The sequence below is a fragment of the Rhizobium sp. Leaf384 genome (assembly GCF_001424065.1).
GTDB lineage: Bacteria > Pseudomonadota > Alphaproteobacteria > Rhizobiales > Rhizobiaceae > Ferranicluibacter.
Map to the genome: position 1 here is coordinate 396,831 of NZ_LMQE01000007.1, position 57,671 is coordinate 454,501.

Genomic DNA, 57,671 nt, shown 5'->3' on the forward strand with positions numbered 1-57,671 from the left:
CCCGACATGACCTGCGGCCACTGCAAGAGCACGGTCGAAGGCGCGGTGCATCGCGTGGACGCCCGCGCCACGATCCGCATCGATCTTGCCGCAAAGACAGCGGACGTGGAAACGGCCGCAAGCGCCCACGAGATCGCCGAGGCCATCACGGCGGCCGGCTACACCCCGCATCTTCGCGCGCCGCGCTGATCCCCGCGGGCTTTTGCCTGTCCTTTCGCCAGCCGCGCGTTTCCGCCCTGCGTCCGTCCGCTTCCGGTCACCGGCAAACACGGTGCAACGCCCTTGACCTTCCCATGATGGGAAGGCCTACCTATATCGGCAGATGACAACAGGGAGCCTTCCCGATGACGGCGCATACGTCTCTCCACAAGCCCGTGACCACCTCCACGACGACGACCGTTGCCGTTGAGGGGATGAGTTGCGCCTCCTGCGTCGCGCGCGTCGAGAAGGCTCTTGCCGCTGTCCCCGGGGTGATCGAGGTCAGCGTCAACCTTGCAACCGAACGGGCGACGGTGACGCATGCCGCCGACCTCGCACCGACGGCCATGGTCGCCGCGATCGAAGCCGCGGGGTATGCACCGCGGCTCGCCACGCATGCATTTCCCATCGAAGGCATGAGCTGTGCCTCCTGCGTTGCCCGCGTCGAGAAGGCCCTGGCCGCGGTACCCGGCGTGCAGGCGGCAGACGTCAATCTCGCAACGGAAACAGCGACCGTCCGCCTGCTGGAGGGCACGGAGATCGCCGCAATCGAGGCGGCCGTGAACACGGCAGGCTATCATCTGCGGTCCCCGGCAGAGGGAAACGCCGCAGACCCTGTGGACGAAGCCGGCGATCGCCAGACGCGTGAGGCAAGGCGGCTTGCCCGCGCGTTCCTCCTGGCCGCGGTGCTCACGCTGCCGCTGTTCCTTCTCGAGATGGGCTCGCACCTCGTGCCGGCCATCCATGACGGGGTGCTGTCGACGCTCGGGATGGCGGGAAGCCGCCGCCTGCAGTTCGTGCTGGCGACGCTGGTTCTATTCGGCCCCGGCCTTCCCTTCTTCCGCAAGGGCGTGCCCAACCTGCTGCGTCTCGCACCCGACATGAATGCGCTTGTCGTGCTCGGCACCACGGCCGCCTGGTCCTATTCGGTCGTCGCGACCTTCCTGCCCACCGCGTTGCCGCCGGGCACCGACAACGTGTACTTCGAGGCGGCGGCCGTGATCGTCACGCTGATCCTGCTCGGCCGGATGCTCGAAGCCCGGGCGAAAGGACGTACCGGTCAGGCGATCCGCCGGCTGATGGGCCTTCAGGCAAGAACGGCACGGGTGATCCACGCGGATGGCATCGTGGAAATCCCGATCGGGACAGTGAAGCCGGGCGACCGGGTGCTGATCAGGCCCGGCGAAAAAATTCCCGTCGATGGCGAGGTCAAGGAAGGCCGCTCTCTGGTCGACCAGTCGATGATCACGGGCGAGCCCCTGCCCGTTGCGATTGCCGAAGGCGCGGCCGTCGTTGGCGGCACGATCAATGGCACGGGAACCTTCACCTTCCGCGTGACGAAAACGGGTGCGGATACGCTTCTGTCCCAGATCATCCGCATGGTGGAGACGGCACAGGGCGCAAAGCTGCCGATCCAGGCGACGGTGGACCGGATCACCGCGCGGTTCGTACCCGCCGTTCTCGCTGCCGCCCTGCTGACCTTCACGGCATGGCTCGTCTTCGGACCGGCGCCCGTGCTCGGCCACGCCATGATCAACGCCGTTGCCGTCCTGATCATCGCCTGCCCCTGCGCCATGGGTCTGGCGACACCGACCTCGATCATGGTCGGCACCGGACGCGCCGCCGAACTCGGCATCCTCTTCCGCAGGGGCGACGCCCTGCAAGGTCTGCGCGACGTGGGAATCGTCGCCTTCGACAAGACGGGAACGCTCACACAGGGAAAGCCGGAGCTCACCTCGTTCGTGCTGGCACCGGGCTTTGACCGCGCGGACGTGCTGCGACGCGTCGCCGGTCTCGAGATCCGCTCGGAACATCCGATCGCCGCGACCATCGTTTCCGCCGCGCAACGGGAAGGCCTCGTGCCGGCCGATGTCACCGATTTCGAGGCCCTTCCCGGCTCGGGTGTCAGGGGCACGATCGACGGAGAGGCCGTGCTGATCGGCTCCGATCGCGCCATGCGCGACGTCGGCGTCGACGTTTCCGAATATCAGGCGCAGGCGGTCACGTTCGGCGATGCCGGAACGTCGCCGATCTATGCGGCGATCGGCGGCAGGCTTGCAGCCGTGATGGCCGTCTCGGACCCGGTCAAGCCAGGCAGCGCCTCCGCCGTTGCGGCCCTGAAGGCGGCGGGCCTGAAGGTCGTGATGATCACGGGCGACAACCGCCGCACGGCCACGGCCGTCGCCCGTTCGCTCGGTATCGACGCGGTCGTGGCCGATGTTCTGCCCGGCGGCAAGGTCGCTGCGGTGCAGGCCCTGCGCCGCGAGGCCCGTGTCGCCTTCGTGGGCGACGGGATCAACGACGCGCCCGCTCTGTCGGAGGCGGATATCGGAATTGCGCTCGGAACGGGCACCGATATCGCCATGGAAAGCGCCGACGTCGTGCTGATGTCCGGCGATCTCGCCGGCGTGCCCCGCGCGATCGCCATCAGCCGGGCGACGATCCGCAACATCCGCCAGAACCTGTTCTGGGCCTTTGCCTACAATATCGGTCTCGTACCGGTGGCAGCCGGCCTACTCTATCCCGTCAATGGCACGTTGCTGTCGCCGGTGCTGGCCGCCGGCGCCATGAGCCTCTCCAGCGTCTTCGTGCTCGGCAATGCGCTGCGCCTGCGCAGTTTTTCTCCGCCCGCCTCTGTGGAAAGGACGCCCTCGTGAACATCGGCCAAGCCGCAAAAGCCACCGGCGTATCTTCCAAGATGATCCGCTATTACGAGCAGATCGGCCTGATTTCGCCCGCCCATCGCAGCGAAGCGCAGTACCGCACCTATACGGACGCGGATCTTCATACGCTGCGCTTCATCCGCCGCGCCCGCGACCTCGGTTTCTCAGTCGACCAGATGAAGACGCTGCTGGCCCTCTGGCAGGATCGCGGGCGGGCAAGCGGCGACGTGAAGGCGATCGCGCTGGAGCATATCGCCGAACTCGATCGCAAGGCGGCCGCCATTGCGGCGATGACGGCAACGCTGCGGCATCTGGCCAGCCATTGCCACGGAGACCACCGTCCGGATTGCCCGATCCTCGACGATTTCGCCGACGCACCGGCCGAGACAGACCTTCCGGACGCTGCGTCCCGCTTCGGACGCGCCCATCTCGGGTGACCGTCTGCCCGAGCTTGACCATTGCCGCGCCGCCTGCACGCGATAAGATCCCACTGCGACTCGCGCGGAAGGATGAGCATGTTTCTCGATCACACGGATCTGGCCGACCTCACGGCGTTCCGGCACGACCTGCATCGGCATCCGGAACTCTCGGGCGAGGAACGGGAAACGGCGGCGCGGGTGCAGGCGCATCTCGCCGTGCTCGAACCGGACCGCATCCTCACCGGTCTCGGCGGCCACGGGGTGGCGGCCGTCTTTTCCGGAAAGGCGCCCGGGCCGACGCTGCTGTTCCGCTGCGAACTCGATGCCCTTCCGATCCCCGAAATATCCGAAGCGGCCTACCGTTCCGGAACGCCCGGCAAGGCGCATCTTTGCGGCCATGACGGGCATATGGCGATCATCGCGGCGCTGGGTCGCGGCCTTGCGCGGCGGCGACCTTCGCGGGGACGCGTGGTGCTGATGTTCCAGCCGGCCGAGGAGACCGGCGCGGGTGCGGCCGCCGTGATGGCCGATCCGGTCTTCGACGAGATCCGCCCCGACCTCTCCTTTTCGCTGCACAATCTTCCGGGCCTGCCGCTCGGACATGTCGCGCTCGCCTCCGGGCCCGTCAACTGCGCCTCGCGCGGCCTCTGTGCTGTTCTCGACGGCAAGACGGCGCATGCGTCCATGCCCGAGACAGGCCTGTCTCCCATGCAGGCGCTCGCGCGTCTCATGCCCCAGCTGACGAACCTGACGACCGGGCGCTTTCCCGCGGACGATTTCGCCATGGTCACGCTGACCCATGCGGTTCTCGGCGAGCCGGCCTTCAGCATTGCGCCCGGCCGTGCCGAAATCTGGGCGACCCTGCGCACCCTGACCGATGCCGGCATGGCGGATCTCTGTGCGCGCGCCGAAGCGGTGATCGCGCAGGTGGCCGGCGAGGACGGACTGAACCTGTCCTATCGTTACGAGGATATCTACCATCACTGCGACAACGCGCCGGAAGCGGTTGCGCATCTCGAGCAGGCGCTTGCCGACGAGGGCATGGCGCATGACACGACAGGATTGCCGATCCGCGCGTCGGAGGACTTCGGCCGGTTCGGCGCCTGCGGCCCCTCGGCCATGCTGTTCCTGGGAAGCGGAGAGGCGCATCCCGCGCTTCATAACCCCGATTATGATTTCCCTGACATCCTGATCGAACAGGGCGCGCGCATCTTCCTGCGCACGGTCGACAACATATTAGGATTGTCGTAAATAAAGCCGGATTGGCTGCGCGGCCCTTGTCTCGCCACGATGGCGTCCCATCTGTTGTGCACTGCACCATGCGCCACCCGACATTCAGGGGTCCGGCCCAGAGCCGGGAGACGGCCATGAGAAACCGACCATGAGAAAACTGTCCGACACGATCGAGCGCTTGGCACGCCTGCGCGCCCGTCCGGAAGGCTTTCAGCCGGCCACATCCAGCTTGCAGCCGCTCGGGCGCGCCGGCAGCAATCCGGGCGAGCTGACCGGCTGGTACAGTAAACCGTCAAAGCCGAAAGGCGCGCTGCCGCTGGTCGTCGTGCTGCACGGATGTACGCAGAACGCGGCCGGTTACGACCGTGGCTCCGGCTGGTCGGCCCTAGCGGAAGACTACGGCTTTGCCGTGCTCTACCCGGAGCAGAGGCGCAGCAACAACGGCAATCTCTGCTTCGACTGGTTCCAGAAGCCCGACGTGACGCGCGGATCCGGCGAAGTGCTGTCGATCCGAGAAATGATCGCGACCATGATCGCCGATCACGGGGTCGATGCGCGCCGGGTCTATGTGACAGGCCTGTCCGCCGGCGGAGCGATGGCGAACTCCCTGCTGGCCACCTATCCCGAAATCTTCGCGGGCGGCGCCATCATCGCCGGCCTGCCGCATGGCGTGGCGACCACCGTACCGGAAGCCTTCGACCGTATGCGCGGCCACGGCCTGCCGGAGGCCGACAGGCTTCAGGCCCTGCTGGCCGCGGCATCGCCGCACAAGGGTCCCTGGCCGACCATCTCCATCTGGCAGGGGACGGCCGACAGCACCGTTTCCGACAGGAATGCCGGCGCGCTGATCGACCAGTGGCGCGGCGCACTCGGCGTCGCGGCGCGTCCCGAACGGGTGGAAACGGTGGATGGCCAGGAGCGGCACATCTGGGTGGACGGTGCCGGGCGCGAGGTTCTCGATCTCTTCCTCGTGCGCGGCATGGGCCATGGCACGCCCCTCGACACCCAGAGCGGCTATGGCGAGGCGGCACCCTATATGCTGGAAGTCGGAATTTCCTCCACCCTCCATATTGCGCGCAGCTGGGGAATCGCGGCTTCGTTCGACCGGACGACGCAGCGCCCGCAGGCGACACATGCCCCAAAGGCGACCTCTCCCGCAACCTCGTCCCGCACCGGACATGCCGGGCGTGATCAAGCGGCGCCCGCCGCCGCCGCCGCCACCCCCACAGGTGCCGGCAGGCCGGAAGGCGTCAAGGACGTCATCGAGGCAGCCCTGCGCGCGGCAGGCCTTATGAAATAGACGGCTTACGCTCGATGCAGCGACGGAAAGCCCGCTTCCGGCTTTTCCCGCTCTGGACCGATCCCCGGCGCTGAGGCAAGGTTGCCGCCCGGACGGCATGATGCCGGCACGTTCTTCAGGGAATGAAGCGCAATCGATGAATTTTTTTGAGAGCCTCCTCGTCCTTCTTCTTGTGGCGATTGCGCTTCTGCAGGTGTCGCGTCGCCTGTCGGTGCCCTATCCCTCCATGCTCGCCATGGCCGGCGTGGCCGCCGCCGTCGTGCCGGGCGTGCCCTATATCGCGCTCGAGCCCGAGACCGCGCTCGCGCTCTTCATCGCCCCCGCCCTCATGGACGCCGCGTTCGACTTCCCCGTCAACACCGCGCGCCGCTACTGGGTCGCGCTGATCGTCTTTGCCGTGGGCGGTGTGGCGGCCACCGCCGTCGCTGTCGCCGTCGTCGGCTCGCTCTATGCCGGTCTGCCGGTCGCCGCAGCACTCGTCCTCGGCGCGATCGTCGCGCCGCCGGATGCGGCAGCCGCAACCGCCGTGCTGTCCGGCATGTCCATTCCGCGCAGTACGGATGCCGTCCTGCGCGGCGAAAGCCTGTTCAACGATGCCGCTGCCCTCCTGATCTTCGGCGCGGCCCTCTCGGTGCAGACATCGGGTGGGCTCGGACCGGCGGTCGCGCTACACTTCGCCATCGCCGCACCGGGCGGCATTCTGCTCGGCATAGCCACGGCCTGGGCCACGGCGCGCGTCACGACCTATGTCGCCGGCACGCTCGGCGGCAACCTGCTGCAGTTCGTCCAGACGTTCCTGCTCTGGATCCTCGCCGAGCGACTTGGCCTGTCGGCCGTGCTTGCCATCGTCGCCTTCGCCATGACCGCGGCTGCCAGCAGCACCAGCCGCTCGTCCGCCCGCATGCGCGTCCAGTCCTATGCCGTATGGAGTGCCGTGGTCTTCGTGCTGAACGTCATGGCCTTCCTGCTGATGGGCATGCAGGTGCGCGATATCCTCGGCGGCATGACGAGCGACCGGCTGATCCACGTCTCCGGCTTCATCGCCGCCGTCGTCGCGACCGTCGTCCTTGTCCGCTTCGTCATCTGCATCGGCTTCAACCGCCTTCGAAACGCTCTTCTGAGCGTCGAGGAGCAAACGAACGTGCGTCAGTCGGTGCTCGCAGCCTGGTGCGGCATGCGGGGCCTCGTCACGCTGGCCACCGCCTTCGCGCTGCCGTCCGATTTTCCGCAGCGTGACCTCGTCGTGCTTGCGGCGTTCGCCGTGGTTCTGGCCACCCTCGTGCTGCAGGGGCTGACGCTTGCGCCGCTGATCCGGCTGCTTGGCCTCGACCAGCGCGAACAGGGCGCCCGCGACATGACCGATTTCCGACTGGAGATCGCCTCGGCCGGGCTTGAGCGGATCGAAGATCGCTCGGGGCCGGAGGCCGAGCTCGTGCGCAACAAGTTCGCTATCGAGCGCGCGGCGCTGATCGACACGCGGGGAGGCAATACCGCGGGTGCCGATGCGCTCCGAACCTATCGCACCCTCGCCCTGGAAGCGATCGACGCCCAGCGCAAGGCGCTGGAACGGCTTCGAACCAGCAATCGGCTGAACGTCGACGAGTACAATCTTCTTCTCGAGGAGATCGACTGGCGCGAGCTGGCCGTCCTTCCCGACGATGAACGGCGCATCGAGGAGACGTAGCCTCTTCTCGGCAGGGATCTCAGCGCGGGAAGAACCGGTTGTCCGGACGCGGCAGGCCGAGATGGTCGCGCAATGTCGTGCCCTCGTAGTCCCGGCGGAAGCGGCCGCGCCTCTGAAGCTCGGGAACAAGCCGTCGGGCCACGTCGTCGAGCCCTTGCGGCAGGTAGGGAAAGACGACGTTGAACCCGTCCGATCCTTCCGCGTCGATCCAGGTCTCCATGTCGTCGGCGACGCTTGCCGGCGTTCCGACGAAGGCGAGACCCGAATAGCCGCCATAACGCTGCGCGAGCTGTCGCACCGTCAGCTTTTCGGTTTCCGCCAGCCGCAATACCTGCTGGCGTCCCGTCTTGCTGGCATTCGTCTCGGGAAGTTCCTGCGGCAGCGGCTGATCGAGATCGAAGCCGGATGCGTCGACCCCGAGCGCGATCGAAAGAGATGCGATCCCGCTTTCAAAGTGCACCAGGCTGTCGAGCAGCGCGCGCTTCTGCCGCGCCTCCTCGACCGTGTCGCCGATGATGATGAAGGCGGCAGGGAGGATTTTCAGATGGTCGCGCGAACGGCCAAGCGCATGGAGCCGCCCCTTGATGTCGGCGTAGAGTTCCTGCCCGCCCTGCAGATCGCGCGGCGCGGCAAAGATAACCTCGGCCGTTTCCGCCGCAAGCTGGCGTCCCGGCTCCGATTGTCCTGCCTGCACGATGACGGGCCAGCCCTGCGGCGGGCGGGCGATGTTGAGCGGCCCGCGCACGGTAAGGCTCGGACCCTGATGGGCGAGAACGTGCAGTCTTTCCGGGTCGAAGAACAGCCCGCTCTCCTGGTCGCGCACGAAGGCATCGTCGGCGAAACTGTCCCAAAGTCCGGTGACGACATCGAAGAACTCGCGCGCCCGTCGATAACGCTCGCTGTGCTCCACATGCTCCTCGAGACCGAAATTGAGCGCGGCATCGGGGTTGGAGGTGGTGACGATGTTCCATCCGGCCCGGCCGTCGCTGATATGGTCGAGCGAGGCGAACCGCCTAGCGATGTGGTACGGCGCGTCGAAGGTGGTGGAAGCCGTGGCGACCAGCCCGATCCGCTCGGTCACGGCAGCGAGTGCCGAGAGCAACGTGAAGGGTTCGAACGAGGTCACCGTGTGGCTCCGCTTCAACGCCTCGACCGGCATGTTGAGGACGGCCAGATGGTCGGCCATGAAGAAAGCATCGAACTTTGCCGCTTCCAATGTCTGCGCAAAATGCTTCAGGTGCTTGAAGCTGAAATTCGCATCCGGGGCAGCGCCCGGATAACGCCACGCGCCGGTGTGCAGGCTGACAGGCCGCATGAAGGCGCCGAGATGCATCTGCTTCGTCATGGATATTGCCCTCGGTTCATCCCGGCATGGTCCGGGTCAGGAAAAGAACGGCGCGCCGGTCAGCCGTCGCTCAACGATGGTCCAGGCGATCGACCAGACGGTCGCCGATCCACTGGATCGCGCAGACCAGCACGATGAGCACGACGACGACCGCCACCATGACCGAGGTCTCGAAGCGCTGGTAGCCGTAGCGGATCGCAAGATCGCCGAGCCCGCCCGCGCCGATGGCGCCGGCCATGGCCGAGGCCCCGATCAGGGTGACGAGCGTGACCGTGAAGCCGGCGACGATGCCGGGCAGCGCTTCGGGGAGCAGCACCTCCCGCACGATCGTCCAGCGATTGCCGCCCATCGACCGCACCGCCTCGATCAGGCCGCGATCCACCTCGCGCAGGGAGACCTCGGCGATGCGCGCGTAATAGGGCGTGGCGGCAATGGACAGAGGCACGATCGCGGCCCAGGTGCCGATCGAACTGCCGACGATGAAGCGCGTGACGGGGATGAGCGCGACCAGAAGAATGATGAACGGCACGGAGCGGAACCCGTTGACCACGGCGCCCAGCACACGGTTGACCCAGAGGTTCTCCGAAATGCCGCCCTTGCCGGTCATGACGAGCGCAAGGCCGAGCGGCAGGCCTGCGACCAGCGAGATGATGCCCGAGGCGAGCGTCATCAGGACGGTCTCCCACAGAGACCGCAGCAGAAGATCAAACATGATCGGGGACATGACCCGTGGTCTCCACATGGGCGCCGTGGCGCGTCAGGAATGCGATCGCCTGCGGCAGGGCGGCGCCGGCAGGAAGCGTGATGAAGAAGCGGCCGACCGACTGCCCCTGGATGTGATCGATGCCGCCATGCACGAGGCGAACGGGCGCTTTGAGCTCGATGGACAATGCGGCGAGCAGCGTCGCGGCCTCCGGCCCGACCAGATCGACACCGAGCACGCGCTCGCCGCGCGCTGCAAGTTCGGCCACGATGGCCGGCGGCAGGTCGGGACGGATGGCGCCGAGGAGGCTCCGGGTCGTGGCGGCCTTGGGAGCGGAGAACACCGACCAGACCGGGCCGTCCTCCACGATCTTCCCGGCGTCGATCACCGCCACGCGATCGGCAACGCCGCGCACGACCTCCATCTCATGGGTGACGAGGAGGATCGTCAGGCCGAGACGCTGGTTGATATCCTTGAGGAGCGCGAGGATCGACGCCGTCGTTTCCGGATCGAGCGCGGACGTGGCTTCGTCGGAAAGCAGAAGGGCCGGTCGTGCGGCGAGCGCCCGGGCGATTCCCACCCGCTGTTTCTGCCCGCCGGAGAGCGCGGACGGATAGGCATCGGCCTTTGCCGACAGGCCGACGAGTTCCAGCAGCTCGGCGGCGCGCTCCCGACGCTCCGCGCGGGACATGCCCTCGATCTTCAGGGGCAACATGACGTTTTCGGCCACGGTCTTGGCCGAGAGAAGGTTAAAATGCTGGAAAATCATGCCGATCCGGCGCCGCAACGGCTGCAGCTCGGCCTCGGAAAGGCCGGTGATATCGCGGCCCTCAATCGCGATCGTGCCGCGGTCCGGGCGCTCCAACCCGTTCAGGCAGCGGATCAGCGTCGATTTTCCGGCCCCACTGCGACCGATGATGCCGACCACCTCGCCCTTGCGCACCGAGAGCGAGATTCCGTCCAGCGCAGCCGTTCCGCCGAAATGCCGGACCACGCCGTCGAGCCGAACGACGGGCACGTCAGCAGCCCTGTCTGCCCCATGCCCGGCATGCGGCACCGGAGATGGCCCTCCGTCTGCCGGAATGCTGCGGGTCTCCGCGCTGGCAATCCTTGTCATTGTCCTGTCCTTCCCGCCGCAAAGGCGAACGGCTCGCGGCAACCAGGCCGCGAGCCGTTTTCTGTTCCTGATGCCGTTCGGATCAGTAGGCGCTGGTGCCCGTGCCCTTGTAGACACGGTCGAACTCCGCCTTCACGGCATCGTTCTGGTAGGCGGAGACCAGCGTCTTCACCCAGGGCGCATCCTTCTGGTCTTCCTTGACCGCGATGAAGTTGCGGTAGGGATTGCCGTCCACAGCCTCCTGGGCGATCCGGTTTTCCGGCGTCAGGCCGCTTTTCAGCGCCCAGTCCGTGTTGACGACGGCCGCATCGAGATCGTCGATCGAACGCCCGACGATGCCGGCGTCCAGTTCCTTGATCTCGATGTTCTTCGGGTTCTCGGCGATATCGGTGATGGTCGCAAGGATGCCGGTCCCCTCCTTCAGCTTGATCAGGCCTTCGGTCTGCAGCACGAGCAAGGCGCGACCTTCGTTCGACGGATCGTTCGGCACGCCGACCACCGCGCCCTCGGGAAGGTCCGCGATCTTGGATACCTTGCGCGAGTAGACGCCGATCGGCCAGACGGCCGTGAAGCCGGCCGGGACGATCTTGTAGCCGTGCTGCTGGATCTGGTTTTCGAGATAGGGAAGATGCTGGAAGGCGTTCGCATCGATCTCGCCGCGCTCCAGAGCCTCGTTCGGCTGGGTATAGTCGTTGAAGACGACAGTCTCCACGGAGAGACCCTTCTTGCCGGCTTCTGCAACGGCGACGCGCCAGACGTCCTCATCCTCGCCGCTCATGATCCCGACCTTCACGGACGTCTTGTCCTGCGCAAAAACCGGTGTCGGCGCCAGTGCGAGGGAGGCGGAAACAAAGGCGGCGGCGACCGCAGATGCGGCCAGCGCAAGGCCGGCGCGCCGGGTCAGGCTTGTCTTTTCGATGAGGAGGTTCAAGGTTTTCGTCATGACGGGTCTGCTTTCAGTCTTGGGAGGAGGATGCCGGATAACTGCCCTGAAAAATTGCAAATGCCGACCGATGAAGCAACGAAGGATGGCCTGCCGATCAAGGCTGCCGTAGAATTTCGGTTCAAAAGCCGGGCGGCTCACGCAATCTCATTCTGGACGTCGAACACGCCGAACCCGCGATATAGGGCTGCCCTGCTTTTTGGGAACCGTTGGTCGGATCCGCCGTTACTCGGCGGCGATGTCGAACGGTGCCGTCATCGTCAGCGCGGTGAAATCATCCACCAGCACCGTGACACGAACGGTCCAGGCACCAGCGACGGGCAGCAGGAAACCATCGGCCTGGAACCGCCCGTCTGCCGCCCGCTGTGCCTGCCGCACGAAGGGACCAAGTTCCCGGCCGGGATCTGCGACGTCCACCGTGACCGAAAGCGGGTCGATCGGCTGCGTGTCCAGCATCAGCCCTGTAATGGACACGCGAACCAGCCCCGTGCGCGCCGGCGTGACCGAAACCGTCGCCATCAGTCCCTGTTCCCGCACCTCTCGTTGCTGGGCGTCCTGTGGCGTTCCCTTCTGCGCCTGAACGGACGGGGCCGAGACGGCGAGCGCGCGGGGCGGCGGCGTAAAGCGCCAGAGGCCGAGGACGGCAAGGACCATCGCTCCGAGCACGATCTCGGCCAGAATGCTGCGCCGCAGTCGACGAAGGGCCCGGGGGTGCCCCTCGATGGCCGTGCGGGTCCACAGAAACCGATTGCCCGTCGCGAGCACGAGGAGAAGCAGCACGAGCGCGAGCTTGGCCAGAAGCACCTGCCCGTAGGCCGTCGTCCAGAGGTTCGACACCGCCTGCACCTGGACCGTCGCCAGCAGCAGGCCCGAACCGACAAGGATCGCGAGCACGAACGGGATGAGACGGGAAAAGCGCCGAAGCGCGGCACCATCGGGGTCGGAGAGAGACGTGGCCAGCCGTGATGCGTCAAGAGCGGCCCAAAGGGGCGCGAGACCGCCGATCCAGGCCATGGCGCCGAACACATGGAGCACGATGCCGGGGATGGTGGCAAAGCGCGGCGGCGCCGTGGCCGCGTGTCCCGCAACGGCCGAAGACAGGCCCGCCAGCACGAAGGCGAGCCCAGCAAGCGCAAGGCGGACTCCTCTGCGGCGCATGCGGAGCGAGACGATCGCCGTGATGATCGCCACGCTGCAGAGGATGGCGGCGCGACCATAGGCCGTGCCCCCTAGACCGGCCGACCAGACCGCCGGCGACACCCATCCATCGGGGACGTCCCCGAGGACATCGTAGCCCTGGAAGACGATCCAGACCGGCGTGGCGGCTAGACCAAGCCATAGAGACAGAGCAACGAGGGCCGGAGCCGCTGGCGCGACGTCCCCAGCCGCATCCGCCGGCACGGGATGCCGGCGCGAAAGGAGCGCGGCCCACCCGGCACCGCCGACGCCAAACACAAGCCCGGCCATCACGATCAGGCGGGCCATCCACAGGCCGGCTTTGGTCACCGTATCCTGCGACGCGACCCGCTCGTCGGCGGTCAAAGGCCGTGCCGCGAACCCGCCGGCGTCGCCGATGGAGAAGAGAAGACCGCCGCCGATCGGATGTCCGTCTGCCGACGTCACCCGCCAGGACAGACTATAAGCCCCTACGGCCACGTCCGCCGGCAGCGCAACGACAAGGCGGGTTGCGGCCTGGCCGGAAGCCTCGCCGGGGGCGGCCGCCGACAACACCTTCATTTGCCCGGTCGGATCGCTCAGGCGGAAGACAAGGGGATCGACCGGCTCGGAAAAGGTCAGTACGATCTCGCGTGGCGATGCCGCAAGATGTGCGCCGTCCGCTGGATCGGAGGAGACCAGCTGCGCATGGGCAAGGGCCTGGCCGGCGCCCGCCAGGAGCAACATCGGCAGCAGCAGCACCGCGAGGAGACCCGTCTGCCATGGGGAAGGCCGGTGCCCGCGCGTGCCGCAGAACCGCCCGGCCCGCATCGTGCCGATGACGCCCTGCTTCATGGCGCCGTCAAGGCCTCACGTCGAAGGCCGGCGCCGGCTTCTCGGGTTCGCTTGCGCCCGGTTTTGCGGGGATCTCGATCCAGCGCTCCGCGACATCGCCGCATTGCTGGACGATCGGCACATAGATGCGACCTTTGGCATCGGCTGCGACTTTTGCCGTGAACGTAAATTCGGCATGGTCGGAAGCGGCGATCGTGCCGCCCGTCCAGGCAATCTGCGCCGGCTTTGCCCTGTCCCCGGCCCCGGCAGCCGCCGGCGTGACCGTGGCGGTCCAGCCGGCCTTGTCTTTCGGCGCGATGTCGGACAGCACGGCGGGCACGGCGACCCGCAGCCCGGTCGTCGCGGCCCCGCCGCACCCATGCGGAATCTTCAGGACGAAGGAGCTCGTCTTCCCGGCCTCGACGCCTTTCGCCGCAATCGTGACATGCGCACCGGCCGGTGCCGCAACGAGAAAGAGGCAGAGAGCGAGGCCGGACAATTGCGCCATGTGGGTCGAGTGGCAAAGACGCCCGGCGCGGGAGGAGGGAACGGAGTGCCTCATGATATGTCTCTTTCTGCCATTCTCGCACCGCCGAAACCCGGCAGCTGCACGTCGGCAACGCACAGGGTCGCGGCGTCGCATGGTCCGAGATCTAGCGCTGTCCCCGACGGGAAGGAAGACGGAGACCGACCGAAAACCTGCGGCGAAGCGGCGCGGCGGGCGTCAAAGGCCGCTGCGCTGCGAATGCGAACGAACCGTGCTCCATTTGCACGATTGTTTCCCCGGCACGGACCGTGCGACAACACCGGCACTGCATCAACGGTCAGGAATACACCATGAAGACGATCGGCTTCCTCTCATTCGGCCACTGGACGCCGTCGCCGCAATCGCAGACACGCAGTGCTGCGGATACGCTGCTGCAGTCGATCGACCTGGCAGTGGCGGCCGAAGCGCTCGGTGCCGACGGCGCCTATTTCCGGGTGCACCACTTCGCCCGCCAGCTGGCATCGCCCTTCCCGCTTCTGGCAGCCGTCGGCGCCCGCACGAGCCGGATCGAGATCGGCACGGCGGTCATCGACATGCGGTATGAAAATCCGCTCTACATGGCGGAGGATGCCGGCGCTGCCGACATTATCTCCGGCGGGCGCCTGCAGCTCGGCATCAGCCGCGGCTCGCCCGAGCAGGTGATCGACGGCTGGCGCCACTTCGGCTATGCGCCGGCAGACGGCGAAACGAGCGGCGACATGGCCCGCCGTCATGCCGAGGTCTTCTACGACGTGCTGCGCGGCGAAGGCTTTGCTGCGCCGAACCCCAATCCGATGTTCCCGAACCCGCCCGGCCTTCTGCGACTGGAGCCGCACGCGCCGGGCCTGCGCGACCGGATCTGGTGGGGCGCAAGCTCGAATGCGACCGCCATCTGGGCCGCAAAACTCGGGATGAACCTGCAGAGCTCGACGCTGAAGGACGACGAAACGGGCGAGCCCTTCCACGTGCAGCAGGCCGACCAGATCCGGGCCTATCGTGCCGCCTTCAAGGCGGCCGGCCACAGTCGCACCCCGCGCGTTTCCGTCAGCCGCAGCATCTTCGCCATCACCAACGATCTCGATCGCGCCTATTTCGGCCGTTCTGGCGACGCCCGCGACAAGATCGGCTTCATCGATGCCGACACCCGCGCCATCTTCGGCCGGGGCTATGCCGCAGAGCCCGACACGCTGATCGAGCAGTTGCGCGGTGACGAGGCGATCGCGGAAGCCGATACGCTTCTCCTGACGGTCCCCAACCAGCTTGGCGTCGACTACAACGCCCACGTCATCGAAGCCATCCTGACCGAGGTCGCGCCGGCGCTCGGCTGGCGGTAAGGCCGGTCGAGGAACGGCGTCACCCCTCCGCCAGCATCGCCACCAGCACGTCCGATTGCGAGACGATGCCGACGAGGCGGTTCGCGGAATCGGTGACGGGGAGATGGTGAAGGCCGCCCTCTGCAAAGAGAAGGATGGCTTCGGACAGGACATCCTCGGGCGACACGGTCCGGACGGGACTGGTCATGATGTTCTTGACGGTGCCGTTCGGTGCCGTCGAGCCGGAAACGGCGAGCTGATAGCGGCGGCGCAGACCGATGGTCGGCCGGCCGCGGGTCCAATCGGCGCGATCGAGGATATCTGTCTGGGTCAGGATGCCGATGACGCGGGCATTGTCGTCGGTCACCGGCAGCGCTTTGATGTGGTGGGCGCGCAGGAGCGCGTGCGCCTCCGACAGCGAGGCATCCGGCGCGATCGCGATCACGTCGCGCGACATGATCTGCCCGCAGGTGGTCTGCCCGGACTGGCGCTGGAACGACCGCAACTCCGTACGCTTGAGGATGGTCACAAGCTCGTCGCGCTGGATGTCGAGAACCCGGTCGTAGTCCTTGAGCACGGCATCGAGATCCTCGGCCGCAAAGCCGATGCGGGCGATGGGCGGCGGGTCCTTCGTCTGGTGCGGGCCGAGCGCCGGCAAGGCGACATGCGGATAGCGGCGCCCGGTCAGATTGTTGAAGAGCAAGGCGGCCGCCAGGAGCAGAAGAGAGTTTCCCAGCACCGGCCACAGCAGGAAACCGTAGCCGAGTGCATGGATCGGTGGGCCGCCGAGAACGGCCGTGAGCGCGATCGCGCCGCTCGGCGGATGCAGGCAGCGCAGGCTCATCATGAGGCCGATGGCGATCGCCCCCGCAAGGGCCGCCCCGAGCATGGGGTCGGGCACGAACATCCCCACGGTCACCCCGACAAACGCCGCGACGAGATTGCCGCCGATCAACGACCAGGGCTGGGCAAGCGGACTGGACGGGACGGCAAACAGAAGCACGGCCGAAGCCCCCATGGGCGCGACCAGTGCCGGCGAGAGGGGAAACGTCGCTGTCAGCAAGGCACCGAGGAGGCCCGTGACCAGAAGGCCGAACAGCGCGCCGCCGGCCGAGCGAAACCGCTCCTTCGGGCTGACCGACGAAGCGGGCCAGGGCATGAAGCGGGCGGCGCGCGATAATGTCGTGGATGTCATGCAGGCGTCTCCGCAGGGCCGATGGGCGTCAGCGGCGAACCGCATATAAATGCAAGGCCCGGAGCCGGCTCGACGAACATCGGCACGCGCGTCTCATCGAGCCGGGACCCGAGGGATGTCGGCCCCGCCGTTGCGGCGCGTGGGTTAGCCCGCCCGCCCGCTTTTGTCCAGCCGTGTCCCGCGCAAGGCCATCCCGGAGGCCCCGCACGGAAACGGCGAACCGCCGGCCGGTAACCTCTGGCTCTTCCTACCCCTCGCCCTGTCCATCCAGATCCGCCCGATCCCGCCGCTCCAGGGTCGACCGCTCCAGATCCGTTGCGTCCGGAAGAGAGGCGCCCAGGTCATGGTTGCGCGCCGCGATATCCGGCGGAGTCCAGCCGCGCTCCGTCCGATCGTGCAGCGCGCTTCGATCTCCCATCATGGCTTTCTCCAGGATGTCCGAGATCTCGCGGGCCCGGGCGATGTATTCCTTGTTTTCAAACACCGGCACGTCGTGCTTCCACAAGGGCGCGAGCTGGCGCAGGCCCCAGCCATCCTGCCGGACGAACACGGCCTTGCTCTTTTCCACATCGAAGGGATGCATGCCGAGGCTCTGCAGCGCGTAGCCCGCCGCGCGGACGGAGCTGTCGAAAACCTCGCGCACGATGTCGTCCGCGCCGGCCTCGTAGAGCTGGTAGACGTGATTGCGATCATAAGCGCGCGCGATGATGTGGATGGCCGGATTTTCATGCCGGGCATGGCGGACGATGCTTGTCGCCCGCGCGATATCGTCGATGGCGACGACCAGCAGCCGTGCCTTGCGCAATCCGGCAGAGTGCAGCAGGTCCGGACGACCGGCATCGCCGAAAAAGGAGCGGACGCCGAACTTGCGCAGCCCGTCGATGACATCCGAGCGGCTGTCGAGCACGATCGTCTTGTGCCCGTTTGCCAGGAGCATACGGTTGATGATCTGCCCGAAGCGGCCGAGACCGGCGATGATGACGGAGGCTTCCTCGGGGATTTCGTCGGCCTCCTCCATCTGCCCCCGGTCGAGGCGCGGCACGATCACCTTGTCGAACAGGATGAAGAGCGCCGGGGTGAGCAGCATGGAAAAGGCGATCACGAGCATGATGATGGCGGCGAGGTCTGCAGGCAGCACGGCATTCTGCAACGTGAAGGAGACGAGAACGAAGCCGAATTCGCCGGCCTGCGCGAGCCCCAGCGCCAGCAGCCATCGGTCCGCGCCGCGCAGCTTGTAGAGGGATCCGATCAGCCACAGCACCGCGGCCTTGACGACGATGACACCCAAGGTCAGCAGGATGACGAGGCCGAGATGGGCGGTCAGCAGAGAGAAATCGATGCCGGCACCGACCGTGATGAAGAACAGGCCGAGGAGCAGGCCCTTGAACGGTTCGATATCGCTTTCCAGTTCGTGGCGGAATTCGCTGTTGGCAAGGACCACGCCGGCAAGAAACGTCCCGAGCGCCGGGGACAGGCCGACCATGCTCATGAGGAGGGCGGTGGACACGACGAGCAACAGGGCGGCAGCCGTGAACATTTCGCGCAGCCGCGACGCCGCGATCAGCCGAAAGATCGGGCGCGACAGGAAGTGGCCCGCCACCACGACGAAGGCGACGGCGAGAAGCGTCACCAGCGCGACCTGCCAGCCCGGCAGGTCGGAGACAAGGGTTGCCGCATTGCCCGCGCCATGGGCAGCGTGGTCGCCGCCCTGCAGGGCCGGAAGCGCCAGAAGCGGCAGGACGGCCAGCATCGGGATGACCGCGATATCCTGGAAGAGGAGCACGGAGAAGCTGGAACGTCCGCCTTGCGATTTCAGGAGACCCTTTTCGCTCAACGTCTGCAGCACGATGGCGGTGGACGACAGAGACAGGATAAGTCCGACCGCGACCGCGGTCTGCCAGGGCAGCCCCGCAACGAGGCCGATGCCCGCAACAACCGCTGCGGAACCTGCGACCTGCAGGCCGCCGAGACCGAGCAGCCGACCCCGCATGTCCCAGAGCGCTTGCGGCTGGAGCTCCAGTCCAACCAGGAACAGCATCATCACGACGCCGAACTCGGCGAAATGCTGGAGATCCTGCGTCTCGTTGCCGACCAGGTGAAAGACCGGGCCGATCACGATCCCCGCGATGAGATAGCCGAGCACGGAGCCGAGGCCCAGCCGGGCCGCGATGATGACGGAGGTGATCGCGGCCGCGAGATAGACGAAGGCCTGAAACATGAAGCCGCTCATTCGGACATCCTTGCACTGTTGGAGCCGGCCGGCAGCCCGGATGGCGCCATGTCTGCCGGGTTTGGCGTGACGCCGCGCAAGATGTCGACCCGCGACAGAGCATCATCGTCCAGAAGCTCGAACCGCGAGACCGCGTTCAGGTCCAGGGTCTCGTCGCGCAGCGCGGACAGAAGGCGAAGATAGGCGGCGATATGAAGGTCTGCCCGCCCGTCGAGGGCCGAATCATGTGCGGAGAACAGCGCCACCGGCGGCAGAAACCGCATGCCGCAGAGCGAGGCGGTCTGCTCGAGCGGCGACAGCAGCGTGCGCAGCCGAAAGTGATTGGACCCTTCCTCGCGATAGGCATCGCGCGCGCCGCCGGTTGTGACCACCGGAAGAAACAGCTTGCCCGAAAGCTTCGAGCCGCTCTGCCCGTAGGCAAAGCCGTATTCGAGCACGAGGTCTTGCCACTCCTTGAGAAGCGCGGGGACGGAATACCAGTAGATCGGAAACTGGAAGATGATGACGTCGTGTGCGACCAGCCGCGCCTGCTCCGCATCGATGTCGATGTTGAACCGGGGATACTCTGCATAGAGATCGACGAAGGTCACCCCGTCGAGCCGGGCGGCCTGCTGCGCCATGCGCACGTTGAGGCGCGAGTGCCGCTGGCCGGGATGGGCAAACAGAATGAGGACGCGGGCCATGATCTCTTCCTCGGGTGTCTATCTTCTGGAGCCGTTCGCTCCGGACGATGTGCGCCAGCTGCAAGGAACGACACGACGGAGGCAGAATCGGCTGGAACGGAACAAGCCACCATCGCGGCCGCGGCGACAATCGGTGCTGCGGGAAGATCTTGTCAAGCGGCAAGACGAGTGCGATGGTGAAGCCGAGCGTTACGCTCCCGATGGACACATCTCATTGCCGGCCGGCACCCTTCTGGGCGCTGTCAGTTGCCGGAGAGACGAGATTTGGCACATTTCTTCGCTCTTTTTTCGGGCCAACCCCTTTTCATGATGGACGTGTGGTGAGATAAGGAGCGCCGAAGTCACCATACCACCGCCCCAGCGGGCGACAGAGATCAAGGTTCGAGATGCAGGTTCTGGTTCGAGACAACAATGTTGAGCAGGCACTGCGCGTGCTCAAGAAGAAGCTTCAGCGCGAAGGCGTCTTCCGCGAAATGCGCATGCGCGAAGCTTATGAAAAGCCGTCTGTGAAGCGTGCTCGCCAGAAGGCTGAAGCTGTTTCCCGCCAGCGCAAGAACGCCCGCAAGCAGATGCAGCGCGAAGGCCTCCTGCCCGGCCCGAAGAAAAAAGTTGCGACCCGCTAAGATCTGACGGGCGCCCGTCGGACGGTATCCGACACGGCGCGGCTGGTCTTCGGTAACAAGCCTTCATAACCACGGTGTGATGCTTCGTCGTCGCGCCGTGGTTTTCTGTGTTTTCCGGGATTTTCTAGAACTTCGCTGGGACGCATCGTCCAACATCGACGCGATCCCGCTTCGGCCGGGAATGCCCTGGTTTCGTGGGATACCTCTGGCGAAGATCCGAAAGCCAGCAAACGGTCTCAACCAACCAAGATTCCCACCGCCTTCTGACCGCTCCTCTGTAGCAATTCCTGATACACAGGATTTCAGATCGAACTCTGCATCCTTTTGAATCTCTGCAAGCCGGTTCGGCTTTCAAACCACGGCGCGCAATCCTCAGATCATACCGTCTTTGGATTGATACCAGCGGCAAGGCTGGCTTGAGATCACCCCTTTACGCACGGGCAGCCTTGTGCTCTCACGGTTTCCGAATTTGAGCACTGGCAGGGAAACGGTGAGATACACCATCAAGCCCAGAGGCGAAATTATATTTACACAATCTAAATTTACGGTATTCTTAAATACGTTATTGTAAATCCGTACAGACCCGGCCTATCTACAATAAAATCCAGCAGGACAGTGATTGCTGACCCTCAACAGGGACCTGGAGTCTCGCTAGACAACAGAAATTTGGTCTTAAAGATCGCAAATACAAAACCTGACAAATCCATAGATAAAGATGTTGATGTAGTAGGTCATATGACCGACTCTCTGTGCTCACAAGCCAGTTATTGTAAAAATTTAAATAATTGCTTCACCGGATCTGGAATGGGATGTATCTGTATGTCGTTCAGTGGAAATCTAGAAGGCTTATCCCGTTCGCACAGGTGCACACCACCAATTGAGGATTAGCTTATCTTAAAACTCGGGGAGCGGTTTCTATCTTCGGTAGAAAGACAAGCTCGACGGTGTGCACTTAGGGACGCCCCGTTCTTTGCAGAAACTGCAAAGAAGTCCTTCAGCCCCGCTTCACCATGGACATGGACAGATTCGCTGCTGCGCGTCGATCGGAGAGTTGGCTAAGCCGAGGCTCGGACTCTTCCGTCCGCAAGCGAATTTAATCGCGGGGACGTGAGTTTGGAGCCGAGCGGAATATGGCGCAGATACCCGGCGGCGATCTCGTTCGGTGCCAGGCTCGGCGGATGGATATAGCGGCGGGTGTTTCGCTCCTCGCCCGTCCGCCTTGGGGGTAGCGCTGGGCGCACCGGCTTGCGACGGAAGTACACGTGCCGGTCCCCGTCTTGTCGGATGTCGTCGAGAGCGTCGAAGATATCCATGCCGTTCTCGAAGGCGTATTTCTGTGCGCGCTTCAGCCGCTCGGGATCGACCATACCCAGCACTTGGTCGCGGTGCTGTTCTTTCCATTTGCGGGTGTCGCCGACGATGTCCCGCCAGGTGACGGGGCCTATCTTCTGCCCAAGGCCGAGAAGGGTGTCGATGGACGTCTGGAAGCTGCGGCGGCGGTTCCAGCGGAAGACGAACTCGTTGCAGTAGATGTCGACATGCTTTTCCCGAACGCCGTGGTACGTTCCCATCGCCCAGCGCTTGAAGTTGGAGAAGATGCGATGAACCCACTTCAGCACGATGTGGGCGGGCAGCGCGTTCTTGGCGCTGAGATTATGTGCTTTGTGTTTCCGCTCAGGCGGCCGTTCGTAAGCGCTGTAGCCGTCGGTGATGATCTCCGTCCCGCTCGCGGTGTTCTCGGCGATGAACCGTTGCAGCGTCTCACGATCAGCCACATGGACACGCTGCAACCGCATGCGCCCGGCATAGAATTTATCGACGATCTCGACCGCACCGACGAGGAACATCTTGCCTATGGGGCTACGGCCTTGCCCGCCCGTGACCGGGTCCGTCTTCTTCCTGTAGGGCACGTTTGTCTCGTCCATCTCAACGACGCCGCTCAACGTCCGCCGATCTGGATCGACCATGGCGCGACGAAGCTTATGGAGAAGGAGCCAGGCCGCCTTGTAGCTGGCGATGCCGAGCTTGGCCTGGAGCTGAAGAGCCGACATGCCGTTCGAGTGGGTCGCGACGAGATAGGCGGCCAGGAACCATTTGCGCAACGGCAGATGTGTTCCGTGCATGACCGTTCCCGAGATCAGTGAGGTCTGGTGACGGCAGCCCGTCCTCGTCCGCTCCCCATAGACATCCTCCTGAACGCCCTGGCATTCCCAGACCCACGGACGAGCTTCAAGGCGCCAGGCACGGTTGCCGCCACACCTCGGGCAATTGAAGCCGCTGCGCCATCGTTTCTTGGCCAGGTATTCCGCACACGCGTAGTCGTCGGCGAAGTCCGAGGTGAACTTCTCCAGCGACGGAGGCCGATCCTTGGCCCAACGGGTTGGAAACAAACTTTCGCTCATCTTGCCCGTATAGCCGAGCAGGGGAGACACGCCATGCGTGAGTGCTAGATGTGGTTAACACCTGTGCGAACGGGATAAGCCTTAAATCTAGATCGGTATATGTCGACTAATACCTGAAAGGCAGATGGCCATGTCAGCATTTTTCGCGATTGTTGCCCGGAGATCCAGCTCCAGAGCTAAGACTGTCCCGTGGGCTTGTCGGTGATGTTCTCCGGCCGGTCGTCTCCGACCAGCTGAGGCTGGTCGTTCTCTGGAACGGCGGTTGCCCCGGCTGCCTTCCTTTTATTCGCGATCTTGCGGAGATCAGCGCCAGCCATGGCGTTCCGTGCTATGGGGTGGCCGTCATGGTGATCCACGTGGACAGGACGGCGGTAAAAGCCAAATCCATCCCGTCCAAGGCGGTGCTCGCTCTTGAGGAGCGGACACCGGAAGCCTCTGTCCTGTCTCGGGGCTGGGTAACGCGCCATTGGCTCGAGGCGAGCGGACAGGACGGCGTGCCGGCCGGTTTCATCGTCGATCGGACGAACCGGATTGCCTGGATGGGACCTGCAACCCATATCGAGCCGATCCTAAAGCGCATCTTGCGGGGTGAGTGGAACATTGATGCCGCGCGCACCGAATGGCAAGCAAAGGTCAGCGACGACAGCGTCCGCCTGCTACAATACAGACGGGATATTCTGGAGGCGACGGTAACGGGCGATGTCGCAACGGCGTCCTCGCTGGTCAAACAGGCGGAGACGGAACTTCCATCCGCTCTGGGGCATGCGGAGTTCAACATCCTGAAGCTGCAGGCGATTGTCGATGGTCCGGACCCGGACGACCATGCAACACGGTTTTACATCGAGGCATCCGATCGGTTCCCAACCGATGTCGATGCACAACTGCGGTTGGCCGCCGTCATCGTCCGTGACACGCCTCTAAACATAGAAGCCCTGAAGGCGGTCCTGGATCGCCTCCAGCGCCTGGAGCGACAGTGGCGGAGCAGCACCGAAGCCGACCGCCCGTTCCCCATATTTCAAGTGAGACTGCACCTGACCATTGCCGAAGCCGCCCTACGCATAGGCGAGACGGCCGAATGCGAACGGCAGATCGAGCGCGTCTCCCTGCTGGGACATGACACGCGTCTTGATGACGCCCACCGGAATGTTGCCGCCGACGATAGCGCGAGGATCAGGCGCTTGAGGCACGAGGCGGGTATCGCCAGCCGAAGCGGAATGGCGCCGGCTGATGATCCCTCAGAAACAGAGGGTGAGAACAGAGCCGGCATCAGCTGTCGAACAGGGTCTTGTACTGCCGCGGCTGACAGCGGAGATATTGCGGCGCCGCTTTGACGGTCGCGCCAAGATGGGCGGCGGCGTGCCAGGGCCAGCGGGGGTCATAGAGGATGGTGCGGGCGAGCGCGATCATGTCGGCATCGCCGGTCCCGATGATGGATTCGGCCTGCTCGAACGCGGTGATCAACCCCACGGCGACGACCGGGATCGAGACGGCCTGTTTGACATCGCGGGCAAGCGGCACCTGATAGCTCGGGCCGACCGGAATGGCCTGCGCATCGCTGAGTCCACCGCTCGACACGTGGATCGCGCTGCAACCACGCTTCTCGAGCGCCTGCGCGAAAGCCACCGTCTGGGCGCTGTCCCAGCCACCCTCGACCCAGTCCGTTCCGGAAACCCGCATGGTCACCGGCCGATCCGCGCGAAAGGCGTCCCGGACCGCCTCGAACACTTCGAGCGGAAAGCGCATGCGGTTTTCGAGCGAACCGCCATAGGCGTCGGTGCGCGTATTGGACAGCGGCGAGAGGAACTGATGCAGAAGATAGCCGTGGGCTCCATGGATCTGCACGGCATCGAGCCCGAGGCGTGCGGCCCTGCGGGCGGCCTGCGCGAACGCGTCTCGGAGCCGATCGAGGCCTGCGGCATCCAGCGCTTCCGGCGCATCATAGGATGGCTTGAAGGCGGAGGCGGAGGGCGCGACGGTCTTCCAGCCCTGCGCATGATCGGGAGCGAGCTGCGCCCCGCCCTTCCAGGGCAGATCGGTCGAGGCCTTGCGGCCGGCGTGGCCGAGCTGGATCGCGATCGGCATGTCCGACCAGCGGCGAATGCCCTTGAGCACGCGGTCCATGGCGGCTTCGCAGGCGTCGTCCCAAAGCCCGACATCGCCGAAGCTGATCCGGCCTTCCGGCGTCACCGCCGTCGCCTCGATGGTCAGAAGCCCCGCACCCGATTGGGCCAGCATGCCGAGATGCGTGAGATGCCAGTCGGTCATCGCGCCGTTCTCGGCGGAATACTGGCACATCGGCGCGATGACGATGCGGTTCTGCAACGTCAGTCCGCCGACCTCGATGGGCGAAAAGAGTTTGGGGGAAGCCATGTCGATCTCCTGAAAGCATCAAGGCGGCCCGGGAACAGCCGCACTGCGTGGGCATATAGGGCGCCCATCCGCTGACTGTACTCGATATCCGCAGCCGGGAGGTCTCGATATGGTCAGCGTCTGCTTTCACTTGCGAAACGCAGGCAGGCAGGCGAAAACATCGCCGAGAACCGCGCCGGCTTCGCCGTGGCAGAACGCGAGAATCGCACGCGGACAAGACACGTCAGGAGAGCGTACCCATGTTCGACCATGTTTCCATCGGCGTCCGGGATATCGACCGGTCGCGCACCTTCTACGATGCCGCCCTCACCCCGCTCGGCTACGGACGGTTGACGAGCGGTGCAAAGATGCTCGGCTATGGTGACGAACAGGTCGGGCTTTGGGTGACCGAGGCCGAACATCCGGTTCGCCCGGATCTCCGCTCCGGCCTCCACTTCTGCTTCAAGGCGTATAGCGAGGAGGCCGTCGAAGCGTTCCATGCCGCCGCGATCGCCCATGGCGGAGAAGACAATGGCGCTCCGGGCCTGCGGCCGGAATATGCCACCTTCTACTACGCCGCCTTCGTCATCGATCCCGACGGCTACCGGCTGGAAGCCTTCTTCCACAAGCCGGACCTGTAGCGTCCCCCAGCAGGCGTCCCAATCGGGATGCAGGCCGCAAGGCCCTGTCGACGGACGTCATCTCCGTAAGTGATCAATCGCGACACGGGGCGGTCGAAGGCATCTTACCCCGACCGCCCCGGCAATCGCCTGCTGCTCAGGCGACTTTTACGACCAGCTTGCCGAAGTTGCGGCCTTCCAGAAGCCCGATAAAGGCTTGCGGCGCGGCTTCCAGCCCGTCCACCACGTCCTCGCGATAGCGCAGCCGCCCATCGGCGATCCAGCCGGCGGCCTCTTTCAGGAAGGCGTCTTTCTGGTCGCTGAATTCCAGCTGGATGAACCCGCGGATCTGCAGGCTCCGGGTCAACACCTCTCTCATGAAGCCAGGCAGCCGATCCGGGCCGGAAGAGGCCCCGCCATCCTGATTGTAATGGGCGATCAGACCGCAGACCGGCACCCGGGCGTAGGTGTTGAGCAGCGGAAACACCGCTTCGAACACGTGGCCGCCGACATTCTCGAAGTAGACGTCGATTCCATCGGGGCATGCGGCCTTCAGCTGTTCGGCGAAATCCGGTGCCCGGTGATCCAGCGCCACGTCGAAGCCCAGCTCGTCCCGGATGAAAGCGCATTTTTCCGGCCCGCCGGCGATGCCGACGGCGCGTGCGCCCTTGATCCGGGCAATCTGCCCGACGACGGAACCGACCGCGCCGCTGGCAGCCGCCACGACCACCGTCTCCCCGGGCTTCGGCTGGCCGATCGTCAGCAAACCGGCATAGGCGGTGAAGCCCGGCATGCCGAGCACGCCGAGCGCGGTGGAAACGGGGGCGGCATCCGGATCGAGCTTGCGCAGCCCCTTGCCGTCCGACACCGCGTAGGCCTGCCAGCCGCTGTGGGAGAGCACGATGTCGCCGGTCCTGAAGTCGGGATGGTGCGAGGTGACGACCTCCGCCACCGTGCCGCCTTCCATGACGTCACCGATCTCGACCGGCTTGGCATAGGATTTCGCCGTGCTCATCCGGCCACGCATGTACGGATCGAGCGAAAGATACCGTGTCTGCAGGAGCAGCTCGCCCTTGGATGGTTCGGGAACGGGCGCCTGTTCGATGTGGAAGTCCTCTGCGACCGGCGCGCCTTGCGGACGGCGGGCCAGCGTGATCCGCGTGTTCTTGAGGTCTGTCATACCATCTTCCTTGCTGTCTTCGCCTTCGGGACGATCGGGAGGACCCCCGCCGGCTTCAGGAGCCTGACATAGGCGCAGAATGTGAAGCGGCAAATTTTCCTTCGCCGACGGCAGGCGGGAAGCACGGACGAGAGAGCGAGAGAGGAAGAAACCGTTGAACAATCCGCGGCCGACAGAGTTGCCGATCCATCAACCTCCATCAACGGTCCGTCAGCGAAAGGCCTCCTCCATGAACGACATTCCCGCCTTCAACCGACGTGGCCTTCTGAAACTTGGCGGTGTCGGGGTGACCGGCATGCTTCTCGCTCCTGGCGCGCAGGCGCAAGCGCAGGGAAACCACCTGCCGCCGCCCTCGCCGGTCGACACCGGCGCCGTCAAGGACGGTAAGGTCACCTTTCCGGAATGGCGCGGCCCTTCGGAAGCGCCGAGTGGCGATCCAAAGGCGCCGCTGCCGCCGGAGGATCGGGTCGGCTTCGCCGTCGTGGCGCTCGGGCGCCTGAGCCTGGAAGAGATCCTGCCGGCCTTTGGCGAAACGAAGAAGGCCCGCCTGGTGGCCCTGGTCTCCGGGTCGCCCGACAAGATGAAGGCGGTTGCGCAACAGTACGGCGTCAAGCCGGAAGCCTGCTACGACTATACCGGGTTCGACGCGATCAAGGACAATCCGGAGATCAAGGCGGTCTATGTCGTCACCCCGAACGGGCTGCACCGCGAATTCGTCGAGCGGGCGGCCAAGGCCGGCAAACATGTGCTTTGCGAAAAGCCCATGTCGGTGAACTCGACCGAGGCCCAGGCCATGCTCGACGCCTGCAACGCTGCGGGCGTCAAGCTGATGATCGCCTATCGCATCCAGTACGAGGCCTTCAACCTGCATCTTGCCGAGAAGGTCCGCGCAAAGGCCTACGGACGGCTGGTCGGCATGTCCGCCATCAATGTCCAGACCGTTGCGGAAAACGGGGCCGAGCAATGGCGGCACAAGAAGGCGCTGGCCGGCGGGGGCGCGCTGCCGGATATCGGGCTCTACTGCCTGAACACGGCGCGCTTCCTGACAGGCGAGGAACCGGTGGAGATCATGGCGACGCAGTACAGCCCGCCCGACGATCCGCGCTATGCCGAGGTGGAGGAGACCGTGTCGTTCACGCTGCGCTTCCCCTCCCATGCCATCGTGAACTGCCTCACGAGCTACGGTGCGCGCGACGACAAGCATCAGCGCCTGAACTTCGAGCGCGCCACCGTCGACATGCCCAATGCCTATCAATACACGGGTCAGAGCCTGACGGTGATCGAACGCGAAGGCGATCAGACCGTCCAGAAGGAAATCGACCTGACGGCCAACAACCAGTTTGCCGCCGAGATCGATCATTTCGCCGATTGTGCCCTGCAGGATCGCAAACCGCGCACCCCGGGCGAGGAAGGCGTGCAGGATCACGTGCTGATGGAGGCGATCTACCAGTCGGCCGCAACCGGTGTTCCCGTCCGTCTCGACCCGATCCAGGGCCTCGATGCCTTCCGCGGCCCTCCTGCACAGGTCGAACTCTGAGGAACCGGGCGCGCAACCGATGACGCGGCCGGCGATGGTTCCGAAACCTTACCGGCCGGCTGCGCGTTAAAGCGTGTCACAGCCTGGCAGCAAGCAGGGGAGCACGGCATGAACGAGCATGAAAAGTCATCCTTCGATGCCGGCCTGTTGAAGATCGTCATCGTCGCCGGAGCCGCGCTCCTGACCGTTTCCTTTCCGGTGCTTCTGCTCGTCTGAAAGCCAGCGCCAACAGGTTTGATCGGCACGAGACACGAGAGATCACGCGGACGGATAGCAACGCCGGTGTGTCAACGCTCGTCGGAACAGGCCGAAGAGGCACAATCCTAAAACGCGCGCGGAAGATGCCGGATGAGGCTGTCGTCTGGGAGCGGGATCTCTTCCGTATCCGCTGCGGCCACGGCCTGCGCCCGCGTGTAGTCGACCATGATGTCGTCGCTCTGGCGCGGGAAGTTCGTGACGAATGCGTCCTCCGCGTCGATGATCCAGATCTTCGAACCGCCGATGATTTCGGCCCTGAACGGTCGTTTCAGACCCACGCGCGTCTCCTCTGCAGTCACCGCCCCTGCAAAGCGGAGCCGATGGCGGCCATGCACAATCTCAAGTTGGCCCCGCCACTTCTTAAAAAGGACAGTCTGTCAAACCGCTGTCCAAAACGTAAGCTCGCCGGGAGATCGAGCCTTTGGTTTGCGAGCAGGACCTTGCGAGGGCGATGCGCTGAGGCCGCCCCCCTAAAAAGAGGCATCAGACGTTAACATCTTTCACCATATTTTAGCTTTCTTGGTTTTAGACTTTCCTCTCATGACTTCGGAGGAGGTCCTCCGGTTGGTGGAGAAGCATCGCGTGAAAAACATCACACTTTCCCGGTTGCTCGTTCTGTTCGGGCTGGTCGTGACCTTCGGCCTCGTCGTCTCGATCGGCATCCAGACGTCGGCGCTCGGTACGTTGAAGGTTGGCGGCCCGGTCTATGAAGAGATCGCAAACGGCAAGGACCTGATCGCCGACATCTTGCCGCCGCCGCTCTACGTGGTCGAAGCCTACATGCTGGTCAACGAGTCCGTCGTGGACCCCGAGCGCCTGCGGGACAACGGGGAGAAGATGAAGGCGCTCCGGGCCGCATTCGACGATCGCCGAGGCTTCTGGCAGACGGCGCAGCTTGACGAAGGCCTGCGCGGCAAGCTCGCATCCGAGGTGATCACATCGGGAGACACGTTCTGGAAGGCCGTCGCGGACTATCAGGATCAAGCCGGAAAGACCGGAAAGGCGGCCTTGGATCGTATCCAGCAGGCTTTCTATGCGCATGACGCCAAGGTGCGGGAACTTGCCGCCATGGCAACGACGACGCTGGAGAACTCCGTCGCCACGGCCAACGCACAAAGCCAGACGTACACGGTGATCGCGGCCGGCGGAAGCGCGCTTTCGGTCGTTCTCTTTCTCGGGGGCCTGTGGCTCGTGCGGCGGCGCGCGATCGTCCCGCTCGTGCGAATCGGGCGCTACATGACCGTTCTTGCGCAGGGAGACTATACCCAAGAGGTACCCCTTGCCGGGCGGCGTGATGAAATCGGGTCGATGGTGAAGAGCGTGTCGGTCTTCCGCGACGCGGCGATCGAACGCCAGCAGATGCGCCTTGCCGCAGAGCGGGAGCGGGCCCTGACCGAAGCGGAACGCGTCGAGCAGCATCGCCGCCGGGAACGCGAAGCGGAGGAGCTTGGCGCCGTGGTCGCGGCTCTGGGTGCGGGGCTCGCCCGTCTCGCCGACTGCAACATTCGCGTCACGCTCGACGAACCCTTTGCGGACCGCTTCGACACACTGCGCTGCGATTTCAACAATTCGATTGCCACCTTCCAGCAGGCGCTGGAGCAGGTGCTGGGAAAGACGAGCGAACTGTCGGGCAGCGCCGCCGAGATGCATGAAGCCGCCGATCAGCTGTCCAAGCGCACCGAACAGCAGGCGGCCGCTCTCGAACAGACCTCAGCGGCCCTGGAACAGGTCGCGGCGACGGTCAGGTCCTCGGCCGAACGGGCCGCCGAGACGCGCGACCTGGTGCGCGCCGCAAACGACTGCGCGACCCTCTCGGGAAAGGTCGTGGGCGACGCCGTGACCGCGATGCGCCGGATCGAGGCATCCTCGACCGAGATCGGCCAGATCATCCATGTCATCGACGAGATCGCCTTCCAGACCAACCTTCTGGCCCTGAATGCCGGCGTGGAAGCGGCACGCGCCGGCGAGGCCGGCAAGGGCTTTGCGGTCGTGGCGCAGGAGGTGCGGGAGCTCGCCCAGCGCTCCGCCAAGGCAGCGAGGGACATCACCGCGCTCGTGAAGACCTCGACGGCGGACGTCTCGGACGGGGTTCGCCTTGTGGACCAGACAGGAAAGGCGCTCGAGCAGATCACGCTCTACGTCGCGGATATCGACGGCAAGGTCGATGCCATGACCACGGCGTCGCGTGAACAGTCCGTCGGCCTTCAGGAGATCAGCACGGCCGTCAATGCGATCGACCAGATGACGCAGCAGAACGCGGCAATGGTGGAGGAAACGACGGCGATCAGCGCCAGCCTGTCTGCGGACGCTTCGGTTCTGACCAGCCTCGTCGGCGCGTTCAAGCTGAACCGCCGCAAGTCCATCCGCCCGCCGGAGGCCGTCGGGCGGCAAAGGGCCGCCTGATCCCGTCCTGCTGTCGGTCGGCGCGACGGGCCCTGCCCGCTCAGGTAGACGACTGACCTTCGATCCGGCGGAGGCGGTTCACGTCCTGCCCGACCGAGGTCATGGCGGAGCGCTGCGCCTCCACCATCCGCCCGACCTGTGACATCGCGCCGCCGATCAGTTCGAAGCTCTGGAAGATATGATTGACCTGCGCAGAGATCTCCCCGTAGCCCGATTGCGCCGTTTCGACCTGCGCTTCGGAATGGCGGATATGCTGGCCGAGGATCTCGATGCTCGCTTCGACCTGGGCCAGAGACTCGCGGCTGCGGTCGAGGGTCGACTTGGTGGTGTTGGCCAGCGCCCGGACCTCGTTTGCGACGACGGCGAAGGATCGCCCTGCCTCTCCCGCGCGCGCCGCCTCGATGGTTGCGTTGAGGGAGAGAAGATTCGTCTGCATGGTGATCTTGTCGATGACCTCGACGATCTCGGTGAGCTGCTGGGTGGTCCGCGCCACCTTGAGAAACTCTTCCTCGAGATTGCCTTTCGCAGAAACCGACACGACGGACGACATGCGCTGTTCGATGTCCTTCCGGATTTGCAGAACGCTGTGCCGCACGTCATCCGTACGACCGACGGCGCCATCGAGTTCCACGGCAAGGTCCGCGCTCTGCCCGATGAACCCCGTCAGGCGCCCGATCAGACGATTGCGCATCCGGTTGACGAGCCGTTGCTGGTTCAGGCGGCACTGCGTGAAGTAACGGGCAAACCGGGCATAGTGGACGGTGAAGTCGTCCAAATAGGGGTCCGTGAACGTCTCGCCTTCCGGCACCTTGAAGAACACGAGAGCGGTCAGCGTCTGGTTGACGTTGATGCCGAGCAGCTCGCCGAAGGTCGAAAAGCCTGCGACCGGTATCGGCCACACGCCGTCCAGGCCGTGTAGATCGCGCGGATTGCCAAGCCGCCGCAGAATGCAATCGTTGACGATCGCGCCGACAGGCGTGGGCCGCCCGTGAAAAAAGGCCGCCAGATCGCGTTTCGTCTGGCCGACGAAATCGGTTGCCTTGACGAGGTGCAGTTCGTCGCCCGGATTGACGTCGCAATAGAAGCCGACCGAGCCGGCCTCGAGGTCGATGCCGGAGATCGAGCGCACGAACAGCTCGTCCTCCATCCGGAGCGCAAAGGTGTAGCCTTCCAGGCTGCGGGAAAGCTGCGCGGGCTGACAATTCATCATGCTGCACAACGCATCGATGATCGGCACCATCTCCACCGTGTTGGTATCGATGGCAGCGGTCACCTTTCGCGTGTCGGCGCAGGCTTCGATGATGACCATCGATTTGCCGACCGGTTTGAAGTTCTGCGTCTTCAGGATTCCGAACCGTGTGCCTTTCGCGATCTTTGCGAACACGAGCAAGGCATGGTTCTGGAGGATGCGGCCATCGTGGAACAGATAGGTGGTCTTGAAATCGAGCTTGCCGCCGGCGGATCCCCCGATGAAGATACACGGAAACGAACCGGTCTCGTAGACGGCCTCCATCAGGTAGTTCTCGGACGCCGAAAGCCCGTCCACCAGCGTCAGCGCCACGGTATCCTCGGCGCGGATCGGAAACGGCGTGCGGATTGCCGACAGGCTCGTCTTGATGGCCGAAAGCCTGTCCTCCTGCGTCACGGGACGGCGTGCCGCCTCTGCATCTTTTCCCGGAAGCGCGACCGGGTGGATGGAGATCTGCTCGACCAGGTCCTGCCCGAAGACCTGCAGGACGACATTGTCCCAGGACTGGGCGGCATCGCAGTACAGGTGGCCGGGGGACGTGTCGTCCGGCGAATGATACAGCTCTCCGGCTGTCGTGGTGGCAACCAGCGGGACGCGCCCTGCCCAGGATTTCAAACGTTCACAGGTGGCCTGGAAATCGATGTGCGGCGAGACATAGGCCATGACCAACGCCGGGGCCCGCCCGGCGATCGGCTGGAGTGCCGCGCCAAGGTTGCGGAGAGACGAATCCGTCCTGAACACGAGCATGGACGGCGCATCGGCAACCGGCTCGGGCGTCGGCGCAGCGCCGTCCTCGGGGCGTGCGACATCGTTAGGCAGTGTTGAAGACGCCGGAAGTGCAGAAATCGCTTCGCAGGCAGGTTTACGACGTCCTAGTCCGAACACAAGGCGCTCCATCGACGAGAGGCGAGTGTTCCGCAATGCCTGTCATGGGCCGGGCCACCGAGAGTCACGCTCATCGTGACGTTTCAAATTTAGGGCGAAGAACTTAATGGTACGCTAACTTTTGGCTTTCTAAGTTACCACTTTCGTCTAAAGCGCGATTTTCGTACGTATGAGCGAACCGTCTGGCGATCTGCCGGTGGCCGTCACTGCCGCGTCGCTCCACCCGGATCGCTTCACCGACACAGACGTTTCAACGTTTCGATGTCGAGCAGCTCCACCTTCCGTGCACCGTGGAACCGCAGCAGCCCCTCGTCGCGGAGCTTCGAGAAGCTGCGCGAAACGGTCTCGATGCTCATGCCGAGATACTCGCCGATGTCGATGCGCGACATCGGAAGATCGATCTGTTCGAGGCCGCCCTGGCGCTCGAACATGTCCATCAGAAAAGCGACGAGCTTTTCGACCGCGCTCTGGCGGCAGATCACGAGCAGGTGCTCCTGGGCGCGGATCATGCTGCGCAAGGCCAGCATCAGAAGTTCCGGCGAGACCTCGTCCGGCAATCCGGCTTGCGTGAGCCCTGTCTGGACGAGCGCGTCGGCGAAGAACGAATGGGTCGCGCCGGCCTCCAGGCCGAACATCTCACCCGCCAGATGGAAGGCGACGACCTGCCGTCGTCCATCGCTGTTCAGACGATAGACGCGGACGGCACCGAATTCGACGCGATAGATGCTTCCGGCCCGCTCGCCCTGCGCGAAGATCTCGTCCTCGGGAGAGAACAGGCTGATGGGCGTCACCTTCCGGTAAGGGACGGAACGCGTCCTCGCCATCCCGAAGTCTGAAACGATGGAAGCCCCTGCATGCATTGTCGTCATCCCCATGATCGTGGGGTGACTGTGAAACATGGTCCGGTTTTTGAAAATTCGGTTGTACCACTACGTGTTTGTACCTAGGGCCCGCCGGAAGCGGTCGACTTCGGCAAGAATATCGGACCCTTCGAGCGGCTTGGCGACCAGCCGATGGTTGCGCGCGGCCTCGGGCGACGGCATGCCGTCGGTCAGGACGATGATCCGGTTGGCGCTGTCTTCCAGAGACCGGCGCGCATCCGCGTCCTTCCTGCAGATATCGACGTCGACGATGACACAGACCGAACCTGCGATGAGCGGCCGTGCGGCGCGCCAGGAGGCGCACCCCAGGACGTGGAAGCCCTCGACGCCGAGCGCGAACGCCAGCGAACGCAACATGGCGTCGTCGGCAGCGATTGCAACGATGGTTCTGTCCTTCTGCACGTCGATGTCCACAGTCCGCAGGTCCCAGGCTACGGCGAGGCTAGCCGTCCGTCGTGGACGGCGCATTGCGGCAGATCAATTGTAACGACGATCCGGTCAGGCGGGCCCGAAGCCGGAGCCGAGCGCCATGCGCACGAGTTCCGGAAGGCTCCGTGCCTTCATCTTGGCCATCACGTTTGAGCGATGCACCTCGACGGTTCGCGGACTGATATCCAGATCATAGGCGATGGCCTTGTTCGGCAGCCCGGCAACGACGGCCGACAGAACCTGCCGTTCGCGATCGCTCAAGGAGGATAGCCGCTCCCGGATCTCGTCGGCGGTCTCGCTGGTCGCCGTGGCGCTGCCAAGCTGCTCGGAGGCCCGGCGGATGGCATCGATGATCAGCGTGTCCTCGAAGGGTTTCTCGATGAAATCCACCGCTCCTGCCTTCATCGCCTCCACGGCCATGGGGACATCGCCATGGCCGGTGATGAGAATGGACGGGATCCGCACCGGCAGCGTCGCCACGAACCGTATGAGTTCGACCCCGGACATATCCGGCATGCGCAGATCCGACACGAGGACGGCGTGGCGCGCGCTCGGCGCAAACTGCGCGAATGCCGTCGCCGATTCGTGAACTCTCACGGCAAAGCCGTTCATCGTCAGCATGAAGGCAAGGGATTTGCGCACAGGCTCCTCATCGTCAACGATATGAACCGTGAAATCATCCATCGACGTGATCCACTCTTTCGGAATGATAGGCCGGAACCGTGAATCGGAATCTGGCGCCGCCGCCTGCCGCTTCGGACACGGTCATCGTGCCGCCATGGGCTTCGACGATCCGCTTGGAAATCGACAGTCCGATCCCCATGCCGCCGGGCTTCGTCGTCGTAAACGGCCGGAAAAGCTGGGACAGGATCTCCTCGGGAATTCCGCTGCCGGTGTCCTCGACGACGACGGCCACCTCGTGGGGGTTGCTTCCCGGCTCGGTGCGGACCGTCAGTTCCTTCACGGGCGCGTCCTTCATGGCCTCCAGCGCGTTGCGCATCAGGTTCGTCAGCACCTGCTGGATCTGGATGTGATCCACCATAACCATGTCCGCCCCGGGCGCGAAGTCGAAAATGCTGCGGACGCCTTTCTCGCGCGAGCCCACAAGCGCGAGCGCACCGGCCTCCTCCACGAGCTGCCGGATGTTCTGGGGGGTCTTTTCGGTCTCGCCCTTGGTCACGAACTCGCGCAGATGCTTGATGATCTGCCCTGCCCGCAGGGACTGTCGTCCCGCTTCGTCCAGAGCGTCCCGCAGCATCACGGCCTTGTCGGTGTCGACGTCGCGCAGAAGCCGCGAACAGCCATGGACGTAGTTGGCGATGGCCGACAGCGGCTGGTTCAGCTCATGCGCAAGGGTCGAGGCCATCTCTCCCATCTCGTTCAACCGGGCGAGCCGGGCGAGCTCTCCCTGGATCTCCTCGAGACGGGCAGCCGACTCCTCCCGTTCGGTCAAGTCCCGGACGAAGCCGGTGAAAAACCTGTGGGTTCCCGTCTGCATCTCGCCGACCGCAAGCTTCATCGGGAAGGTCGACCCGTCCTTGCGCTGTCCGACCACGACCCGATCCACGCCGATGATGCGCTTCTCGCCGGTCTTCTGGTAGCGCTTGAGATAGCCGTCATGCTCGTCGCGATACGGCTGGGGCATGAGGACGCGCAGGTTCTGGCCGACGACCTCCTCCTCGGCATAGCCGAACTGCCGGACGGCGGCGGCGTTGAAGGAGACGATCCGGCCCGTATGGTCGCTGACGATGGTGGCGTCGAGGACGGTGTCGAGAATCGATCGGAGATGGGCCTCGCGGATTTCGAGCGCCGTCTCGGCCGTCCTGGCCGCGAGGAGAGCGGACTCGACCATCTCCCTGACGAGGAGGATGGCACCCGCCGTCGCGAGAAACAGCGCAAGCTTGAAGCCGATCGTCTGCACCGGCGCGCCGACAGCCCTCTCGATGACGACGCCACAGACGGCAAGAGCTGCCGTCAGGACCAGCAGCGGAAAACGTGTCGCAAAAAGCGACGCGACGAAGATCGCGGGCACGAAGAGATCGAACACCCCGCTGCCCGCGAGAAAGCCGCGGAGAAGAAAAGCGGCCATGATCGCGAGACATCCGATGAGGCAGGCGAGGATCACGGCCTGTTTCGAGGACATGCGTCGATCCAGCACGAGAGCGGCGATGCTCATCTGAAGGTGATCGATCCTGCTCGGCTGCATCAGGCGTTCCGTCCTCTCCCGCAGGGATCACGCGCGTAAACCACCTGCATCTGACGGACTAGCACGACCCGTGAAGCAGTGTCCACGCGCCGCGATGGGCGCTTTGAACGTCAGGTCCGGCGGACGCCCATGACGGGCGAGCGACCGCCCCCGGTTCGCTCACCCGTCACGCTGGCGCAAGACACCCTCGCCGGATCCTCTGCTACAGGCCGAGCGCGGCAATGTCCGCGTCGAGCCTTTCGCGCGTCTTCTTCGGGAACTTGGCGGCTTTGACGGCGTCCAGATTGGCTGGCGCATCGCCGACGACGACGAGCCCCACCATGCCCATGCCGACATGCGGAGAGCATTTGACGACGTAGGCGCCGGGAACCTCAAACGTGATCTTGATGACCTCGTTCATCTTGCCCTTGAACGTCGGCGCGCCTGCCGGCGTGAGATCGGTCACGGTTTCCGCATTGTGGCTCTTGTCGGTCGGGATGAAGGTGATGCTGTCGCCGCTGGCGATCCTGATGGCGCCCGGCTCGAACACCATGTTGCCGTCCTTGCCCTTGTTCAGCATGTGAACCTCGAAATCCGCTGCGCTGGCAGATGCGGCGAATCCGGCAGCGGCGATAAGGGCAAGAGCGGCCGTGCGAAGTATGCGTGTCATGAAACGTTCCTCTATGCTTGAGGCTGGGCAGCCTCCACGCTGGCAGTCTAGGCCAGGACGGCGACCGGGGGTTTGATCTCGGACAAACCGCGGGAGGGAAACGCCTGTCCTGGACAGCAGGACTCGAGCCCGGGGTCTGATCGCGGGCAATTTGCGCTCGATCAAAGACGCGGGCGCAGGTCGCTTCTATTGCGTGACGGCAGACCAACGGGAAGCAGGCAATGAATGCGGCACTGATCGAGAAGTACGGCAACGCACGGCTGCCGCGATATACCAGTTATCCGACTGCGCCCCTGTTCAGCGACACCGTCGGCGCGCGCCAGGCGGCAGACTGGCTGCGCGATCTCGCGCCGGAGGAGACCTCGCTCTACATCCACATCCCCTACTGTCGTGCCATGTGCTGGTATTGCGGCTGTCACACGACCGTGTCGCACCGCGACGAGCCCATCCGCAACTATCTTCGCCTCCTCCAGCAGGAGATTGCGATCGTGACGCGGTTGAAGCACGGTGCGCGGAGCGACGAGCGGATCGCCATCGCCGAACTCCATTTCGGCGGAGGAACGCCGACGGTCGTGGCCCCCCAGGATTTCGTCGGCCTCATGGAAACTGTGCGATCGGCCTTCGACCTGCAGCCGGAATGCTCGGTTTCGGTCGAGATCGATCCCCGGACAATGACGGCGGAGATGGCGGACGCCCTTGCCGCATCCGGCGTGAACCGGGCAAGTCTTGGCGTCCAGAGCTTCGATCCCATCGTGCAGAGAGCCATCAACAGGATCCAGCCGCCCGAACTGACGGCCCTGACGGCCGACCGGCTGCGCGCACGCGGCATCACTGCGCTCAACGTCGACCTGATCTACGGACTTCCGCTCCAAACGGTGCGCTCCTGTATTGAGACCGCCGAGGAAGCGATGGCGATGCGGCCCGAGCAGGTCTCGGTGTTCGGATATGCGCATGTGCCGTCCTTCAAGAAGCACCAGCGCCTGATCCGGGACAAGGACCTCCCCGATGCGTGGGAACGGGGCGAGCAGGCGCAGGCGATCGCGCAGACGCTGATATCGGCCGGTTACGAAGCCGTCGGGCTGGATCATTTTGCGCTTCCCGATGCGCCCATCGCCGTGGCTGCCAGGACGGGCCGGCTGCACCGAAACTTCCAGGGATATACGACCGACGCCTGCCGCAACATGATCGGGCTGGGCGCCTCGTCGATCAGCCGGTTCGTCCAGGGCTATGTGCAGAACGAGGTTCCGATCGGCGCCTATGCCAGACGGATATCGCAGGGGGAGCTGGCGACGACGCGGGGATATGCCTTGACGGAGGAAGACCGGATGAGGGCTGAGATCATCGAACGCCTCATGTGCGATTTCGACGTCGATCTCGAGCGGATCGCTCTCGAACATGGTTTCGACCCGCAGGGGCTGGTGCGGGGCAATGCGCGGCTGCGCGCGCTTGAAGCGGATGGCGTCCTTGCGATCGACGGCGCAAGGCTGCGGGTCGCCAAGGACACTCGATTCATGGTTCGGGCCGTCGCGGCGGCATTCGACGCCTATCTCCAGGTGCCGGCCGCGACCTACAGCAAGACTGCCTGATCGGAGACGGGCTGATCGGAAACGGCCCGATCGGAAACGGCTTGATCGGAGACGGCCGGCAGGATCACGGCACCGTCGCCTGCACGTCATCCTCACCGGCGCTGCGTGTCGCCGCTGTCGTCCGGAAGGGGCCCCTCGTCCGCCGGGACGTCGTCGTCCAGATCTGCGGCGGCAATGGCACTGGCCCGTGCGAAATCCTTTTGAACATCATCCGTGAGGCGCGGAAAGCAGGCGATGAATGCCCGCGTCCGATCCACGATCCAGATGGTGTCCTCGCCGACGATCTCGGCGCGGAACGGCCTTTGAAACTTCACGGGGAAACTCCACCTGTCAGGAAATGCCTGGGGGAGCGCGCTTGCGCGCGCGGGGATGCGTCACGCCGCCACGCGCGCCAGCGCGCACCGCGACCAGAGCTGGTGGAGGGCGCCGACGAGATGATCGATATCGCCATCCGAATGCAGCGGCGTCGGCGTGATGCGCAGGCGCTCGGTCTTCTTCGGCACGGTGGGATAATTGATCGGCTGGACATAGATGTTGCAGTTGTCGAGCAGCAGGTCGGAGATCCACTTGCACTTGGCCGCGTCCCCGACGATCACCGGCACGATATGGCTCGGATTGGGCAGATGCGGGATGCCGTTGCGATCGAGCGCCGCGCGTAGGCGGCGCACCCGCTCCTGATGGGCGAAGCGCTCGACCTGGCTTTCCTTCAGGTGCCGGATGGACGCCAGCGCGCCGGCGGCCAGCGCCGGCGGCAGCGCGGTCGTGAAGATGAAGCCCGAGGCAAACGAGCGGATATAGTCGCACAGCGCAGCCGACGCCGCGATATAGCCGCCCATCACGCCGAAGGCCTTGCCGAGCGTGCCCTCGATCACGGTCAACCGATGCATCAGGCCCTCGCGCTCGGCAATGCCGCCGCCGCGCGGACCGTACATGCCGACCGCATGCACCTCGTCGAGATAGGTCATCGCGCCGTAGCGTTCGGCCACGTCGCAGATCTCCCGGATCGGGGCGATGTCGCCATCCATGGAATAGACCGATTCGAAGGCGACGAGCTTGGGCGCGGCCGGATCGGCCNCGTTCGGCCACGTCGCAGATCTCCCGGATCGGGGCGATGTCGCCATCCATGGAATAGACCGATTCGAAGGCGACGAGCTTGGGCGCGGCCGGATCGGCGGCTGCGAGCTTCGCCTCGAGGTCGGCCACGGAATTGTGCTTGAAGATCACCCGCTCGCATTTGGCATGGCGGATGCCCTCGATCATGGAGGCGTGGTTCCCGGCGTCGGAAAAGACAATGATGCCGGGAATGCGCGAACAGAGCGTGCCAAGTGCGGCCCAGTTGGACACGTAGCCGGAGGTAAACAGCAGCGCCGCTTCCTTACCGTGCAGGTCGGCAAGCTCCTGTTCCAGGAGAACATGGTAGTGCGTCGTGCCGGAGATGTTGCGCGTGCCGCCCGCCCCGGCGCCGCAGCGGTCGATCGCCTGCTTCATCGCATCGATCACCTTGGGGTGCTGGCCCATGCCGAGATAGTCGTTCGAGCACCAGACCGACACGTCCTTGACGCCGTCGGCCGTATGCCGGCGTGCCCGGGGAAATTCTCCGCGCTGGCGTTCCAGATCGGCAAAGACGCGGTAGCGGCCTTCCGCATGAAGACCGTCCAGTTCCGATCTGAAGAAGTGCTCGAAGTTCATGGGCGCACCTGAATCCTGTTGTCTCGTTGGTAAGATAACAGGATCGCAGACAGCGCCCGTTGATCCAGATCAATCGATCGGGTCAAGCGCACCGACGCCCATCGAGAAGTTGAGGTCCTGCGCGGCATGGCAGCGGGGCTCTTGCCGAACGAGGATCCGCGGGCCGCGGTGGACAGGCGCAGGATGGCTCAGTCGTCGAGGAGCACGCGCTCTGCAGCGCCGTCCATGTCTTCATATTGGCCGGATTTGAGCGCCCAGACGAAGGCCGTCAGTCCCAATCCACCGAGAAGCAGCGCGATCGGCACCAGATAGAGAAGCGTCGCCATCAGCCGCGTGCCTCGCTCGTTAGAAGACCCGGCGTGCCGATCGAGGAGCGCGACCATCGCGGCCCGATCCTGCCGACGCCGAGCCGCATGGCGTTGGCGATGACCAGGATGGAGGAGCCCGACATGGCGAGAGCGGCGAGCAACGGTGTGACATGCCCCATGATGGCGAGCGGCACCGCGAGCACGTTGTAGCCGACCGCCAGTGCGAAATTCTGCTTCACGAGCCGCTCGGCCTGTCCCGCGACATCGAGCGCATGCGGCACCGCATCGAGGCTTTCGTGCAGGAAGACGAAATCGGCAGCGTTCCGGCCGATGTCGGCGGCCGTGGCCGGCGCCATGGACACATGGGCGGCCATCATGGCCGGCGCGTCGTTGATGCCGTCACCGACCATCAGCGTCTTGGTGCCGGCACCTGCGAGCTGCTGCAGCCGGCGGACCTTCTCCGCAGGCAAGAGATCGGACGCCGCCCTTTCGATCCGCAGGGACGAAGCGACCATCCCGACGGACGCGGACGTGTCGCCGGACAGGATTTCTGAGGTGACGCCCTGCTCCCGCAGACCCTGGACCGCGCGCGACGCCCCGCTTCTCAGCTTGTCGGAGAAAGCAAACCGCGCGGCAACGACCCCGTCCCGGCCGAGCACGGTTCCCGAAGCCTCGGGGTGCCCCTCCGGTGATACCCAGGACGCTTTGCCCAACCTCCAGAGCGCACCGTTCACGACGGCCTCGACCCCGAAACCCGGCTGCTCGCTCAGGCTTTCGAGCCGCGGGCCTGCGGACGCCAAAGGCATGCCCGCCACAATCGCCTTCGAATAGGGATGGCTCGAGGCCCGCGCGAGCGCCACAGCGATCTCGGCGGCCTGCGGGTCGGCGAAGGCGGACGATTCGAGCTCAGGGATGCCCATCGTCAGGGTGCCCGTCTTGTCGAAGACAACATGGCCGATCTCCGCCAGGCGCTCCAGCGCACCCCCGTCCTTCATCATGATCCCTCTTTCGAAAAGCCTGCGGGCCGCCATGACCTGGACGATGGGCACGGCCAGTCCGAGCGCGCAGGGACAGGTGATGATGAGAACGGCCGTCGCCACGGTGATGGCGTGATGCCAGTCCCCCGTCGCGACCATCCAGCCGATGAAGGTCAGAAGCGCCGTGAGGTGCACGACCGGCGAATAGAGGGCCGACGCCCGGTCGGCCAGCCGCCTGTAGATGCCCCGGCCCTGCTCCGCTGCCTCCATCAGTCCGACCATTTCGGCCAGAAACGAGTCCTTCGCGGCGGCGGTCGCGCGGATGACGAGGGCGCCCGACAGATTGTGCGTGCCGGCGAGGAGCTGCGAGCCTGCCCTGATACTGCGCGGGGCGCTCTCGCCGGTCGCAAGGGAACAGTCGAGCTCGGAGATCCCTTCGACGACCGTCGCATTGACCGGGATCCGGTCGCCCGGCCGAACGACGAGGTCCATGCCGGGTTCGATCTGCGATAGAGCGATATAGTCGCGGCCGCCATCGGCGCGCAGGCGGACAGCGCCGCGCGGCGACAGACGCACCAGCCCGCTCACCGCCGCCCTGGCCCTGTCCCGCATGACATGATCCAGCGTGCGCCCGATCAACAGGAAGAAGAGCAGCGAAACCGAGGCGTCGAAATAGGCGTGCTCGCCATGGGTGATCGTCTCGTAGAGGCTGGTCGCATAGGCCAGGGACACGCCGATGACAATCGGCACATCCATGTTCATGCGCCCGTGCCGGAGCGCGTTCCAGGCCGAGCGGAAGAAGATCCGGCCGGAATAGGCGATGACGGGGATCGCCACCAGCGCCGACACCCAGTGGAACAGGTCGCGCGTCGCACCCTCCGCGCCGGACCAGATGGACACGGACAGGAGCATGATGTTGCCGGTGGCAAAGCCGGCGACGCCGACGGCGAGCAGCAGGTCCGACAATGTCTTGTTCCTGGCGGACGCGGGCTCCTCCGTCATGTGCGCCGCGTAGCCGAGCGACTCGATAAAGGCGACAAGAGGCGGAACGTCCGGTTCCGCCCACCGGACGGTCACGCGCCTCGTTGACAGGTTCGCCCTTGCCGACACGACGCCGGGAAGGGTGAGAAGCCCCTGCTCGATGACCTGCATGCAGGCGGCGCAATGCATAAGGGGGACGGCGATCTCGGACTGGTACAGTCCCTCCCCCAGCGCGCTCGACGCGACCCGAAGCTCGTCCGACGACAGGCCGGTCGGCTTTGCCAGTTCCGTATGCATCGCAAAGGCAGCGCAGCAGCTCATTGGCCTGTTCCCATCGTGATCGTCATGCGGCGGATCACGCGATACGGCGTCTGGCGGCCGACATCGCTGTCCAGCTGCACCGTCCAGACGCCGTCCCGGGCCGCCCCCCGCGCCTCGAAGCCGCCATCCGCGGTCGGCTGAAGACGAACCGCCCAGTCCTTGGCCTGGTAAGAGGGATGACGGAACTCGGCGACGACCGACGAGACCGCCACCGGTTTTCCGCCCCGGTCGGTCAGGTGAAACCGGATGGTGCCGCCCTGGATCTCCAGCGCCGGCTTCCAGCCGAGATCGAGCTGGTCGCGCCTCCGCTTCAGACGGCTGTTGAACTCCTGGCTGGCGACATAGCTGTTTTCCACGACGAGCCCCCCGAAGGACGAGCCCGCCAGCCGGGCCATGGTGATGTTGACGGCGATGATGATGCCGAAGAATGCGACCATGACGGCCAGCATGTGCCGGCCCGTAAAGCCGGCATTTCGGGAAGGCGTGTTCATCGTACGGTCTCCGGAGCGTTGAATGTCGCCATGTAGCCTGCGGTTTCGCCCGAGGCGGGATCGCTGACTTTCAGGAGGAAGGGTTGCGGGCCGGAAGCCACATGGCCCGGCTCAGCGCGGACGAAGACTTTCAGCGTCTTCAGCCGATCCGGCTCCAGCGCGATCTCCGCCGTTTTGACGTTTTCGAGATCTGCCCCGGCGATCGTCATCGTCGCCCCGTCGAAGGCCGGATCGAGTTGCAGGATCACGGTGCGCGGCTGCGGGATCATGTTGAGGATCTTGACCGTGTAGCCGTTGCGCACCGCGCCATCGGACAGTCGCACGAATTGCGGGTTCCGGTCGTGGAGCACGTTCAGTTCGAGCCGATCCCGCGTTGCCACCGCGAGCGCCATGGACAGGCCGACCGCGCTCCAGGCCGTGAAGTAGAGGAAGGTCCGAGGCCGAAGGATCTTCCGCCAGTGGAAGTGCGCAACCGCTGCGTTGAAGCCGCCCTCGGGCGTGCGCACCAGCTCCGGCGTGATCAGGGCCGTTCCCGAGCGGGTCGCGAGCGCCATGTTGCTGTCGTAGTCGTTCAGCGTCGAGTACCCGATAAGGCCGCGCTCCCGTCCGAGCCTGCCCATGATGTCGTCGCAGGCGTCGATGCAGAGGGCACAGGTGATGCATTCGAGTTGCTGCCCGTTGCGGATATCGATGCCCATGGGACAGACGGCCACGCAGGCATTGCAATCCACGCAATCCCCGGTGCTCTCGCCTGCCGCTGCCGCCTTCTTCGTGTGACGCGAGCGCGGCTCGCCGCGCCAGTCGTTATAGGTGACGGTGAGCGAGGTTTCGTCCAGCATCGCCGCCTGGATCCGGGGCCAGGGGCACATGTAGGTGCAGACCTGTTCCCGCATGAGGCCGCCGAACGTGTAGGTCGTTGCCGTGAGAATGGCGACGGTGATGTAGGCCGTCGAGATGGCGTTGCCGCTGAGGAGGTCGGGCACCAAGGTCGGCGCGTCCGCGAAGTAGAAGATCCACGCGCCGCCGGTCAGGACCGACACCAGGAGCCAGCTGGCATGCTTGAGGGTCCGGATCCGCAGCTTGCGCAAGGTCCACGGCCCCGCGTCGAGCTTCATGCGGGCGTTCCGGTCTCCTTCGAAAAAGCGCTCGATGACCAGAAACAGGTCCACCCACACCGTCTGGGGACAGGCATAGCCGCACCAGGCGCGCCCGATGGTCGACGTGACGAGGAACAGGCCGATGCCGGCCATGACAAGCAGACCCGCGACATAGATGAACTCCTGCGGCCAGATCTCGATGGAGAAGAAATAGAAGCGGCGGGTCGCCAGATCGATCAGGACCGCCTGGTCGGGCGCATAGGGCCCGCGATCCCACCGTATCCAGGGCACCACGTAGTAGATGCCGAGGGTGATCGCCATCACGATCCACTTGAACTGCCGGAACGTGCCCGTGGCGCGCTTCGGGAAGATCTTCCGGCGGCGCGCATAAAGGGCCGGGCCTTTGGCAGGCGTCGGACGGGTGAGGATCTGAGCCTTCGGCGCGTCGTCGGTCTGCATGAGCGTGGCTGCCTCTCTTCTGGCGACATCGAGCCGGTCGGTCCGGCCAGGCGTTCGTCGGAATGCTTATGCCGCACAACCCCGCTGCGCCTGTTGATCCAGATCAAGCCGACCTACTTTTCGCCACCGCCGAGCTCATGGACGAACGTGGCCAGTTCCTTGACCGTCGTCTCTCCCAGGCGGTCGTTCCACGCCGGCATGACACCCGCGCGGGGCGCGCGTACCTGCGCGGCGATCGACGCCTCGCCCGACCCGTAGAGCCAGATGGCGTCCGTCAGGTTCGGAGCGCCCATCTCCCTGTTACCCTTGGCGTTGTCGCCGTGGCAGGCGGCGCAGTTCTCGGCAAAGACCGTCTTGCCCGCAGCGATGAGAGACGGATCCCGGACGGGGCCCGACAGGCTGGCGACGAAGGCGCTGACCTGAGCGATCTGGGCCGGCTCGAGAACGTCGGCAAAGGGAGGCATGAGACTGTCCCGCGTCTCGCCGTCCTTGGTGAAGCGGATCCCGTGCGCGATCGTCTGGCGGATCTGGTCGGGGTTTCCGCCCCACATCCAGTCGTCGTCGTTGAGGTTGGGAAAGCCTTTCGATCCTTCGGCGCCGGAGCCGTGACACTGGACGCAGTTCATCTTGAACGCCGCGGCGCCAGCGGCAATGGCGATGGGCCGGAGCGCTTCGTCCGCAAGGATGTCGTCCATCGTCCTCTCGCGGATCGCGGTCTGGTAGACGTCCATCTCCGCGCTGGCTGCCTGCAGATCCCGGTCGACCTCGGCGCGGCTCGAATAGCCGAGCACGCCCTGGGTGGAGGTTTTCAGGAGCGGCCATGCCGGAAAGGCGATGACATAGCCCAGCGACCAGATGATCGTGGCGTAGAAGGTCCAGACCCACCAGCGCGGCATGGGATTGTCCAGCTCGCGGATACCATCCCATTCATGCCCCGTCGTGCGAACGCCCGACACGTCGTCGATGTGTTTCTCGGTCATCTCAATCGTCCTTCAGCGGGATGCGGGCGGCGTTTTCGGACAAGATCTTGCTTCCCGGGCGGAAGGCGAAGGCAGAGGCCAGAACGAAGAAGGCCAGCATGGCCAGAAGCCCCCAGCTGTCTGCAAACGTGCGCATGAAATGATAGTCCATCGTCTGCCTCTCCTAGCGATCGCCGCCGGTTTCGTCGTAGGTCTTGTAGTCGACCAGCGTGCCGAGCATCTGGAGATAGGCGACGAGCGCATCCATCTCGGTCACGGCCTGGGGGTCGCCGTCGAAGTCGCCGGTCTTGGTCTTCGGGTAGCGGGCCTCCAGCGCGGTCGTATCCGCGTCGGCGCTCGCCTGCGTCCTTGCGTCTGCCGTCGCGTTTTCGATCATGTCGGCCGTGTAGGGCACGCCGACATCAGCATTGGCGGTGAGGTGCGCCGACAGGTCGCCGTCCGTGAGCGGCGTCGTCTTCAGGAAGGCGTAGCTCGGCATGATCGATTCCGGCACCACCGACCGCGGATCTTCCAGGTGCTGGACATGCCAGGCATTGGAGTAGCGATCGCCGACGCGGGCGAGATCGGGGCCCGTCCGCTTGGATCCCCATTGAAACGGATGATCGTACATCGACTCCGCCGCGAGGCTGTAATGCCCGTAGCGCTCGACCTCGTCCCGGAAGGGCCGGATCATCTGGCTATGGCAGACATAGCAGCCTTCGCGCACGTAGATGTTCCGGCCGGCAAGCTCCAGAGGCGTGTAGGGCCGCATGCCCTCGACCTTCTCGATCGTGTTCTCGAGGTAGAAGAGCGGTGCGATTTCCACGATGCCGCCGATCGTGACGACGAGGAGCGAGCCGATCAGCAGGAGCGTCGCGTTGCGCTCGATAATCGCGTGTTTGTCCATCAGAGCCATGGCGGGTTCCTACTCGGCGGGCTGAAGCGAAGGGAGCAGGCCGCCGATCGGAGCTTCGTCGCGCTGATGCCCAAGGATTGTCATCGTGATGTTCCAGGCCATGACGAGCGCTCCCGAAAGATAGAGCAGCCCACCCAAGGCGCGGATCAGATAGTAGGGATGAAGGGCGGCCACGCTCTCGACGAAGGAATAGACCAGGAAGCCCTGTTCATCGTGCTCGCGCCACATGAGGCCCTGCTGGATGCCCGAGACCCACATGACCGCGGCGTAGACGACGATGCCGAGCGTCGCGAGCCAGAAGTGCCAGCTCACCATGCGCATCGAGTAGAGCGCCGGGCGGTTCCAGAGCTTCGGCGTCATGTAGTAGACCGCGCTGAAGGCCATGAGGCCGTTCCAGCCGAGCGCGCCGGAGTGCACATGGCCGATGGTCCAGTCCGTATAGTGCGACAGCGAGTTGACCGTCTTCACCGCCATCATCGGGCCTTCGAAGGTCGACATGCCGTAGAAGGCGATGGCGGCGACCATCATGCGGATGATCGGGTCCGTGCGCAGCTTGTCCCAGGCCCCCGACAGGGTCATCAGGCCGTTGATCATGCCGCCCCATGAGGGCATCCAGAGCATGACGGAGAACACCATTCCGAGCGTCTGCGCCCAATCCGGCAGGGCCGTGAAATGCAGGTGATGCGGGCCTGCCCAGATGTAGAGGAAGATCAGCGCCCAGAAATGGATGATGGAGAGCCGGTAGGAATAGACCGGGCGGTTCGCCTGCTTCGGCACGAAATAATAGAGCATGCCGAGAAAGCCGGCGGTCAGGAAGAAGCCGACCGCGTTGTGGCCGTACCACCATTCCGTCAGGGCATCCTGGACGCCGGAGAAGGCGGAGTAGCTCTTCGAGCCGAGGAAGGACACCGGCATGCTGAGATTGTTGACGATGTGCAGCATTGCGATCGTCACGATGAAGGCGAGATAGAACCAGTTCGCCACGTAGATGTGGGGCTCACGCCGCTTGATCACCGTTCCCAGGAAGACGACGAGATACGCGACCCAGACGACCGTCAGCCAGATATCGACATACCACTCGGGTTCGGCATATTCGCGGCTTTCGGTGATGCCGAGGAGATAGCCGGTCGCGGCCATGACGATGAAGAGCTGGTAGCCCCAGAAGACGAACCAGGCGAGATCGCCGCCGAAGAGACGGGCGCGCGATGTTCGCTGGACGACATAGAACGACGTGCAGATGAGAGCGTTTCCGCAGAACGCGAAAATGACGCCCGACGTGTGCAGGGGGCGGAGCCGGCCGAAATTGAACCACGGCTCGATGTTGAGGAGCGGATAGGCGAGCTGCAGGGCGATGACCACCCCGACCAGCAAGCCGACGACGGCCCAGAACACCGTTGCGATCAGTCCGTAGCGGATCGGCCCATCCATGTAGGCGGATGGATCGACCGCTGGCGCAGGCTGGAAGTCGACCTGGCGCAAAAGCGCGATGACGCCGACGACGAGAACGATCGCCAGCACCCACATGTGCTTTGCGAAGGCCGCGTCGTGCGCGAAAGCGGCAGCGAGAACCGCAAGAAAGCAGGCTATTCCCAAGCTGACGATGGATGTTGCATACCTCATGAAGCGGTCCCCGGCTCTGTTGTCGCAACACCCTTCCCGCATTCCGCGCGCAGCGGCCTTGATCTATGTCAAAGATCTCGTGTTCCGCATCGCTAGTCTGGGGGCGCAACAACGGAGAGCGGACCATGGCAGCGGTGAAGAACGCGATCGGCGCACGAATCTCATCGGCGCCGGCAGAGTGCCTTTCGCACCTCAACCTTCAGGAGCGCCCTGTCATGCAGGCCGTGCGCCTGATCCATGCTGGCAAAATGGCACTTTGCGCCGAACTCGAGGACATCGCCGACCGGTTGCCGGGCAATGTTGACGAACTCGCCTGTCTATCGCTCGCGGAACGCCTGCTTCCGGGCCTGAGGCATGCGCACGCCTATGAAGAGAACGTGCTCTTTCCGCTCTACGATCAGATCGCGTCATACGACCGCGCCTCCCTTTCGACCGACCGTCTTCGCACCGAACATGTCGCGGATGCCTTCTTCGCAGACGACATTACCGCCATGCTTTTCGAGCTTGGACATGCCGGCCGTCTCCGCGACCCCGAAACCTTCGGCTTCATGCTCCGCGGCTTTTTCGAGGGTCTGCGACGCCACGTGGCGTTCGAGGTCGAGCATGTGGCCGCTGTGATCGCTGACAGGACCGTCAGGTCCCTGACCTGAGCTTCAGGCGGACCGGGTCGATCAACTGCAGATGACGGCTCTGACGGAGGGCGATGATCCCTTCCGCACGCAGCTTCGACAGCTGCCGGCTCACCGTTTCGATGGTCAGCCCGAGATAGTCCGCGATTTCGAGGCGGGACATCGGCAGGTCGAAGCTCAGCGGCGCTGAACCTCGAACGCCGTCGACGCAGCATCGCTCGGCAATCAGAAGAAGATAGCTCGCCACCTTTTCCTGCGCCGTCTTGCGCCCGAGCGTCAGCATCCAGCTTCTCGAAGCATCGAGTTCGCTCAAGGTCTGCCGAAGAAGACGGTTCTCCAGCAGCAGCGACTGCATGATCAGGCTCTCGAAGGTTTTGCGCGGAAACGAGCAGAGGACGACGGCTGTTGCCGTCTGGGCGGTGACGATGCTCTCCTCCTGGAAGGGCCTGCCGAGAAAGTCGGGTGAGAACTGCAGTCCGACGATCTGTTCGCGACCATCGCTGAGACTTTTTGTGAGCTTTACCGCACCCGACAGAATGACGGCATAGCGATCAACAGGCTGAGCCTCGTTGATGAGCGAACTGCCCGGCGACAAGCTGCGCCGCGTCGACGACCGTGCAAGGACGGTCTGCTGGGTGGCGTCGAGCGCGCCGCAGATGCCATGGAGGCGGGCGTCGCAGGCACGGCATGGGGCCGGGATCTGCGACATCGGAGCAATCTCTTCATCTCTCACGCGGTCGGACCCTTCACAACGGCGGCTGGCGGCATGATGATCTCTACCGTTCCCGGGGAAACCGGCGTTGATCGAGATCAACCTTCCAGCGTCCCGTTCTGGCTGGATGAGCGCTGCTTGGCGCCCGGACGGCAAAGGACGGACGCGACCCCCGCCCCACAAGAAATGCGCGGCGGTGTCTCCGCCGCGTCCCGACAGGCGCGCTTACGAGGCTTTCCTAAAATCCGGCCTTGCGAACAGGGCCGCCGGCGTTCCAGGCTCGCGGATCGCCTTTCGCCGGTTCAGCTGGAAGCGCCCGACAAGTCCCGTGAGCTCGCCGGAGTCCGCCGCGAGCGCATGGCTGATCGCCGTGGTCTCCTCGACCATGGAAGCATTCTGCTGCGTCATCTGGTCGATCGAATTGACGGCCGAGCTGATTTCCCCGAGGCCCACGGACTGTTCCTGCGCCGCCATGGTGATCGCCTCGACCTTGGTATTGATCTCGCTGACGTAGCTGTCGATCTTCGACAAGGCGCTCACCGTGTCTCCGACCAGCTTGACGCCGTTCGCCACGTCGCCGCGCGACATCTGGACGAGGGCCGTTATCTCCTTGGCGGCGGTGGCGGAGCGCTGTGCCAGTTCCCGCACCTCCTGGGCCACGACGGCAAAGCCTCGTCCGGATTCTCCCGCCCGGGCGGCCTCGACGCCGGCATTCAGGGCCAGCAGGTTCGTCTGGAAGGCGATCTGGTCGATCACCTCGATGATCCGCCCGATCGCATCCGACGAGGTCTCGATCCGCGACATCGCCTTGATGGCTTCGCCGACAACGGCTGTCGAGCCCGACGTGCAGGCGCGCGCGTCGCGAACGAGGTCGCGCGTTTCGGCCGTCCGCTCGGTCGATGCCCGGACCGTCGACGTGACCTGCTCGAGCGCTGCCGCCGTCTCTTCAAGCGCGGCGGCCTGCTGCTCGGTCCGCTTGGAGAGATTGTCCGCCGCCTCCCGCATCGCCTCGGAGTTGGCGCTGATGTGTCGGGTTTTGTCGAGCACCTGCTCGAGCGTCGCCTGGAATGTCGCGATCGAATTGTTGAAGTCGTGCCGGAGCGCTTCGAACTCGGGAGAGAAGGGTTGATCGATGGTCATCCGGATGTTGCACTCCGCAAGTCTTCCGAGACCCGCTCCGAGCGTGTTCACGACGACCTCGAGATTTGCGGCCTGCTCCGCCTGGAAATGCGCGCGGTTCGCCCGCTCCTCCTCGGAAGCACGCCGCGCCGTCTCCATCTCCTCCCGCATGCGGATGCGGTCGAGCGCCGCCCGCCGGAACACCTCGACCGCGCGCGCCATGCCGCCGATCTCGTCCTGCCGCGCCTTGTAGGGAACGTCCTTGGAATAGTCGCCCTCGGCCAGCCTGCCCATATAGGTCGCAAAGGCCGAGAGAGGCGTGACGGCGCGGCGTCGAATGACCCAGAGACCGGCAAGAAACAGCGAGAGAGAGGCCGCACCGCCCGTCAGGGCGCTGATGCTGTAGACGGAGTCCTGCCTGTCCGCAAAACTCTCGATGTTCGTCATCGATTGGTTCGCGGCCTCGGTCAGGCGGTCGACCGCCTCGCGGTGGATATGAAAGCGTTCCTCGAGATCGTCGAGGACGGGGCGCATCCGGTCGGTATCGCCTGCTGCCGCTGCCTCGGTATACGGCCCCAGCACGACGCTCCAGAAGGCGTCGGCGGTCTCCAGATCCGTCCTCACCAGTCGTTTCAGCTCATCGGAAATGCCCGAGCGGTCCCAATAGGCGCGGCGCTCGTCGAAGGCGTTCTTCAGGACCTTGATCTTGTCGAGATCTCTCTGCCGTACGTCCGTGTGAATGAAGGCCTCGCTCGCCAGCCCGTAGGCCTCCACGACGTAGAGCGGCGGCGGCAGCACGTCGGCAACGAGATCCTTGTGGGCCTCGATCTCGGCATAGACGGGGCCTCCAATCTTGAGCTTTTGCAAGGCCATGTTCTGGAGGCCAAGGGCAGCGAGCATGCCGATCGAGACAACGGTTCCGAATGCAAGGGTGAGGCGGGAAATCGTAAGGTTCTTCATGGGGAATACCACATATCTGCTGAAACTTTGGCGATAGGAGACGAACGACGTGCCGGCGTGGGAAGACGGCCCGCGGCGCAAGGCCCGCCGGATGGACGAGGACGGACAAGGACGCGGACAAGAACAGGGAAAGGCAGCCCCCGGCCGACATCACGGCGACGGCTCTGCGGACCCCCGCGCGCATCGCAACCGCCACGCACATCGTCGCAACGGGCCGGCCGGAACGCCGGCGTTCGGCGCGCTCGCGGGATCCGGGCCGATCGTGTGAGTGTGTTCCCTGAATGCATCGTCGCGTCTTTTAAACAGCACGCGCTTACGTTAGTAGAAAACTATTAATTAAGCGTTCCATATCTGGGGGCAGGTTGTTAACGCCGCGTTAACGCCATCCGCGACCGCAAGATCGGCTCATGCCTGTCGCCCGAACGTGTGCAGCGGCTTCGGGAAACGACATGCATCAAAACACGAACGTAAAGCGCGTTGCGCGCACCGTTTTCCGGCAGGCGGAGGCGTGCCCGATGGTGAAATGGTCATGAAGCGCGTGTGAGGGATCGCAACCGTCATACTGCGAGACGCTGTGATGCAGGATGGAAAGGTAGATGCGAAGAACGCAGCCGCTCGTCGTGCCCGCTGACACCGACCCCCGCACCCGCTGTCGCCGGGTTCTCGTTCCAGCCCCCCTGGAGAAGGGCATTCCGCAAGCCATCACGTCTGGAAGGCAATCGAAACGAAAAAGCCCGCTTTCGCGGGCTTTCGAGCTGGTCGGAGTGGCAAGATTCGAACTTGCGACCCCCACGTCCCGAACGACGTATGTATTCGCGAAAGCCCGCAACTCTGGGCTTTCGCGATGCAGTCCATCCCACTTTGTTCTAATGATGTTCCGCGAAGCTGTGCGGAAGCTGTTCGGGAAGCGCGCTGCATTAACCTTTCACGCTATCAAATCCCAGAGGACTCTTTCCCAACCTCGAAGCATCTGTAGATTGTAACAAGCCCGCGGAGGTCTGCCAGGATCTCCACGGGCTCTAACCAATCCAACATTCGAGGTGTCAGATGGCTAACGCCAAACTATCGACGATTCACGAGACGAGCAACGTCTACCGTCCGAACGTCTTCCCCATCCGTAACGATCTTCAGCCGCATGCCATGACGTTCGCCGAGGCGGCCAACAGCTATGTGCAGAACGGCGGCTGCGATCGCTACTTGCCCCGCATGCTCGCATATTTCGAGGGTCGGGCGCTGGCCTCGATCTTCCCATTCGACGTCCGGAAGATGGCAGAGGATCTCTACCCCACTCACAAGGGATCGACGCGCAACAGGCAGGCGATCGCGCCGGCGCGGGCCGTCATCATGCATGCTTACGAACGGGGATGGTGCAACATCATCCGTATTCGCCGCTTCAAAGAGGACCAGGTGCGGTACGTCAAGCCGGCATCTCATGTTTGGCTGCATACCTTCATCCGGCAGTGCGAGAGGGATGGACGCCTCGATCACATGGCCGCATGCGTGCTGTTCATGTCGCAGACCGGAGCACGCGTAAGCGAGGCAGTCGCGCTGCGCTGGCCTCAAGTGGACTTCACCACACGAACGGCACTCTTGTTAAAGACCAAGACCAGGACGAACTCGTTGCGTCACCTGACCGACGAGTTGATGGATCGCCTGATGAAGCTGAATGCAGCGAGCAGCGGCCATGACCGCGTGTTCCGCATCACCAACAGGCACAGCGTCAACGAGCGCATCAAAGCCGTCTGCGGTCGTGCGGGCATCAGCTACAAGTCCAGCCACGTCTGCGGACGGCACGCGTTCGCCACGAACGCCATGGACGCCGGCGCCGACATCCGGACCGCCATGGCGGCAGGCGACTGGAAAAGCTCGTCGATCTTTCTGGAGACCTATGTGCATCCGCGCACGAACGCCGGACGCCTGGTCGCCGATCGGTTCAACGGTCACCAGTACACCAGCGACATGTGACCAAGCCCAGAACGCAGAAAGGCCCGCATTGAAGCGGGCCTTTCCATGTCAGATATAAACGAGCTATGATCGGCCTTCTTCTGGGTGGACTTACCCCAGCAGTTGATTTACGAGGCGCAGCGTGATCATCGGTCACTCGACTCCCAGCGCCATGGCTGCTTTATTGCCCGGAAGCTTGTTCATAATTATCAGCTACCCTACCTCTGGTGCAAGAGTTCAGGAATTAGCCGCATGTCCGAAGATCGCGATCACAAGACTGATAACCGCCGGAAGTTGAACTCTGCCTTGGAGTACCTTCTGTCCAATTTTCCGTCAGAATTTGTGAAACGAGGCAAATTGTTAGAGACTGAAACACGGGAGATTGAACGTGAAGTCAACGCCATCGAGCGATCAATCGAACGAGGAGCCAGACCAGCAGGCCGTAAATTCCGTCTTTGATTTCTTGTACTATGACGCAATCAGGATTTCCTCGTTTCTTGCCCAGTTCGACCCGTCTGGGTCCCTGACACAGCTGGCTACGACAGAGCGTGCCCACAGATCCCGCAAGTCGACGTTAAATACCCAGGGCGCAGGATCGGTAGGCGTGCTGAAAGGCACGATCAGCGAAGGTACAGATGCCGTCAGCGAATACGGAAAGCAATCTCTTAAGACCTATGACACTCGATGGGCAAACGCACTCGCGTTCTTGGACTACGCCGAACAGCACGAACTGCTTCGGCGAGATCTTTCGACGTCTGGGATCGGCGACCTAGTTGTTTTTTCCGGAGACCTCTCACTCTTCGATCTCGGAATCCTTAAAAAGGTCTGGGACATGCCTGCAATGCGGAAAACAATTATTGCCGGCGCTAAGGAAGCAGAGTCCGACGGCAGCCCGATTTCTCAAAGGATGAGCAGATCGCAACGACGCCAACAGGGCAGCTCGAAGAAGGCTGACGCTAAAATCGGCAATGAGGCTGAAGCAGCGCTGGAGATGCTGTCTGTGCTCCCCCACTCAATACAAGCCTCTATAAGTGATGAAAACGACAATGTTTGGTGTACGCTTCGGGAAGATAGCATCACCGTCGCGCCCTCAGACTTGGCCTTGAAACACGGGATGTCCATTGGCAACGATTGGAACATCGTCGGTGTGCTCGATGCCAACCCGGATATTGATGCAGCCATGAACGACGGAACGCCATTTGAGATCGCAAAACAGATGGTTGCCGGCTCAAAACTCGGCATGCTCGCCCTACTGATGGGAACCAATGTCATTCCGGCGGCGAGAGCCATGTTAGGTCGGCCAACGGATGCATACGGCGTGACGCCGTTACTCCTATTCCGCCAGATATCGCCAAAACCTGGTACGTAAAAAAGGCCCGCATCGAGCGGGCCTTTCCATGTCGGGTCGACCCCACCACATGATGATGGGCTGCCGATGCAACGTTCTACAAAGCTCCCAAAGCAAAAGCCCGCAGCTTGCGCCACGGGCTTTGCAGTCCAGGAAGAACCGCGGAGACTGTAACCGGGCAACGGTAAAGCCAGCCTCCGAAGCACCAGTATGCATGACTAGCTGGAGTGAAGCTAACGTGCGCATGTCCCGGCTTATCTGCCATACCCCCGCTTGACAGAATCATGCACGCCACCCAACGGTAGAAACACTGTTGCTTGCATGGGATTGCTGTATGCGGAGGGCTAGAAGTTTTTCCACCGGCAACGCGCAAGCCGACTTGGCGCTCGAAGAAATCCAACGAATGACACTTGCGTACCCTCGCGAGTTCGAGCTTGACGCACAAGCATTTAACAAGTTTGTAACTAACATCAGCGAGCAGCTTACTTTACTTCCGCCCGGGGACTCTGTCCGTTTATTCGCTATTGATGCGTTCACAGCAGGCGCGCATTTAACTGGACCAGCGCACAGTGCCAACTTCGGTACCAGCGACTTGCCAGGCTCTGGCCCCTTTTGGATAGCTATTCATGATTGAAAATCATCAGCCGTCGTGCGGGTTACGCAAGGCTCGAGGCATGCCAACTTGGTGTAATTGCCAAGGAATTTCCGCGACACCTACCTTCGTCGAGAAGTGCATAGATTGGTGTGGTGCTGTATGGCGATACTGGCGTCACTAGGCTTCAGCGTATCGGCGCATTAATCCACTAGAGCTAAAATCTTAATTAGTAATTTGAAGGGCCGCTTATACTATGACGGAAGAGCAAGCTGGACGTGCAGCCAACATTCTTCGGGCAATTGCTAATCCTATGCGCATCCGGATGGTTCAAGGGATGGCCGGCAGGGAAATAAAAGTCGGAGATTTGGCCAACAAGATCGGGCTTTCCCCATCCGCTACTTCTCAACATTTGCTCATATTCAAAAAAGTGGGCCTTCTTGCTCAAAGACGAGACAAGCAATCCCAACATTGCAAGATCGTACCATCTATGTCGAAAGCCCTGCGGCAGCTGATTACTATCGGCGAAGAGCATGCGCCGTCGATGGACCCAACCCGGAAACGCTTCAGAAGCCGCAGCTCTCGCTAATATGTATTTCGAATTACTTTAAACTGTGCTTAATAAGCTAGCCTCGAAAGAGGTCTGGGTGTGGCGGCAAACCAACGCTGTCGAACGTGTCAAAGCTCCAACTCGGACGTTCCCGGAAGCCCCCTCCGGCACGCTGCATTTCCTCGCGGTCGCCTGCAACGAACGAACGGACCTATTAGCTTATTGATCGGTCGAACCGATCAGGCTTAAAATTGCTTCGACCAACTCTTCCGGCTGCGCTGGCTTGAGAAGCCAAGAAGCGCCACGAAACATCTCACCATATTGCTTGTGGTCAGCTTCCAGTCCGGAATAGACAATGAAGGGCACCTCCATCTGCCGCAGCCGCTCAGCTACTTTGTGGCACACTCCATCTGTCAAAGTCAGGTCAAGCAGTGCAGCGTCAGGTCGCACGCCTTTCAGATACTCAAGGCCATCATGACAGCTGCGTAGTATGGTGATTTCACCAAAACCCGCTTGGGCCAATGTGTCTTCGATATCAATCGCAATGAGAGGCTCGTCTTCCAAGACAAGCAATCTGCACCGGTCAAGCATGGTGGTTGTACCGTCCTAGCCCCCGCCTTAAGTGCCAAGCGGTCCTTCTTTCCTATCCCATCTGAACATGAAAGCAATCGGAGTCATCAGCTGCCCCGGTCACCTGCGGCGGTACGCGGGTCAGTTAGTTGAGCTTTGACACAAGGACACGCCTCTTGAACAGCGCGATTCAGCCTCGGGAGCCCCTCCCTAAGTCTCATCTAATCGGGCTCGCGGCGTCCTTCGCCGCTGCCAAGCGCATTTCCTTCAGCTTCTGAGTCTTCGCTTGCCTTTGCTTCAACTCGTCTTCGATCATCGAAGTAACTATTAGCTTGGTCGCATGAATGTCGCCGATCGCTGCTTGACCTTTCGCCCGGCGCTTCTTGATAACTTTTTCCATGGCACCCCTCCAACTTAACAAGGGGGAAGTTATGCCGCAATTTTTGTAGCTTTCAAGACTCAGTCCGCTACTGGACAATCTGATAGTGTTCGCGGGAACTGAAGCAGATTTCTGGGGTTTAATGACGTTTTCAGCGGAGGCATTATGCCCAGATACTATTTTCACGTCCGCAAGCACGACATCCTTGAAAAGGATCTCGAAGGTGCTGTTTTCCATTCCATCAACGCAGCC

General features: G+C 63.8%; 49 protein-coding genes and 2 pseudogenes (2 of these 51 cut by a window edge). 17 read left to right on the forward strand and 34 right to left on the reverse strand.

What is annotated here, in order from left to right; genetic code table 11:
* The 6 genes from ASG25_RS17560 to ASG25_RS17585 form a co-directional block, all read left to right on the forward strand.
* Window positions 1–189, forward strand: the 3' portion of a protein-coding gene (locus ASG25_RS17560) for a heavy-metal-associated domain-containing protein (RefSeq protein ID WP_062476856.1). Its footprint begins 18 nt before the window's first position; the window shows 189 of its 207 coding nt (coding positions 19–207); its start codon lies off the left edge, out of view; its stop codon occupies window positions 187–189.
* 155 nt (window positions 190–344) lie between these two features.
* A complete protein-coding gene (locus ASG25_RS17565) occupies window positions 345–2,855 on the forward strand; it encodes a heavy metal translocating P-type ATPase (protein WP_062476859.1) in 2,511 nt (836 codons plus the stop codon).
* Entirely contained in the window at window positions 2,852–3,298 is a 447-nt protein-coding gene (gene cueR / locus ASG25_RS17570) for a Cu(I)-responsive transcriptional regulator (RefSeq protein WP_062476862.1), read from the forward strand. The genes ASG25_RS17565 and cueR overlap by 4 nt, the downstream gene beginning before the upstream one ends.
* Window positions 3,299–3,376: 78 nt before the next feature.
* Window positions 3,377–4,531, forward strand: a complete 1,155-nt coding sequence (locus tag ASG25_RS17575; RefSeq protein ID WP_062476865.1) for an amidohydrolase — start codon at window positions 3,377–3,379, stop codon at window positions 4,529–4,531.
* Between the two features lie 130 nt (window positions 4,532–4,661).
* Complete coding sequence (locus ASG25_RS17580; RefSeq protein WP_062476868.1) at window positions 4,662–5,813, forward strand: PHB depolymerase family esterase; 1,152 nt, start codon at window positions 4,662–4,664, stop codon at window positions 5,811–5,813.
* Between the two features lie 136 nt (window positions 5,814–5,949).
* Complete coding sequence (locus tag ASG25_RS17585) at window positions 5,950–7,497, forward strand: cation:proton antiporter (RefSeq protein WP_062476872.1); 1,548 nt, start codon at window positions 5,950–5,952, stop codon at window positions 7,495–7,497.
* A 19-nt stretch (window positions 7,498–7,516) separates the two neighbouring features.
* Here ASG25_RS17585 and ASG25_RS17590 read toward each other — a convergent pair whose 3' ends face one another.
* From ASG25_RS17590 to ASG25_RS17615, 6 genes are all read right to left on the reverse strand, one after another.
* The gene (locus tag ASG25_RS17590; protein WP_200942825.1) at window positions 7,517–8,842 is read right to left on the reverse strand and encodes an LLM class flavin-dependent oxidoreductase; all 1,326 of its coding nucleotides are present in this window, start codon (window positions 8,840–8,842) and stop codon (window positions 7,517–7,519) included.
* A 70-nt stretch (window positions 8,843–8,912) separates the two neighbouring features.
* Entirely contained in the window at window positions 8,913–9,566 is a 654-nt protein-coding gene (locus ASG25_RS17595; RefSeq protein ID WP_062476878.1) for a methionine ABC transporter permease, read from the reverse strand.
* Window positions 9,547–10,662, reverse strand: a complete 1,116-nt coding sequence (locus ASG25_RS17600; RefSeq protein WP_082480311.1) for a methionine ABC transporter ATP-binding protein — start codon at window positions 10,660–10,662, stop codon at window positions 9,547–9,549. Before ASG25_RS17600 ends, ASG25_RS17595 begins: the two co-directional genes overlap by 20 nt.
* Window positions 10,663–10,744: 82 nt before the next feature.
* Window positions 10,745–11,605 (reverse strand): MetQ/NlpA family lipoprotein, encoded by an 861-nt coding sequence (locus ASG25_RS17605; protein ID WP_062476882.1) that lies wholly within the window; start codon window positions 11,603–11,605, stop codon window positions 10,745–10,747.
* A 225-nt stretch (window positions 11,606–11,830) separates the two neighbouring features.
* Window positions 11,831–13,615: a copper resistance protein CopC gene (locus ASG25_RS17610; RefSeq protein ID WP_062476885.1), complete on the reverse strand. Its 1,785-nt coding sequence runs from the start codon at window positions 13,613–13,615 to the stop codon at window positions 11,831–11,833.
* Between the two features lie 7 nt (window positions 13,616–13,622).
* Window positions 13,623–14,156 carry a YcnI family protein gene (locus ASG25_RS17615; RefSeq protein ID WP_162241409.1) on the reverse strand — a complete coding sequence of 178 codons (534 nt, stop codon included), beginning with the start codon at window positions 14,154–14,156 and terminating at the stop codon, window positions 13,623–13,625.
* 275 nt (window positions 14,157–14,431) lie between these two features.
* On the opposite strand from ASG25_RS17615, the gene ASG25_RS17620 reads away from it, so the two are divergent.
* The gene (locus tag ASG25_RS17620; protein ID WP_062476891.1) at window positions 14,432–15,454 is read left to right on the forward strand and encodes an LLM class flavin-dependent oxidoreductase; all 1,023 of its coding nucleotides are present in this window, start codon (window positions 14,432–14,434) and stop codon (window positions 15,452–15,454) included.
* Between the two features lie 19 nt (window positions 15,455–15,473).
* Here the strand turns inward: ASG25_RS17620 and ASG25_RS17625 are convergent, their stop codons facing one another.
* From ASG25_RS17625 to ASG25_RS17635, 3 genes are all read right to left on the reverse strand, one after another.
* A complete protein-coding gene (locus tag ASG25_RS17625; RefSeq protein ID WP_062476895.1) occupies window positions 15,474–16,628 on the reverse strand; it encodes an HPP family protein in 1,155 nt (384 codons plus the stop codon).
* A 247-nt stretch (window positions 16,629–16,875) separates the two neighbouring features.
* Window positions 16,876–18,858: a monovalent cation:proton antiporter-2 (CPA2) family protein gene (locus tag ASG25_RS17630; RefSeq protein ID WP_082480313.1), complete on the reverse strand. Its 1,983-nt coding sequence runs from the start codon at window positions 18,856–18,858 to the stop codon at window positions 16,876–16,878.
* Window positions 18,855–19,541: an NAD(P)H-dependent oxidoreductase gene (locus ASG25_RS17635; RefSeq protein WP_082475850.1), complete on the reverse strand. Its 687-nt coding sequence runs from the start codon at window positions 19,539–19,541 to the stop codon at window positions 18,855–18,857. The genes ASG25_RS17630 and ASG25_RS17635 overlap by 4 nt, the downstream gene beginning before the upstream one ends.
* Window positions 19,542–19,927: 386 nt before the next feature.
* On the opposite strand from ASG25_RS17635, the gene rpsU reads away from it, so the two are divergent.
* Window positions 19,928–20,164 carry a 30S ribosomal protein S21 gene (gene rpsU, locus ASG25_RS17640; protein ID WP_062476898.1) on the forward strand — a complete coding sequence of 79 codons (237 nt, stop codon included), beginning with the start codon at window positions 19,928–19,930 and terminating at the stop codon, window positions 20,162–20,164.
* A 1,415-nt stretch (window positions 20,165–21,579) separates the two neighbouring features.
* Here rpsU and ASG25_RS17645 read toward each other — a convergent pair.
* Window positions 21,580–22,566 (reverse strand): annotated as a pseudogene (locus ASG25_RS17645) (IS1595 family transposase); the annotation flags it as partial.
* A gap of 344 nt (window positions 22,567–22,910) precedes the next feature.
* On the opposite strand from ASG25_RS17645, the gene ASG25_RS17650 reads away from it, so the two are divergent.
* Entirely contained in the window at window positions 22,911–23,897 is a 987-nt protein-coding gene (locus ASG25_RS17650) for a hypothetical protein (RefSeq protein WP_156466905.1), read from the forward strand.
* Here the strand turns inward: ASG25_RS17650 and ASG25_RS17655 are convergent.
* Window positions 23,833–24,936 (reverse strand): NADH:flavin oxidoreductase/NADH oxidase, encoded by a 1,104-nt coding sequence (locus ASG25_RS17655; protein WP_062476904.1) that lies wholly within the window; start codon window positions 24,934–24,936, stop codon window positions 23,833–23,835. The genes ASG25_RS17650 and ASG25_RS17655 overlap by 65 nt on opposite strands.
* A gap of 239 nt (window positions 24,937–25,175) precedes the next feature.
* On the opposite strand from ASG25_RS17655, the gene ASG25_RS17660 reads away from it, so the two are divergent.
* On the forward strand, window positions 25,176–25,556 hold the full coding sequence (locus ASG25_RS17660; protein WP_062476907.1) for a VOC family protein: 381 nt from the start codon (window positions 25,176–25,178) through the stop codon (window positions 25,554–25,556).
* Between the two features lie 136 nt (window positions 25,557–25,692).
* Here ASG25_RS17660 and ASG25_RS17665 read toward each other — a convergent pair whose 3' ends face one another.
* A complete protein-coding gene (locus ASG25_RS17665; protein ID WP_062476909.1) occupies window positions 25,693–26,715 on the reverse strand; it encodes an NADP-dependent oxidoreductase in 1,023 nt (340 codons plus the stop codon).
* A gap of 229 nt (window positions 26,716–26,944) precedes the next feature.
* Between ASG25_RS17665 and ASG25_RS17670 the strand changes: the two genes are divergently transcribed.
* Window positions 26,945–28,252, forward strand: a complete 1,308-nt coding sequence (locus ASG25_RS17670; protein ID WP_062476912.1) for a Gfo/Idh/MocA family oxidoreductase — start codon at window positions 26,945–26,947, stop codon at window positions 28,250–28,252.
* Window positions 28,253–28,575: 323 nt separating this feature from the next.
* On the opposite strand, the gene ASG25_RS17675 is transcribed toward ASG25_RS17670, so the two are convergent.
* On the reverse strand, window positions 28,576–28,788 hold the full coding sequence (locus ASG25_RS17675; protein WP_062476915.1) for a hypothetical protein: 213 nt from the start codon (window positions 28,786–28,788) through the stop codon (window positions 28,576–28,578).
* A 304-nt stretch (window positions 28,789–29,092) separates the two neighbouring features.
* On the opposite strand from ASG25_RS17675, the gene ASG25_RS17680 reads away from it, so the two are divergent.
* Complete coding sequence (locus tag ASG25_RS17680; RefSeq protein WP_244479436.1) at window positions 29,093–30,913, forward strand: methyl-accepting chemotaxis protein; 1,821 nt, start codon at window positions 29,093–29,095, stop codon at window positions 30,911–30,913.
* 40 nt (window positions 30,914–30,953) lie between these two features.
* Here ASG25_RS17680 and ASG25_RS17685 read toward each other — a convergent pair whose 3' ends face one another.
* From ASG25_RS17685 to ASG25_RS17710, 6 genes are all read right to left on the reverse strand, one after another.
* Window positions 30,954–32,909 (reverse strand): methyl-accepting chemotaxis protein, encoded by a 1,956-nt coding sequence (locus tag ASG25_RS17685; protein ID WP_062476921.1) that lies wholly within the window; start codon window positions 32,907–32,909, stop codon window positions 30,954–30,956.
* A gap of 371 nt (window positions 32,910–33,280) precedes the next feature.
* Window positions 33,281–33,871, reverse strand: coding sequence for a helix-turn-helix domain-containing protein (locus tag ASG25_RS17690; protein WP_244479437.1), 591 nt, complete (start codon window positions 33,869–33,871; stop codon window positions 33,281–33,283).
* A 105-nt stretch (window positions 33,872–33,976) separates the two neighbouring features.
* On the reverse strand, window positions 33,977–34,330 hold the full coding sequence (locus ASG25_RS17695) for a hypothetical protein (protein ID WP_156379801.1): 354 nt from the start codon (window positions 34,328–34,330) through the stop codon (window positions 33,977–33,979).
* A gap of 96 nt (window positions 34,331–34,426) precedes the next feature.
* Entirely contained in the window at window positions 34,427–35,041 is a 615-nt protein-coding gene (fixJ, locus tag ASG25_RS17700; RefSeq protein ID WP_062476926.1) for a response regulator FixJ, read from the reverse strand.
* Complete coding sequence (locus tag ASG25_RS17705; RefSeq protein ID WP_062477177.1) at window positions 35,034–36,533, reverse strand: PAS domain S-box protein; 1,500 nt, start codon at window positions 36,531–36,533, stop codon at window positions 35,034–35,036. Before ASG25_RS17705 ends, fixJ begins: the two co-directional genes overlap by 8 nt.
* A 232-nt stretch (window positions 36,534–36,765) precedes the next feature.
* The gene (locus ASG25_RS17710; RefSeq protein ID WP_062476929.1) at window positions 36,766–37,212 is read right to left on the reverse strand and encodes a pseudoazurin; all 447 of its coding nucleotides are present in this window, start codon (window positions 37,210–37,212) and stop codon (window positions 36,766–36,768) included.
* 221 nt (window positions 37,213–37,433) lie between these two features.
* Here ASG25_RS17710 and hemN point away from each other — a divergent pair, with 221 nt between their 5' ends.
* Window positions 37,434–38,798, forward strand: coding sequence for an oxygen-independent coproporphyrinogen III oxidase (gene hemN / locus ASG25_RS17715; RefSeq protein ID WP_062476932.1), 1,365 nt, complete (start codon window positions 37,434–37,436; stop codon window positions 38,796–38,798).
* Window positions 38,799–38,890: 92 nt separating this feature from the next.
* On the opposite strand, the gene ASG25_RS17720 is transcribed toward hemN, so the two are convergent.
* From ASG25_RS17720 to ccoN, 11 genes and pseudogenes are all read right to left on the reverse strand, one after another.
* Complete coding sequence (locus tag ASG25_RS17720; RefSeq protein WP_062476935.1) at window positions 38,891–39,112, reverse strand: hypothetical protein; 222 nt, start codon at window positions 39,110–39,112, stop codon at window positions 38,891–38,893.
* A gap of 60 nt (window positions 39,113–39,172) precedes the next feature.
* Window positions 39,173–39,872 (reverse strand): 5-aminolevulinate synthase (gene hemA, locus ASG25_RS23500; RefSeq protein WP_244479438.1); only part of this gene is annotated, 700 nt, incomplete at its 5' end.
* Between the two features lies 1 nt (window position 39,873).
* A pseudogene (hemA, locus tag ASG25_RS23505) lies at window positions 39,874–40,487 on the reverse strand (5-aminolevulinate synthase); the annotation flags it as partial.
* 188 nt (window positions 40,488–40,675) lie between these two features.
* Window positions 40,676–40,813, reverse strand: coding sequence for a cbb3-type cytochrome oxidase assembly protein CcoS (gene ccoS / locus ASG25_RS17730; RefSeq protein ID WP_062476936.1), 138 nt, complete (start codon window positions 40,811–40,813; stop codon window positions 40,676–40,678).
* Complete coding sequence (locus ASG25_RS17735; RefSeq protein ID WP_062476939.1) at window positions 40,813–43,074, reverse strand: cation-translocating P-type ATPase; 2,262 nt, start codon at window positions 43,072–43,074, stop codon at window positions 40,813–40,815. The genes ccoS and ASG25_RS17735 overlap by 1 nt, the downstream gene beginning before the upstream one ends.
* Complete coding sequence (locus tag ASG25_RS17740; RefSeq protein WP_062476942.1) at window positions 43,071–43,565, reverse strand: FixH family protein; 495 nt, start codon at window positions 43,563–43,565, stop codon at window positions 43,071–43,073. The genes ASG25_RS17735 and ASG25_RS17740 overlap by 4 nt, the downstream gene beginning before the upstream one ends.
* Complete coding sequence (gene ccoG, locus ASG25_RS17745) at window positions 43,562–45,121, reverse strand: cytochrome c oxidase accessory protein CcoG (RefSeq protein WP_082480319.1); 1,560 nt, start codon at window positions 45,119–45,121, stop codon at window positions 43,562–43,564. Before ccoG ends, ASG25_RS17740 begins: the two co-directional genes overlap by 4 nt.
* 113 nt (window positions 45,122–45,234) lie before the next feature.
* Window positions 45,235–46,101 (reverse strand): cytochrome-c oxidase, cbb3-type subunit III, encoded by an 867-nt coding sequence (ccoP, locus tag ASG25_RS17750; protein ID WP_062476945.1) that lies wholly within the window; start codon window positions 46,099–46,101, stop codon window positions 45,235–45,237.
* A gap of 1 nt (window position 46,102) precedes the next feature.
* Window positions 46,103–46,252: a cbb3-type cytochrome c oxidase subunit 3 gene (locus ASG25_RS17755; protein ID WP_062476949.1), complete on the reverse strand. Its 150-nt coding sequence runs from the start codon at window positions 46,250–46,252 to the stop codon at window positions 46,103–46,105.
* A gap of 12 nt (window positions 46,253–46,264) precedes the next feature.
* Entirely contained in the window at window positions 46,265–46,996 is a 732-nt protein-coding gene (gene ccoO / locus ASG25_RS17760; protein WP_062476953.1) for a cytochrome-c oxidase, cbb3-type subunit II, read from the reverse strand.
* A gap of 9 nt (window positions 46,997–47,005) precedes the next feature.
* Window positions 47,006–48,616: a cytochrome-c oxidase, cbb3-type subunit I gene (gene ccoN, locus ASG25_RS17765; protein WP_062476956.1), complete on the reverse strand. Its 1,611-nt coding sequence runs from the start codon at window positions 48,614–48,616 to the stop codon at window positions 47,006–47,008.
* Window positions 48,617–48,741: 125 nt separating this feature from the next.
* On the opposite strand from ccoN, the gene ASG25_RS17770 reads away from it, so the two are divergent.
* Complete coding sequence (locus tag ASG25_RS17770; RefSeq protein WP_244479439.1) at window positions 48,742–49,266, forward strand: hemerythrin domain-containing protein; 525 nt, start codon at window positions 48,742–48,744, stop codon at window positions 49,264–49,266.
* Here ASG25_RS17770 and ASG25_RS17775 read toward each other — a convergent pair.
* Window positions 49,250–49,954 (reverse strand): Crp/Fnr family transcriptional regulator, encoded by a 705-nt coding sequence (locus ASG25_RS17775; RefSeq protein WP_062476959.1) that lies wholly within the window; start codon window positions 49,952–49,954, stop codon window positions 49,250–49,252. The two genes, ASG25_RS17770 and ASG25_RS17775, sit on opposite strands and share 17 nt — an antisense overlap.
* Window positions 49,955–50,182: 228 nt before the next feature.
* On the reverse strand, window positions 50,183–52,036 hold the full coding sequence (locus ASG25_RS17780; RefSeq protein WP_062476962.1) for a methyl-accepting chemotaxis protein: 1,854 nt from the start codon (window positions 52,034–52,036) through the stop codon (window positions 50,183–50,185).
* 1,047 nt (window positions 52,037–53,083) lie between these two features.
* Between ASG25_RS17780 and ASG25_RS17795 the strand changes: the two genes are divergently transcribed.
* Both ASG25_RS17795 and ASG25_RS17800 read left to right on the forward strand, forming a co-directional pair.
* Window positions 53,084–54,001 carry a tyrosine-type recombinase/integrase gene (locus tag ASG25_RS17795; protein ID WP_062476971.1) on the forward strand — a complete coding sequence of 306 codons (918 nt, stop codon included), beginning with the start codon at window positions 53,084–53,086 and terminating at the stop codon, window positions 53,999–54,001.
* Window positions 54,002–54,368: 367 nt separating this feature from the next.
* Window positions 54,369–55,349, forward strand: coding sequence for a hypothetical protein (locus tag ASG25_RS17800; RefSeq protein ID WP_062476974.1), 981 nt, complete (start codon window positions 54,369–54,371; stop codon window positions 55,347–55,349).
* Window positions 55,350–56,689: 1,340 nt separating this feature from the next.
* On the opposite strand, the gene ASG25_RS17805 is transcribed toward ASG25_RS17800, so the two are convergent.
* Together ASG25_RS17805 and ASG25_RS23260 are read right to left on the reverse strand one after the other, a co-directional pair.
* A complete protein-coding gene (locus ASG25_RS17805; RefSeq protein ID WP_162242204.1) occupies window positions 56,690–57,034 on the reverse strand; it encodes a response regulator in 345 nt (114 codons plus the stop codon).
* Between the two features lie 223 nt (window positions 57,035–57,257).
* Window positions 57,258–57,440, reverse strand: coding sequence for a hypothetical protein (locus ASG25_RS23260; RefSeq protein ID WP_062476979.1), 183 nt, complete (start codon window positions 57,438–57,440; stop codon window positions 57,258–57,260).
* Between the two features lie 144 nt (window positions 57,441–57,584).
* Here ASG25_RS23260 and ASG25_RS23265 point away from each other — a divergent pair, with 144 nt between their 5' ends.
* On the forward strand, window positions 57,585–57,671 hold the start of the coding sequence (locus ASG25_RS23265; protein ID WP_062476983.1) for a hypothetical protein. It continues 150 nt past the right edge of the window; 87 of the gene's 237 nt are visible here — the first part of the coding sequence; the start codon lies at window positions 57,585–57,587; the stop codon falls past the right edge of the window.

Bases quoted from the DNA above. Each gene is read 5' to 3' on its own strand.
- ASG25_RS17705 (WP_062477177.1), bottom strand. From the start codon at position 36,533: ATGAGCATCGCCGCTCTCGTGCTGGATCGACGCATGTCCTCGAAACAG.
- ccoP (WP_062476945.1), bottom strand. From the start codon at position 46,101: ATGACCGAGAAACACATCGACGACGTGTCGGGCGTTCGCACGACGGGG.
- ASG25_RS17670 (WP_062476912.1), top strand. From the start codon at position 26,945: ATGAACGACATTCCCGCCTTCAACCGACGTGGCCTTCTGAAACTTGGC.
- ASG25_RS23260 (WP_062476979.1), bottom strand. From the start codon at position 57,440: ATGGAAAAAGTTATCAAGAAGCGCCGGGCGAAAGGTCAAGCAGCGATC.
- ASG25_RS17710 (WP_062476929.1), bottom strand. From the start codon at position 37,212: ATGACACGCATACTTCGCACGGCCGCTCTTGCCCTTATCGCCGCTGCC.
- hemN (WP_062476932.1), top strand. From the start codon at position 37,434: ATGAATGCGGCACTGATCGAGAAGTACGGCAACGCACGGCTGCCGCGA.
- ASG25_RS17600 (WP_082480311.1), bottom strand. From the start codon at position 10,662: ATGACAAGGATTGCCAGCGCGGAGACCCGCAGCATTCCGGCAGACGGA.
- ASG25_RS17565 (WP_062476859.1), top strand. From the start codon at position 345: ATGACGGCGCATACGTCTCTCCACAAGCCCGTGACCACCTCCACGACG.
- fixJ (WP_062476926.1), bottom strand. From the start codon at position 35,041: ATGGATGATTTCACGGTTCATATCGTTGACGATGAGGAGCCTGTGCGC.
- ASG25_RS17795 (WP_062476971.1), top strand. From the start codon at position 53,084: ATGGCTAACGCCAAACTATCGACGATTCACGAGACGAGCAACGTCTAC.
- ASG25_RS17595 (WP_062476878.1), bottom strand. From the start codon at position 9,566: ATGTCCCCGATCATGTTTGATCTTCTGCTGCGGTCTCTGTGGGAGACC.
- ASG25_RS17690 (WP_244479437.1), bottom strand. From the start codon at position 33,871: ATGGCGAGGACGCGTTCCGTCCCTTACCGGAAGGTGACGCCCATCAGC.
- ASG25_RS17585 (WP_062476872.1), top strand. From the start codon at position 5,950: ATGAATTTTTTTGAGAGCCTCCTCGTCCTTCTTCTTGTGGCGATTGCG.
- ccoG (WP_082480319.1), bottom strand. From the start codon at position 45,121: ATGCAGACCGACGACGCGCCGAAGGCTCAGATCCTCACCCGTCCGACG.
- ASG25_RS17620 (WP_062476891.1), top strand. From the start codon at position 14,432: ATGAAGACGATCGGCTTCCTCTCATTCGGCCACTGGACGCCGTCGCCG.
- ASG25_RS17665 (WP_062476909.1), bottom strand. From the start codon at position 26,715: ATGACAGACCTCAAGAACACGCGGATCACGCTGGCCCGCCGTCCGCAA.
- ASG25_RS17735 (WP_062476939.1), bottom strand. From the start codon at position 43,074: ATGAGCTGCTGCGCTGCCTTTGCGATGCATACGGAACTGGCAAAGCCG.
- ASG25_RS17650 (WP_156466905.1), top strand. From the start codon at position 22,911: ATGGTGATCCACGTGGACAGGACGGCGGTAAAAGCCAAATCCATCCCG.
- ASG25_RS17755 (WP_062476949.1), bottom strand. From the start codon at position 46,252: ATGGACTATCATTTCATGCGCACGTTTGCAGACAGCTGGGGGCTTCTG.
- ASG25_RS17580 (WP_062476868.1), top strand. From the start codon at position 4,662: ATGAGAAAACTGTCCGACACGATCGAGCGCTTGGCACGCCTGCGCGCC.
- ASG25_RS17615 (WP_162241409.1), bottom strand. From the start codon at position 14,156: ATGAGGCACTCCGTTCCCTCCTCCCGCGCCGGGCGTCTTTGCCACTCG.
- ASG25_RS17630 (WP_082480313.1), bottom strand. From the start codon at position 18,858: ATGAGCGGCTTCATGTTTCAGGCCTTCGTCTATCTCGCGGCCGCGATC.
- ASG25_RS17575 (WP_062476865.1), top strand. From the start codon at position 3,377: ATGTTTCTCGATCACACGGATCTGGCCGACCTCACGGCGTTCCGGCAC.
- ASG25_RS17775 (WP_062476959.1), bottom strand. From the start codon at position 49,954: ATGTCGCAGATCCCGGCCCCATGCCGTGCCTGCGACGCCCGCCTCCAT.
- rpsU (WP_062476898.1), top strand. From the start codon at position 19,928: ATGCAGGTTCTGGTTCGAGACAACAATGTTGAGCAGGCACTGCGCGTG.
- ASG25_RS17635 (WP_082475850.1), bottom strand. From the start codon at position 19,541: ATGGCCCGCGTCCTCATTCTGTTTGCCCATCCCGGCCAGCGGCACTCG.
- ASG25_RS17610 (WP_062476885.1), bottom strand. From the start codon at position 13,615: ATGAAGCAGGGCGTCATCGGCACGATGCGGGCCGGGCGGTTCTGCGGC.
- ccoS (WP_062476936.1), bottom strand. From the start codon at position 40,813: ATGGCGACGCTTCTCTATCTGGTGCCGATCGCGCTGCTTCTCGGTGGA.
- ASG25_RS17660 (WP_062476907.1), top strand. From the start codon at position 25,176: ATGTTCGACCATGTTTCCATCGGCGTCCGGGATATCGACCGGTCGCGC.
- ASG25_RS17625 (WP_062476895.1), bottom strand. From the start codon at position 16,628: ATGACATCCACGACATTATCGCGCGCCGCCCGCTTCATGCCCTGGCCC.
- ASG25_RS17780 (WP_062476962.1), bottom strand. From the start codon at position 52,036: ATGAAGAACCTTACGATTTCCCGCCTCACCCTTGCATTCGGAACCGTT.
- ccoN (WP_062476956.1), bottom strand. From the start codon at position 48,616: ATGAGGTATGCAACATCCATCGTCAGCTTGGGAATAGCCTGCTTTCTT.
- ccoO (WP_062476953.1), bottom strand. From the start codon at position 46,996: ATGGCTCTGATGGACAAACACGCGATTATCGAGCGCAACGCGACGCTC.
- ASG25_RS17655 (WP_062476904.1), bottom strand. From the start codon at position 24,936: ATGGCTTCCCCCAAACTCTTTTCGCCCATCGAGGTCGGCGGACTGACG.
- ASG25_RS17685 (WP_062476921.1), bottom strand. From the start codon at position 32,909: ATGCTCGTGTTCAGGACGGATTCGTCTCTCCGCAACCTTGGCGCGGCA.
- ASG25_RS17770 (WP_244479439.1), top strand. From the start codon at position 48,742: ATGGCAGCGGTGAAGAACGCGATCGGCGCACGAATCTCATCGGCGCCG.
- ASG25_RS17605 (WP_062476882.1), bottom strand. From the start codon at position 11,605: ATGACGAAAACCTTGAACCTCCTCATCGAAAAGACAAGCCTGACCCGG.
- ASG25_RS17590 (WP_200942825.1), bottom strand. From the start codon at position 8,842: ATGACGAAGCAGATGCATCTCGGCGCCTTCATGCGGCCTGTCAGCCTG.
- ASG25_RS17740 (WP_062476942.1), bottom strand. From the start codon at position 43,565: ATGAACACGCCTTCCCGAAATGCCGGCTTTACGGGCCGGCACATGCTG.